Below are 57,671 nucleotides of genomic sequence, written 5' to 3' on the forward strand. Positions count from 1 at the left end.
CAAATAGTTCAATGCTCTAAATAGTTCGCGTTGTCGCTAGGCGGCAATTGAAAGTATCTCGGGGAGCATACACAAGTATGTGACCCGAATACTTGAAAGAAGCCAACACCGCGACAGCGCGAAATATGACGAGCATTAGTGTTCACGGGCGTGGTTGATCGTATATTTTGGAATCTCGACCACTAAATCTTCATCAGTCACCAACGCCTGACAACTCAGTCGGCTCTCAGGTTCTAAGCCCCATGCTTTATCTAGCATATCGTCTTCTAACTCACTGCTTTCTTCCAATGAATCAAAACCTTCACGAACAATACAATGGCAAGTCGTACAAGCACAGGATTTCTCACAGGCATGTTCGAGTTCGATACCACTGCGTAATGCAACATTTAAAATAGACTCGCCTTCTTGTGCTTCAACAACCGCACCGTCTGGGCATAAATCACTATGAGGTAAAAAAACTATTTTAGGCATAATTATATCTCATCCACAGAATGGCCTGACAGCGCTTGGCGTATAGAGCTATCCATACGACGCGCAGCAAAATCCTGCGATTGCTTATCCAGTTGTTTAATGGCATTTTCAATTACGGCCGGGTCAGTCCCCTCGACCGCTTTAATTAACTCATTGACTGCATTATCAATTTCCGACTCTTCTGTTGGCGTCAGTAAATTGGCATCTTGCGCTAATGCACTCGTTAAACTTTCAAGCACTCTTGCCGCTTCAACTTTTTGCTCCGCTAAGCGGCGCGCATTAAGATCATCTTGCGCGTTTGACATTGAATCTTTAATCATGCTTGAAATTTCATTATCCGTTAACCCATAAGATGGCTTAACTTGAATAGAAGCTTCTACACCCGTGGATTTTTCCATCGCACTGACACTTAATAACCCATCCGCGTCAACTTGGAAAGTTACCCGAATATGTGCGCCCCCCGCAGCCATTGCCGGGATATCACGCAAGGTAAAACGCGCTAATGAACGGCAATCGGCAACCATTTCACGCTCACCTTGTACTACGTGCACGCTCATTGCCGTTTGGCCATCTTTAAATGTAGTAAATTCTTGGGCACGAGCGACTGGGATAGTGGTATTGCGCGGAATCACTTTCTCTACAAGCCCCCCCATGGTTTCTAAACCAAGGGACAGGGGAATAACATCTAGCAATAACATATCACTGTCAGGCTTATTCCCAACTAGAATATCGGCTTGGATAGCCGCGCCAATGGCCACAACCTTGTCAGGGTCGATTGAGGTCAGTGGTTCTTTTCCAAAAAAATCACCCACTTTCTGGCGAACTAATGGCACACGCGTTGAGCCCCCAACCATCACCACATTCAACACTTCTTCTGCCTCAACTCCCGCATCTTTCAATGCTCGACGGCAGGCTAACAATGTCCGTTTAACATGATTTTCAATCAATGCATTAAATTGCTCACGGTGAATTTCACCATGCCAATTAGCAACATCAATGGTCGCAGTATTTGCATCACTCAACGCAATTTTTGTTTTGGTCGCAATATTCAATAATTGACGATTTAAATGATGATCACCTTGCAGTGAAACGCCAGCTTGATTGGCAATCCACTCGGCAAGAAGTTGGTCAAAATCATCACCGCCGAGCGCTGTATCACCACCAGTCGCTAATACTTCAAACACACCACGACTTAAGCGCAAGATAGACACATCAAATGTACCACCGCCGAGGTCATAAACCGCTATTACCCCTTCTTGCCCAGAGTCTAACCCATAAGCAATCGCCGCAGCCGTCGGCTCATTGAGTAAACGTAGCACATGTAAACCAGCAAGACGTGCGGCATCTTTGGTACCTTGACGCTGTGCATCATCGAAATAGGCAGGAACGGTGATCACGACGCCATCCATTTCACCACCAAGAGTTTCTTGTGCGCGTTTAGCGAGTGTTTTTAAAATATCAGCAGAAACTTGGATTGGGTCAACTTGGCCCGCAGCAGTTTGAATAAATGGTAAACCATTTTCACTGGCACTCAATTGATAAGGTAAATCAGGATAGCGTTTTTGAATATCTGCTAATGACCGCCCCATCATACGTTTTACTGAAATAACCGTATTCACCGGGTCCTGCTCAGCTAGTTGTTTAGCTTCCCAACCAACTTGTTTGCTATTTGCTTGATAATTCACAATAGAAGGCAATAAAAAACGCCCTTGGTTGTCAGGTAATGCGGCGGCTTCACCACTTCGTACCGTTGCAATTAAAGAGTGAGTGGTTCCTAGGTCAATCCCCGCTGCTAATTTACGTTGGTGTGGAGCAGCAGTCATTCCCGGTTCACTGATTTGTAATAAAGCCATAGTCGTTTTCTCTTAAAATTCGCCTAGTAACCGTTCTTCGAGTTGCTCAGCCTGTTGCTGTAGCTTATCGAGAAAACGCAATTTACGTACGGTATCAGCGGCTTTTTCCCACTGCATGGCATCCAGTTCGGTTACCATCAACACACTTCTTGTTTGTTGCATTTGCTTGACGTTTTTCATAAACGTGCTCAGTAGTTCAAGTGCATCAGCATTATTTTCGATATTGTCTAATTCTTCACGTAATTCAAGCTGCTCCATCAAAAATGTAGTGTCATGCATGGTATGTTGTTCATTATTAATATCGAAACCATGCAATGAAAGCATATATTCCGCGCGCTTAAGCGGGTGACGAAGGGCTTGATAAGCCGCATTAATCGTTGCAGCCTTTTGAAGTGCTTGCATCTTTTCCTGTTCGGAACAAGTTGCAAAACGGTCAGGATGGTATTGACGCTGTAAATCTTGAAAGCGCTGCGTTAGCTGTTCGCTATCAATAGCGTAAACGGGAGTTAACCCGAAAAGAGTAAAATAATCCATAAGTGCTCAGTTTCTCGAACCGGTAACCAATGCCGCCAGTATTAGCAACATCGGTCGAAAATCATGCTTATATGAAGGAATTATACGTGAAAACTTTCACCGCATCCGCATTCACTGTTGACGTTAGGGTTATTAAATTTAAACCCTTCGTTTAAGCCTTCTTTTACAAAATCCAGCTCGGTACCATCAAGATAAACAATGCTTTTACCATCGACGATAACTTTAACACCTTTGTCTTCAAAAACCGTGTCTTCTTCATTGATTATATCAGCAAACTCAAGGACATAAGCCATTCCTGAACAACCAGAAGTTCTTACACCTAAACGCAAGCCTTCACCTTTCCCTCGGTTTTGTAGGAAAGATTGAATTCGCTGCGCCGCACTTTCTGTAAGAGAAATAGACATTGCAAACCTCACTTTAGAAACAAATAAGGCAGATGCTACCGATTAGTCGCATCCGCCTTCAAATTATTTTATATCCGTCATCATTGAGCTGATGAGTGTTAACTTCCCTCAGCGATATTCACCCCAAATGATTACGGATAATCTGTCAGATATAGGACGATAACTTTTGTTATTTATTAATATTGGTTGCCCTATACACTAACATTTATACCTATTTGCTTTGGCGTTTGCTTTTGTAATCAGCAATAGCAGCTTTAATGGCATCTTCAGCTAGAATTGAGCAGTGAATTTTCACTGGCGGTAATTCTAACTCTTCTGCGATTGCTGTATTTTTGATTGACTCAGCTTCATCCAAGCTTTTGCCTTTCATCCACTCTGTAACCAATGAACTTGAAGCAATAGCTGAACCGCAACCATACGTTTTAAAGCGTGCATCTTCAATAATGCCGTCATCATTTACTTTAATCTGTAATTTCATGACATCACCACATGCAGGTGCACCTACCATACCACTGCCTACGCTTGGGTCGCTGTTGTCAAACGAACCAACGTTGCGTGGATTTTCATAATGATCGATAACTTTTTCACTGTAAGCCATTTTTTATACTCCTGAAACCGTCTGATTAATGGTGAGACCATTCGATGCTGTTAAGATCTACGCCGTCTTTAAACATTTCCCATAAAGGAGACAGCTCGCGTAAGTGGCCAATTGCGCCATGAATCATTTTGATTGCATAGTCAATTTCTTCTTCTGTCGTGAAACGACCTAAAGAGAAACGGATTGAGCTGTGTGCTAGCTCATCATTCATCCCTAAAGCACGTAGTACATAAGAAGGTTCTAGGCTTGCAGATGTACATGCAGAACCTGAAGAAACAGCCAAATCTTTCAAGGACATCATCAGTGATTCACCTTCAACATAGTTGAAGCTGACGTTCAGAATGTGCGGCGCACCGTGTTCTAAATCACCGTTGAGGTAAACTTCTTCGATATCTTTAATGCCATTCCATAAACGTAAGCGTAACCCGCGTAAACGCTCGGACTCAGATGCCATCTCTTCTTTTGCAATACGATACGCTTCGCCCATACCGACAATTTGGTGAACCGCTAATGTACCAGAACGCATACCACGCTCATGACCGCCACCGTGTTGTTGTGCCTCAAGACGCACACGCGGTTTACGACGAACGTATAGTGCACCGATGCCCATTGGGCCATACAGTTTGTGAGCAGAGAATGACATTAAATCGACTTTTAATGCGTTCAAGTCGATAGGTAATTTACCTACACTTTGAGTCGCATCAACGTGGAAGATAATCCCTTTGCTACGGCATAATTCACCGATTGCTTCGATATCCTGAATAACACCAATTTCATTATTAACATGCATAATTGAAATTAAAATTGTGTCTTCACGGATAGCATCTTTGAGATCTTGCATGGCAATTAAACCGTTGCTTTGTGGTGACAAATAAGTCACTTCAAAACCTTCTCGTTCTAATTGACGGCAAGTGTCTAAAACGGCTTTGTGTTCCGTTTTACACGTAATAATGTGATTACCTTTCTTTTTATAGAAATTGGCAGCGCCTTTAATCGCTAAGTTATCAGACTCTGTTGCACCTGATGTAAAGACGATTTCACGTGGGTCAGCACCCACTAATTCAGCTATTTGGTTACGAGCAATATCAACCGCTTCCTCGGCTTGCCAGCCAAAACGGTGAGAACGGGATGCTGGATTACCGAAGTTCCCATCCATTGTTAAACATTGCATCATTTTTTCAGCAACACGTGGATCGACGGGTGTTGTTGCTGAATAGTCAAGATAAATTGGTAATTTCATTGCTCACATACTCCAAAGGTCAATATTGCTTGCCTTTAATTTTTAAAGGTACAAATAGCGGGTGCTAGCTCTTCGTCTAAAACCTCACCAAAATGTACCGACTGCAATTTTTAATATATTTTTTAAGCACGTACATTGATAATAGATTCAGGTGTTATTCCATTTGGCATGGTTTTACGCTGTTCATTATCTTGTCTATCAGCAACAACCATGACTTCTTGGTTTTTAACCAATTCGTCAAGACTAATGCTGCTAAGGAAACTTGTGATTCTATCGCTTAAGTCACGCCACAATGCGTGGGTTAAGCAGCGGTCACCATTTTGGCAACCTTCTTTATTACCTTGACAACGAGTCGCGTCAACAGATTCATCAACCGCAGCAATGACTTCAGCAACAAAAATTTGGTCTGCGTCTCTGCCAAGCAAATAACCACCACCCGGACCGCGGACGCTGGAAACTAGCTCGTTTTTGCGTAAACGAGAGAAAAGTTGCTCAAGATAAGAGAGGGAAATTCCCTGACGTTCAGAGATATCAGCTAAAGGTACTGGACCTGACTGAGAATGTAACGCGACATCTAACATCGCTGTTACCGCGTAACGCCCTTTGGAAGTGAGTCTCATAACATATTACTCCGTGGTAAATTATAGCAAGATTGTGACATTCCTGACTAATTTAGTCAACTATTTACCTGACTATTTTACTCAAGTATTATTCACCTACTTTTACCACGAGTTTAGCCTCACTTTTTCGCCCATTTTTCCATCGACGTTAGGATACCCCTTAAGATATGTAACTCTTGAGTTTCAATGTGCGCACGGGTGAACAAGCGACGTAATTTATTCATAATTAAGCCTGGATGTGCCTTACGAATAAAACCTGACTCATGTAGTACACTCTCAAGATGGACATAAAAACGCTCAACATCTTCTGATGGCGGGTATTCTACCTCATCATCCGGCGATATTATCGCATTTTTTTCATCCATAGCCAGATAAGCCATACGAATTTCATAACTCACCAACTGAACAGCCATCGCTAAATTTAATGACCCATATTCAGGATTGGTGGGAATATATAAGTGATATTGGCATTTTTGTAACTCTTCGTTAGTCAAGCCAACACGTTCACGACCAAAAACAATCGCCACTGGCGACTCTTTTGATTGGTTTACTGATTTTACACCACACTCACGAGGCTCAACCATTGGCCACGACAATGTACGAGAGCGAGCACTAGTACCAATGACTAATTTACACCCTTCTAAGGCTTCATCGAGCGTTTTGACGATCGTGGCATTACCGATAACATCACTTGCCCCTGCGGAAAGTGCGATTGAGTGTGAATCAGGCTCAACAAGAGGATTAACAAGATAAAGATTTGAAAGCCCCATGGTTTTCATTGCACGGGCAGTCGAGCCCATATTACCAGTGTGTGAGGTCTCAACAAGAACAATACGGATATTATCTAACATGGTTTATACGTTTAATGAAAAAATTATCGACACAGTTTAACACAAAATTGCTTATTGTGACGAACATCTATATAATTCGGCTCTCTTGTTTTTCGTTCTTTAACATTCCAGTGGAAAAAGCCCATGCATCCGATGCTTAACATCGCCATACGTGCCGCACGTAAGGCCGGTAATCACATAGCTAAAAACTATGAAATGCCTAGTAATATCAAAGTGACTCAAAAAGGCGCTAACGATTTTGTCACTAACGTTGATCAAGAATCTGAGCAGTTGATTATTGAAATCATCCGTAAGTCATATCCTGATCATACTATTATCACTGAAGAAAGCGGTGAGTTATTAGGTAAAGATAACGATATTCAATGGGTAATCGATCCACTGGATGGCACGACTAACTTCACAAAACGCCTTCCCCATTTTTCTGTTTCTATCGCTGTGCGCGTTAAAGGCCGTACTGAGGTTGCCGTTGTTTATGACCCAATGCGTAATGAACTGTTCAGCGCAGTTCGTGGTCAAGGCGCGCAACTTAATGGTTACCGCATTCGTATCGATGAAAAACGTGGCCTTGACGGAGCTATTGTCGCAACTGGCTTCCCTTTCAAACAAAAGCAACATGCTCCTGCCTATATGAAAATTATGACGGCTATGTTTGATAAATGTGCTGATTTTCGCCGCACAGGCTCCGCAGCGTTAGATTTATGCTATGTCGCATCAGGCCGTGTTGATGCATTCTTCGAAATTGGTTTAAAACCTTGGGATTTCTTAGGTGGCAAGCTGATCATGCGTGAAGCAGGCGGTATTGTGACTGATTTTGTCGGTGGCCATAACTATTTAGCTTCAGGTAACTTGGTTGCTGGTAGCCCACGAGTGGTTAAAGATATATTATCCGTTATGAAAGACGAATTATCAGAAGCCCTTAAACGCTAATTACCCCCCGTTTGAAAAAAGCCCACAACAAGTTACAGTTCAAGCTGTCTTAAGTGGGCATTTTTTTGCATGTAATTTAACGAATGTGACTTAAAATAAAATAACCCCTTTAATTAACTCACAATTATTAATAACATCTTTCTCATAGCGCTCACCAATGGTATTAAAATCAAATTGATGAGTTAACATCATCTCACTTGTTAGCTTACCTTCCGACATCAACTTCGCTACTTTATTGAAATCTTCAAGCGTTGCATTACGGCTTCCCATCATTGTGGTTTCTTTCTTATGAAAATCGGGATCTGAAAAAGATAAATTGCCTTTAAACAAGCCAACAAATACCACTATCCCACCGTGGCGAATTAAATTAACGGCGCTATTCATCGCATGCGGGTTCCCCGTCGCATCAATGACTTTTTCCGCTAACTGCCCTTGGAAATTTTCTTCAATGACAGATAAATACATTTCATCCGCTGGGTCACAGGTTGTGACTCCCAGCACCTTTTCTACGTGCTGGCGCCTTGCTGCACTGGTATCTGCAACTAACACGTTAGCACCATCTGCTTTAGCAATAGCAGCAACACCTAAACCAATTGGCCCTGCGCCCACGACCAAAACCGTATCTTGAGATTTCACTTGCGCACGCCTTACCGCGTGAGCACTAATAGAAAATGGCTCAATTAACGCCCCATCAATATCACTAACAGTACCGGCGATTGCCAATACATTATTCTCTGGGACATTTAAATACTCACAAAACCCCCCATCTTCATGTACACCTATAACTGAGATTTTTTCGCAGCAATTCGTTTTACCACTTTTACAAGCTCCACATTCGTAGCAAGCAACATAAGGCATTACCGCAACACGTTGCCCTACTTTCCACTGAGTTACATCAGAAGCGACTTCACAAATGGTCCCCGAAATCTCATGCCCTAATACGCGAGGATATTGGAAAAAAGGTTGATTTCCTCCCCATGCATGAATATCTGTGCCACAAATTCCAATAGCATGGATTTTAATTTTTACCTGACCGGCTTTGACCACTGGCTCTTCAACTTGCTGATAGACTAGCTTTTTAGGTTCCTGACAAATCAATTGCTTCATATCATCCTCCATCAATTTATCTGTCTTTTTTAATTTAAAAAACATAATCTAGATATTAAACAAGCAGGTTTTGTGATTAAATGTTTTAAAATCGGTTTTAAATCGGTTTTTTAAGAATAAAAATCAATTAGAGGGACCTCAAAATGGTGAGAAGTAAAAATTTGCGCTACGCTTCTATTAATGAATTTTTAGATGCTATTCATAAAAATTTGTTAACTTCGCCTTTTCCTTCTCAATCTTCCTTAGCGGAAATGTTTAATATCAGTCGTACAACTGTCAGGCACACGATTGAATATTTACTAGAGAAAAAAATTGTTGAAAAACAAGGTAATGAATATCACGTTATTCGATACCCAAACAAAACTGATTTCTTCCCAGTTGAATCAAGCCTGCCAGATCAGCAAATTGTGTTATTCGAAAAAGCGTTTTACCAAATGATTAAACGCAAAGAACTGATGCCTGGGGATACTTTTACAGAGTTACAACTCGCCAAGAAAAGCCATGTTAACTCCAGTGTGGTTAGGGAATTTTTGGTTGAATTTTCTCGATATGGGTTAATTAAAAATACCCATAGAGGCAACTGGCACATGATGAAATTTTCTCGCGAATATGCAGAGAAACTCTTTGAATTTAGGGAGTTGCTTGAAACAAATGCACTTACGCATTTTTTAAATTTACCCGCGGATGACCACCGTTGGATTTTAGCCAAAGAATTATTACTTAAACATAGGGCATTGCGCGAAACAGTCACGATTAATTATCGTGATTTTTCCCAGTTAGACTATGAATTACATAGCCTTATTTTATCGGGAGCCAACAATCCCTTTTTTAACCAATCACTTGAAATTATTACTGTTATATTCCACTTCCAATACCAGTGGGATGAGTCAGACTTAAAAGAAAGAAACGTCCTTGCTATCGAAGAACACATGACTATTTTAAGTGCTTTAATTAGCCGTAATGATATTGTCGCGATGAATGAACTTCGTCACCATTTAGATACTGCTAAACGGACTATGATCAATTCGATACAACAGACATATGAATAACCCTATTCAATCCAAGCGCTTGATTAAAAACTAATTGAGCGCCCTATGACTTACTATTATTATTCCCTCCTCCACGTTTAACCTGAATTTTTCACTAAAAAAACAATAGAATCATAAAAAACCAATCATCCTCACTTACCCAAAAAATAATATACTTCTTAATTATCATATAATTATATAAAAAATAATAATAATCACTATTTTAACAAAGATAAAAACCATGTTTTTAATTGATAAAAAACACATTAAAAACACCAAAAAGCCATTGACCCCACAAAATTGATGCAATTAATAGTCCGTAAAAAAAAATACTTCTAGTCTGAACCCACACCAGATGAATAATACACATAATAACTCGAGGAATAGTCATGGATAATTACCTGAATCGGCAATCAATGGCTAATAAGCAGTACCCAGAAAAAATTCTTCAGTTTGGGGAAGGTAACTTTTTACGGGCATTTATTGACTGGATGGTTGATCAACTGAATGAAAAAACAGACTTTAATAGCGGCATAACAATTGTCAGGCCGATTGATTCAACACACCCGTCAATCAATGAGCAAGATGGTTTATATACCGCCATCACCAGGGGAATCAACGAACAACAACAAAGTGTTTCAAATGTCAGGATCATCAATTCCGTTAATCGCGAAATTCTTATTTATTCTGAATATGATAAATTTTTAAGTTGTGCGGAAAACCCAGACTTACAGTGGGTTTTTTCCAATACGACCGAAGCGGGTATTGTTTATAAACAAGATGTTTGCTTGGACGATAGGCCTGCAAGTAGTTTTCCTGCAAAATTGACTCAATTTCTTTTCCACCGTTATCAGCATTTCAATGGTGATAAAAGCAAAGGATTGATAATCATCCCTTGTGAATTAATCGATTATAATGGTGAAAAATTAAAAGAATTTATCAATAAACACGCAGAGGACTGGAATCTACCTAATGATTTCATCATGTGGCTGAATAACCACAATACCTTTTGCTCTACGTTAGTTGATAGAATAGTGACAGGTTATCCTAAAAATGAAATCGGTAAATTAGAAAAAGAGTTAGGTTATAAAGATAAGTTTTTAGTTACCGCTGAATATTTTTATCTATTTGTTATTCAAGGACCAAAAGAATTAGAGAAAAAACTGAAATTAAATGAATTGCCATTAAACATAAAGATTGTCGATGACATTAAACCTTACAAAGAGCGTAAAGTCGCTATCTTGAATGGCGCACATACCTCAATGGTACCTGTCGCTTATTTAGCAGGAATTAAAACTGTACGTGAGGCCACATCTAACCCCATTTTATTATCCTTCACTAAGGATTTAATCGGTAACGAAGTGATCCCTGTGTTATCTCAAGACCCTACGGAGTTAAATGCTTTCGCATCCGCAGTTATCGACCGTTTTAACAACCCATTTATAGAGCATGAATTACTCTCTATCGCTCTTAATTCATTAACCAAGTTTAAAACTCGGCTATTACCTCAATTAATCTCTTATTCTAACCAATACAATCAAATCCCTTATTGCATTGCATTCTCACTCGCGGCATTGATTGTTTTTTATCGCGGGCAGTTTAATCAATTATCAATCCCATTGAATGATGATGATTATTTGCTCAAACGTTTTAAAGAATGGGATAGCCTCTATGATTCGGATACAAGGCAGTTAACCCAGAATGTCTTAGCAATGTCTGATTTATGGGGCTTAAATCTCAATGAAATTCCACAATTACAGGAAGATGTTTGCCAAAAAATAAATGCTATTCTGCATAATGGCACTGAATCCACTTTACGTGAAAGATATAAAAAAACTATTTAAAACAATAAATCCCCCTACAGGAGATACTTTTATGAAACTGAGCACATTGAACGGGAAGAAAATTCTTAGCTTAACACTCAGCACTATGATTTTAATGGGCAGTATGGCTGGTTCAGCTTTTGCTGATGCTAAATATAAATTAAAAGTTGCCTACGAAAATAATCCAGGCGAACCTTTTGACTTAGCAATCCATGAATGGGCAAAAAAATTCAATGAAAAAACAAATGGTGAAGGTGAATTAATCCCTTACCCAAGTTCACAATTAGGTTCTAAGAAAGATGTCATAGAACAAATGAAATTAGGTAGCCCATTAATTACTCTCGCTGATGGCGCTTTCTTCTCTGACTATGTCCCTGACTACGGCATTATGTTTGGTCCTTATTTAGGCCTTTCCTATCAGGATATTTTTAAATTAAATGCTTCACCTTGGTATGGCAATTTAGAACAGCAGTTGGATAAAAAAGGCCTGCATGTTGTATCTAAAGATTGGTTATATGGGTCACGTCATATTCTCGCGAATAAAATGATAAAAACGCCGGATGACTTAAAAGGTTTAAAAATCCGTGTACCAAATAATAAGATCCAAATTAAAGGCTTAGAAGCGATGGGAGCAACTCCAACACCATTACCTTTAGCTGAAGTTTATACCGCACTTAACCTTAAAATTATTGACGGTGCAGAAAACCCAATTCCTGTTTTATATGGCCAAAAACACCATGAAGCAGCGAAATTTCTTATCCTAACGGGCCATGTAGAAAACGTCACTAACTTAGTCATGGGAAGCAAAACCTACAGTAAATTACCTGAAAATATTCAACAAGCTTTGGTTGAATCAGGAAATGAAGCAGGCCAATATTTAACTGAATTAGTTCTAAAAGAAGAAAAAGAAATTATTGAAAAAATGAAGAATGAAGGGGTTACCGTCGTTGAAGTTGACCGTGAGCTTTTCAAAGAAAAATCTAAGCCATTCTATAATGAATTCCCAGAGTGGTCTGCAAATTTATACCAGCAAACACAAGATATTATTAATAATTAACCATCATGATTGGCGGTATATTCCGCCAGTCTTTTCACAATAATAAGGTTAGCTATTATTCTTGCAAGGATCTTCTATGTTTAAATTTCTGGGGAAATTAAGTGATATTGTATCATCACTCGCCGTCGCAGCGATTGTGATGATCACTATTCTTGCTGTGTTCATGCGTTGGCTTCTTAATGACCCTTTAATGTGGAGTGAAGAAGTTTTAATTATTTGCTACATCTGGCTTGTCATGATCGGTGCCGCTTCGGCCGCAGGTAAAAGAATGCATGTCAGTATTGATGCCATCACCTCTTTATTTCCTGAAAAAATACAGTTAGTTATCGCAGTATTCACTCATATTATGGCTATCATTGCTTTATCAATTTTCGGTTACCTTGGATACGAACTGTCTATTATTGCAGAAGATAAGATAACCCCAATTATTGGTGTTTCTTATTATTACATCGACCTCTCTGTTCCTATTGGTGCATCCATCATGGTGTTATTTTCAATTCAACATTTGTTGGAAGATATGAGCAAATTAATTAAAGGGGATAAACCATGTCAGTAGTTATCGCCTGTATTGTATTAATTTTCTGTTTTTTAATTAACGTCCCTATATTCTTAAGTGTATTAATCGCTTTACTCACTTATTTCTTTTCTGTTGGTGATATTTCTCCATTAATCGCCGTACAGAGAATTATTGGTGCAGGGGAAAACGTAACCTTACTAGCTATTCCTTTTTTTATTTTATTAGGAAATTTATTAAATTACACTGGAATAACCAGTCGAATGCTAAAATTCACTGGCACTTTATCCGGCCACTACCCTGGAGGTCTTGCTCAATCAAACGTATTGTTAAGCACCATGATGGGTGGGCTATCAGCATCTAACCTTGCAGACTGTGCAATGCTGTCTAAAATGCTAGTGCCTGAAATGACGAAATTAGGCTATGGAAGGAGTTTTTCTGCTGCTGTGACAGCAGCTGGTTCACTCATAACCCCAATTATTCCCCCTGGGATAGCCCTTATTATTTATGGGTTTGTTGCTGACGTTTCCATTGGCAAAATGTTTATGGCTGCAATTATTCCTGGCCTTATGTGCTGCCTTGCCTTAATGGTTACTATTTATTTGATTGCCAAGAGACGTGGCTATAAACCAGCAAGAGAAAAAGGACCGACTTGGTCAGAGGTATACCAAACCGGTAAAGGCGCAATGTCAGCTTTCTTGTTGGTTCTTGTGATCATTGGTGGAATTAGGTTTGGTATTTTTACCCCAACAGAAGCTGGTGCAATTGCTGTACTTTATGTCATCGTTATTGGTACCTTCTTTTATCGCGAAATGAAGTTAAAAGATATCGCCGCTTCGTTTCTCGAAACAGCTCGTTCAACCGCGAGTATTATGCTAATCATCATGACATGTTCCGCATTAGCATGGGTATTGACGAATGAGCAAGTGGCACAAGATGTCGCGCGAATGATGACCAATTTTTCTGACAATCCTTATGTATTTTTAATGATAGTCAATGCGGTTCTGTTAATTCTAGGCATGTTCATTGAAGGTAATGCCGCGATTATTGTGCTCGTTCCTCTATTAATGCCAACGGTCAAATTACTCGGTATCGACCCAATCCACTTTGGTATTGTGATGATATTGAATTTGGCTATTGGTTGTTTAACGCCACCAATGGGAACAGTGATGTTTGTCGCGACGTCTATCACAGGTGTGCGTATTGCTGACTTTATTCGTGAAGTATTACCGTTATTCTTCGCATTAATTGTTGTTTTATTACTAGTGACATTTATGCCTGTATTTACAACATTCTTACCAAGCTTATAAAAATAATACTAACTTTAGATGGCAAGTAGCTCAGAAAGCTACTTGCCCATTTTAATTAAGTGTTTTTATTTAAATTAATATAAATGAAATGCAGCAAGAATACGCATATTCACTTCACTACTTGACAACAGACTCCCTCGTAACTATTCACCATTACGGCTGAGCAACAATTTTGGGTCGAATAAATATGGCAGGAATAGCAAGAAGAGCCATTAAATAGAAAACCACACCATGATGGGCTGGAACGCGCTCATAAATATAACCAACAATAATTGTAAGCACAGCTAACCCACCACCGGTGGCTAGGGCAGAATACACCCCTTGTAACGGAATGATTTCATTTTCTTTACGCGCACTAATAAAACGCATCGCGGCTAAATGGCAAACCGTAAAGGTACCACTGTGCAGTATTTGTATAATGATTAATACTGGTAAACTGGTAAATGCCCCCATTAAGCCCCAGCGAATCACCCCACAAAATGCAGATAAGAGTAATAGATTACGAGCACTCCAACGCCTAAATAAACGGTGGCTCAACATAAAAACTATCACTTCTGCGACAACACCCAGTGACCACAAATTACCTATTACTAAATCTGAATAGCCCGCTTCTTTCCAAAATAGGGACGCAAACCCATAATAAGCTGCATGTGCACCTTGCAGCAGCGTTACGCAAACTAAAAACTTCACGATGTTCTTATCTGCAATTAATTGCTTAAAGGAAAGCTTATCATCGCCCTCTACTTTGGCAGCTCCAGTCGGCATGATAGCGGGTTTTAACATTGACCCTAGCAATAATGCTAAGCAACTTATAATCAAAGCAACCATAATGGACTGATGACCCCAGACTCCCGCCAAATAGCCCATTAAAGATGAGCCGATAATAAATGCGATAGAGCCCCAAACACGGATTTTGCCATAATCGAATGAAAATTGTTTTTGCCAAGTGCCAGCCAACGAATCCCCTAATGGAACCATTGGTGCAAAAAACAAGTTAAACCCTATCATCACAAATAATAACCATGCCCAATGGGAACCAAAAGCAAAACCAACAGAGAAAATTAATGAGAGACCTGCTAGCAGTCGTAGTGCCATGATGAGTTTTGAGGGCTCTTTAACGGAAGGAGTAATAAACATTGCACCTAGGAAACGAGCTGTTAGCCCGACACCGAGTAAAACCCCTATCATTTCTGCATCAATACCCTCGCCCTGTAGCCACACAGACCAAAATGGTAAAAAAATACTATACGCAAAAAAATAGGTAAAATAGTCAATAGCTAACCAACGTGTTGATGGAATGACCATCACCCCTCCCTTTTTTCAATGCAAAAAACCCGCTCATACAAACATGTAGAAGCGGGTTTAGGTAATTAAATATTGTTTATATTATGCGTAAACTGGGTATTTTTTGCAGATTGTTAATACTTTTTGTTTCACGCTTTCAATGGTCGCTTCGTCATTGAGGTTGTCTAGAATATCACACATCCAGCCAGCTAGCTCACCTGCTTCCGCTTCTTTAAAACCACGACGTGTAATTGCTGGAGAACCAATACGTACACCAGACGTTACGAATGGGCTTTTCGGGTCGTTTGGTACGCTGTTTTTGTTAACAGTGATATTAGCGCGGCCAAGAGCTGCATCAGCATCTTTACCAGTAATACCTTTATCAACTAAATCAACTAAGAATAAGTGGTTTTCAGTTCCACCAGACACAACTTTATAGCCACGTTTTTGGAAAATGTCGACCATGGCTTTCGCATTTTTCGCCACTTGCTGCTGGTAAACTTTGAACTCTGGCTCCATAGCTTCTTTCAACGCAACCGCTTTACCTGCAATCACATGCATTAAAGGGCCACCTTGAGAACCTGGGAATACCGCAGAGTTGATTTTTTTGTACATCTCTTCGTCGCCACCTTTAGCAAGGATCAAACCACCGCGAGGGCCTGCTAAAGTTTTATGGGTCGTTGTTGTGACAACATGAGCGTGAGGAACTGGGTTTGGATAAACACCAGCTGCAATAAGACCTGCAACGTGAGCCATATCAACAAACAGATAAGCACCAATGCTATCTGCAATTTCACGCATTTTAGCCCAATCAACCACACCTGAATATGCAGAGAAACCGCCGATAATCATTTTAGGTTGATGTTTTACTGCTTGTGCTTTGATATCGTCGTAGTCAATTTTACCGCTCTCATCAATACCATAAGGAACGATATTATATAACTTACCCGAGAAATTAACTGGCGAACCATGCGTCAAATGCCCACCGTGTGCAAGGTTCATACCTAACACTGTATCGCCCGGTTGTAATAAAGCCATGTAAACAGCAGCGTTTGCTTGTGAACCAGAATGCGGCTGTACGTTTGCGTAATCAGCACCAAATAATTCTTTTGCACGGTCAATCGCTAATTGCTCAACGACGTCAACGTACTCACAACCGCCGTAATAGCGTTTACCTGGGTAGCCTTCTGCATATTTATTGGTTAGCTGAGAACCTTGAGCCTGCATGACTCGTGGACTGGTATAGTTTTCAGAAGCAATTAATTCAATGTGTTCTTCTTGACGTTGTACTTCTTGCTCCATTGCTTCCCATAGTTTTGGATCATAGTCTGCAATATTCATTTCACGCTTTAACATTCGCTTCTCCTGCCTCAGCAATTCAATAGGTTGAAAATCGATTCATCGCAATAACACACAGTGTAAACTCTTTTTCTCTGTTGAGATAGCCCTAAAGAAAAAATATACGCAAACGATTGCATTAATTTTTTTCACTTCATTTGCTTCTTAAGGCTTCACTATAAAATAGCCCAAATTTTATTTTTTGACGCAGAGATCGCTGAATTTGCAAGCCCCTTCTCATTATGTGTTTATTTCAGTCATATTTTCCACGTTTGAGTATTTACTTGTTACCTTAAATATTATAAGTTGTATTTAAAATACATGTTTATAAATAAACTTTGTGTCTCTCAAATAAAAGTACGTTTATTACGGTGAAATAACGCTATCTAAATGAAAATATGCAATATATTTTCAAGTAGCTGAAAAATACATCATCGCGATGAACACTAAGGGAACATGAAAATAATTCAGGAGCACCTGTATGTTAGATAGCCAAACCATTGCCATTGTTAAATCAACTATCCCTGCCATTGCTGAGACAGGCCCCAAACTTACCGCCCATTTTTATGACAGAATGTTTAAACAACATCCTGAACTAAAAGATATTTTCAATATGACTCACCAAATGAATGGTGACCAACGCGAAGCCCTATTCAATGCTATTTGCGCTTATGCCGTCCATATTGAAACACCTGAAGCACTGGTTTCTGCCGTGGAAAAAATCGCACAAAAACACGTGAGTTTAAATATCAAACCGGAGCACTACCCAATTGTTGGGGAAAACTTACTGGCAGCTATCGATGAATTACTTAACCCAGGTCAAGAAGTGCTTGATGCATGGGGAAGAGCTTATGGTGTATTAGCGGATATTTTCATTGGTCGTGAAGCCGCAATTTACCAAGAAAACTCAGATAAAACGGGGGGATGGGAAGGCCTACGGGAATTTAAACTAAAACAAAAACAGCCACAAAGTGATGTCATCACCAGTTTTGAATTTGTCCCTGTCGATGGAAAACCCGTCGCAAATTACCGCGCAGGGCAATATATTACAATCTATGTAAATAGTGATGATTTTGAAAACCAAGAAATTCGCCAATATTCATTAACTACTGCACCTAATGGTCATAGCTATCGTATCGCCGTAAAACGCGAAGACCAAGGCGCTGTTTCTAATTTCTTACACCAGCAATTAAATGAAGGTGATAGCGTATTATTGGCCCCTCCTTGTGGTGATTTCTTTATCGATGTTGATAACCAAACCCCTGTCACGTTGATTTCTGCGGGTGTAGGCTTAACCCCGATGTTGAGTATGCTTAACCACCTCACAGAACAAGGGCACGATGCACAAGTCAATTGGTTACATGCGGCTGAAAATGGGGCTGTTCATGCTTTTAGCCATGAAATACAACAACTGATGGCAAAACAAAAAGCGGGGCAATCTGCCATTTGGTTTAATCAACCTCGTACAACTGATCGGGCTGGCTTTGATTATCAATTCCAAGGTTTAATGGACTTAGAGCAAGTTCGTGAATGGATTGAGCAACCAAACATGCAGTTTTACTTCTGCGGCCCAGTCGGTTTTATGCAACATGTTGGTAAACAGTTAGTTTCAATGGGGGTTGATGCCAATGCTATTCACTATGAATGTTTTGGCCCACATAAGGTTCTGCCACTCAACTAATTGATAAAAAAATGCTCTTCTCGTGAGAAGAGCATTTCTTGAGATGCATTAACGCATTAAAATTGCTTTAATCACGTTTTAAAGCTCAAGCGGCTTAGTTTTCTCGCAATTTAGCGGTAACGGGTTCATCTAACAAATACACTGTTTTAATCCCATTCCTGTGTATTTTCCGTTACCGCTTTTTCCTTCTATGTTTAAATCGCTTCTTCGTCCTGTTCACCCGTACGGATGCGGATCACCCGGGCAACGTCATAAACAAAGATTTTACCATCACCAATTTTACCGGTTTGCGCGGTTTGCATAATGGTTTCGACACAGTTTTCGACTATATCGTCCGGAACTACAATTTCAATTTTTACTTTAGGGAGGAAATCGACCATATATTCTGCACCGCGATACAGCTCGGTATGCCCTTTTTGGCGACCAAAGCCTTTCACTTCAGTAACAGTCATCCCAGTTATTCCTACTTCAGCCAGAGCTTCACGAACATCATCAAGTTTAAATGGCTTTATAATTGCATCAATTTTTTTCATAAATAGTCCCTGTTATGACCAGTTTTTACGGCCAAAACCTGAGGTGATCGGATAACGGCGATCTTTCCCAAAATTACGCATGGTAATACGCGGCCCAATAGGAGCTTGACGGCGTTTATATTCGTTAATATCAACAAGGCGTACAACTTTACGCACCATCTCTTTATCAAAACCTAACTTAATTAAATCATTAACGGAGAGATCTTTTTCGACATAACCTTCAAGTATCGCATCCAAAACGTCATAAGGCGGTAGGCTGTCTTGGTCTAACTGGCCTGGAGCAAGTTCCGCAGAAGGAGGCCTATCAATGACACGTTGAGGGATAGCTGGCGATATTGTATTACGATATTTAGCTAACTCAAAGACGAGGGTTTTAGGCACATCTTTTAATACATCAAATCCCCCAGCCATATCGCCATATAATGTTGAATAGCCCACGGCCGATTCACTTTTGTTACTTGTGGTCAACACTAAACGACGGCGTTTATTAGACATTGCCATTAGAATAACAGCTCGGCAACGTGCTTGTAGGTTTTCTTCTGTTGTATCAGCTGCTGTACCTTCAAACATAGGTGCTAATTGTGCCATGAATGCATCAAACATTGGCTCAATAGAAACAATATCAAATTCAACTCCGAGCAGCTCAGCTTGTTCTTTGGCATCATGGATGCTCATTTCAGAAGTATAGCGGAAAGGCATCATCACTGCCTGTACATGCTCTTTACCTATTGCATCTACGGCAATAGCAACAGTCAGCCCTGAGTCTATCCCCCCAGACAACCCTAAAATAGCACCGTTGAAGCCATTTTTAGTGATGTAATCACGTGTTGCCAATACCAACGCTTGGTAAACTTGAGCCACTGAGTTCGTTTCTTCTTGAGCCCCACCATCAGTCACCAATACCAAATCTTCAAAATGGACTGTCGCTACTTGTTCTTCAAACTCAGCCAACTGGTATACTTGTTTACCTTTATTCGCCAATACCTTAGAACCGCCATCGAATACTAGTTCATCTTGACCACCGACTTGATTGAGATAGACGATAGGCATATTAGTACGTTGGCAATGATCGACCAGCAAGTCACTACGAATATGTTCTTTGTGAATATCATAAGGTGAAGCATTTATCGTGAGTAATAACTCAGCACCGGCGCCTTTAACGGCATCCACTGGCTCGTCATACCAAATATCTTCACAAATCAATAACCCAATGCGATAACCTTTAAATTCTACTACGCAGGTTTTTTCATCAGCCGTGAAATAACGAGGCTCATCAAATACACCATAATTTGGCAGTTCTTGTTTAAAATAACGTGCGTGTAATTTGCCTTGGTAAAAAAATGATAACGCATTATAGATTTCATCGTTTTCATACCATGGGTGACCGACGATAATTGCTGTAGCAGAACTGGCTTTTTGTAGGCGTTCAAGTTGTACGAGGCAACGGTCTTCAAAATCACCACGGAAAATCAAATCCTCCGGAGGATACCCAGTCAGTGATAACTCTGAAAACATAACGATATCAGTGTGACCTGCTTGTTCTTTTACAACTTGCAGCATGCGTTCACAATTGCCTTCAATATCACCGACTAGCCAGTTAAGTTGTGCTAGCGAAATGTTAAGCTTACGGCTCATAAGGTGTTTTTTCTCCCGAAGCATGAATATGGATTGCTCTATTGCACATAATTTGTTCGATAAAATTCATGCGGTCAATAATTTTCATTTATTCTTTAAAATCATTGGCTTCTAAATCATGACGACCAAGTAATTTATAAAATTCTGTACGATTTCTCCCTGCCATTCTAGCAGCTTGAGTCACATTCCCCTTCGTCATTTGTAATAACTTACGCAAGTAATTTAGTTCAAACTGATTACGCGCTTCAACAAAAGTCGGGAGGGCCGTATTTTCCCCTTGCAGAGCCTGACTGACAAGCGCTTCACTAATAACAGGAGACGTGGTGAGTGCAACACATTGTTCAATGACGTTGACTAGCTGACGCACATTTCCTGGCCAACTCGCGGTAATAAGGCATTTCATCGCATCACTGGAAAAACTGCGTACAAACGGTTTATGGCGAGATGCTGACTCACGTAATAAATGATTAGCTAATAATGGGATATCTTCAGAGCGTTCATTCAATGCAGGAATACGTAGATTAACTACATTCAAGCGGTAATAAAGGTCTTCTCTAAACTCATTTTTTTCCATCGCTTTCGGTAAGTCACGATGAGTGGCAGATAAAATTCGTACATCAATATCTAAATCACGGTTACTTCCTAAGGGGCGTACTTTGCGCTCTTGCAACACTCGCAATAATTTGACTTGCAATGGCATTGGCATATCACCAATTTCATCCAAAAATAAGGTCCCACCACTAGCAGCGAAAAATAACCCCTCACGATTACTCACCGCGCCTGTAAATGCACCTTTAGCATGGCCAAAAAGTTCAGACTCTAATAATTGCTCAGGTAATGCGCCACAGTTAATCGCAATAAATGGCTTACGAGCACGAGGGCTTGCTTTATGGATTGCTTGAGCCAATACTTCTTTACCTGTACCACTTTGCCCATTAATTAATACGCTTACATCTGACTGAGCAACCATATGGGCTTGCTCTAGTAAACGGATCATTAAAGGGCTGCGAGTCACAATACCAGAGCTCCATTCCTCATCACTTATTGGGGTTGATGAAAGCGCAAGAGCTTCGTCGATGGCTTTATATAGTGCATCTTTATCAACGGGTTTAGTTAAGAAACTAAATACCCCTCGTTGTGTAGCCGCAACAGCATCAGGAATAGAGCCGTGTGCCGTTAATATAATAACGGGCATATTCGGATGGGCTTTTTGAATTTCATCAAATAACGCCATGCCATCCATTTCATCCATTCGTAAATCGCTGATCACTAAATCTAATTTTTCTTTTTGTAATATTTTTAGTGCTTCAGGCCCGCTTTCTGCCGTAATGACTTTAAAACCTTCACTACTTAAACGCATTCCGAGTAGTTTAAGTAGACTTGGGTCGTCATCCACTAACAGTAAATTTGCCGATTTACGGTTTGTCATTAGGTTCATTCTCCGATGAAGGCTGTTCTACAGATGAGCCCGATGTGTTACTTGGCTGCTGGCTCTCTGAAGATGTAGGTTTTTCCCCTTCTACTGCATTCTCGACTTCTTTTTCTGTTTCATTAGTACTTTTTTTGCGTGAAGAAAGTTGGCGTTCAATATCCGTTAAGTTTTCTAATTTTCGCGCAGTCGTGTTCAATTCAAAAGCCAGCTTGGCATTGTCTTCCTTTAGGCGGTCGAGTTTACTGTCCATTTCTTGCTGCAAACGCTTATAACGCGAACCTGCATCAGAAAGATTAATAATTTGCACTTGTTGTTCACGCCATAGCTGCAATAAGGGGCGTACCCCTGTTGGAAAACTCAAACTATAGGTATTAATGCTATCAAGCATTTTTCGCCTTTCAGCAATGCTGGGGTCTGCTGAATTTAATAAGATATTTTGTTGAAATGCCGTCGACCAATCCGTCACCGTTATTTGATTAGCATCAGTTCGAGCCTGAGTCATATCAACCCTATCAGCACAATCCATCATACGTAACCAAAACAAGGCGTTTTCACGAGCTGCTAGCTGGTCATTATCCCAAATAGTTTCACAAGATGCATAGCGATAGTCAGTCACTTTAACTTCAGGTACAACAACTTGTGACAGTGTTTCAAGGGGGGATTGCCCATCTTTCGTAACACAACCTGTTAAAAAAAGGCCAAATAAAACCACCCCAATATGTGTAGTTGTACGTCTCATCACGTAACTAACCACCTGCTTTTGTTTATTAAACGCGACTTTATTACAAAGTACGGTTAAAAGTTCTGTAGACCGATTTACCATTATTCATTCTCTGCTGTTAGAGGCAGTTCAATTCTAAAACAAACATCTGCTGATTTATGAGGCGCCAAGGAGAGCTCTCCCCCCATTTGTTTGATGCAATCCTGTGCAATACTTAGCCCTAATCCACTTCCTTTAACAGCACCTTTTCTTTGTAATGAACCTTGATAAAAAGGCTCAAATATCATGCTTTTTTCAGAATCTGGGATTGGAGTACCTGTATTAGCAACTTCAATCAGAAGTTTATTGTCTATCCTACGACTAGAAACCCAAATATTACCTGATTCGCTACCATAGTGCACCGCATTGGAGTAGATATTATCGATTACACGCCCAAGAAGTGTCGGTTCTGCTAAGCAACTTTCAACTTTTAGACGCACGTCCGTTTTAATATTTTTCGCTCTCGCCGGTAAATTATGTGCATTTACAATATCGTCAATCAGCTTTTGCAAATCGACTAATTGTGCTTCAGGTGGGTTATCTACCAATTTGCGATTATAATCAAGAAGTTGTTCAATAAGTTGCTGAAGGTGCTTACTGCTATGATCTAAGATTTCGACAACTTCCCTTTGGGAGACCGTTAATGGCCCAGCAACCTCATCCGCAAGAAGCTCTGTTCCCTCACGCATACTGGCTAAAGGCGTTTTTAATTCATGTGAAATATGACGCAAAAATTCATGGCGTTGAGATTCAAGCCATGCCAAACGTTCGCTCAACCAGATGATCCGCTGAGCAATAGTACGCAGCTCTCGAGGGCCTTTAAAGCGTTCTATATTGCTCGCCAAGGTTCGACCAGTACCGAGGCGGTTAATCATTCGCTCAATAACCTTCACCGGACCAATAATCATCCTTGTGAATAAAGTGACCAGTAATGCGCTCAATAAAAAGAGGATTAAACTTTGCCAACCAAATAATTGCCCTTTATTGGCAATTGCTTTTTGTAATTGCTCTCCACGACTAAAAATCACATTTCTTGTTTCTTGAATTAAAAGTGCATTTTCAGCGGAAAATTGTTCCAATGCTTGAACAACTTTCTGGGTTGGTTCGTTATTTTCACAAGTAACTGCTTTAAGTTGCCCTAATATTTTAGACAGGTTAGAGGTATCTGAGTCTTTCGGTAAAATCGTCTTTTGGCGCTCAAGCATCTGTTCATAGTCAACAAATTGCTTTTGATACTGTGTCTGTAGTGTCGCATCTTGTAAAACACAATATTGCCGATAACTACGCTCCATTTCCAAGGCGAGACTACTCATGACCTCACTGCGCCTTGCGTCAAGCAATGTGGTCTTATTGATATCGGCTGCTTGATTACTCAGTTGCTCTAAGCTTTGGTAAGCCTGATAAGCTAACACTAAGAGTGGTAATAATACCAACCAGAATGCCATAACAACCAATTGGCGCAAGGAGCGCGGGAAAAAACGCCATTTACTCAATGCATTCATCTCATACTCATTAAACGTTTTTTAATGGTAACAGAACTCTTTGTAGGACGGGTAGTTGAATCACAATTCTGTATACCGCAATGTTGAAATCAGACTAAGTGTATAATGTGATAGCAATCAACATGCCAACCTCTCTAAATAAAGGTCGGGGCTTTTTAGCCACGCATATCTATTGATAAATAAATAGCAAAAGCGCATTTCAACAACCAATCACTTAAGATGATCTTTGGGGAAACTACACTGAGATAGCAACGCAGCGGTTCGAAAGAATGGGGGAGATAAACAGGAAGGCGGGATAGAGTATTGGACTCTACCCCGCCAGCGATGGGTTACTTCTTTTATATGACTATGTCTTTACAATAAAGATAATCATATAGGTGGTGCCTCACTCAACGTGTCGCCCTGTGTTTGATAAGGCCCGAAGGCGAGTATCTGTGCTGTTGGACGGTAGGCACCTTACTTTGGCGTCATTCTTGCTTTATGTGGTATGTACCCAACTAATTATGGACCTACATAATAAATTGAATGAGCAACTGAGTATTATTATGCACAAGCCATGCCAACTTTTCAAGAAAACACTCATCACTTTGAATAATAACAAAAAATATATTCAACCATTCTTTTACGGGATTTAAGTACACAAAAATAGTGTTCTCCATTCATCGTATTGTCGCTAATTTAAGACACTCTAGCATCAAAAATAAAATAACCTTAAATATCAAAAAGATAAATGTCTCCATTTGGCGACAGTGACAATACTGGTTTGTCGTTTATTTTATACACCCCGTATTAAAGGGGGAAAAACCTAGTTAACCCTATTGATATTTCAGTTAAGTTACATTAAATATATTTATATTTTATGTGTGAAATAAAATATTAACGCTAATTTGACAATCCATAACAAAGCAGACAATCAAAAAAATAATTACTTATAATACATTAAGATAAGAAATTATAGCATTTTCTTTTTATATGGTTTGCTTTTTCCGCAAAGCAATATAATACTTAAAAAGAACAAATCAATTGACCTTTTTTTAAACAATAATAGGATGTCAAATGAAAGACTCTTCAACGGTAACTAACAAACCAGATGACCTCAGTGCTGGCGTATACGTTTTACAGCAAACAATTGGTTTCATGTTTCAAGCTGCATTACGTGCAGCTGCAAAACTTAATTTAGCTGAACACTTAGAGAGTGGCCCCAAAACGTCAGAGCAGCTAGCACAAGAACTCGGTTGCAGAGAAAGAACAATTCGCCAAATACTGCGCCTGCTTGCCAGCCACCGGATTTTTACCTCTCTAGGTGACTCGCGTTTTGCCTTAAACCCTGAAGCCGAATTTCTAAAGGCTGATCATCCATTTTCATTACGCCAAGCGATACTCATGGTAACAGACCAAACATTTTGGATGCCGTCTTATCAATTAAGTGATATCGCATTAAAAAAACCGGTATTTGAAGATTTATTTGGCGGTAGTTTCTTTGAATATTGGGAGAAAAATGCCAACTTACCCGACAACTTCCATAATGGTATGTCATCATTTTCAGCGATAGAAAATAACTCTGTAGTTAGGCATTATGATTTCAATGAAAATATTGTTGTAGCTGATATTGCGGGTGGCTTTGGTGGTTTACTTCTCGAAGTACTGAAAAACAACCCAACAGTTCAAGGTATTCTATTTGATAGGGAACATGTTTTAGAAAATAATATCTTACACTTATTAGAAGATGACTCTCGTTGGGAAACTTGCCCCGGTTCTTTCTTTGAAAAATGCCCAGAAGCCGACATATTTTTACTTAAGTATATCAGCCATGACTGGCCAGATGACAAAGTTGTTGAGATCCTAAAAACTATCCGCCGTGCTATGAAGCAATCATCTAAATTACTCTTGATCGATTGTGTTATTGGTGATGATGACAAACCCTATTTTGGCAAAGAATTGGATTTACTCTGTATCAACCTTTCCGCGGATGGCGGCGGGCATACAAAAGCAGAGTTTGAAGCGCTATTTGCCAAGTCTGGGTTAAAACTTAATCGGATCATCGACACGGATACCCACGTTTATATCATTGAAGTAGTGCCTGTTTAATCATCTAAAATAAGGGGTAACTCTTCAGGTAATAAAACATTACGCCTTAGTTTTATTACCTTATACGATTAAATCATTGCCTATTGTGGGCTCGCCTTCCCTCCTCCTTTTATACTCTGCTTTTCTGATGAATATCAGAATTCTAAATGATGTTTATAGATTATCCTTTCCCATCTTGATATAAGACTGAGTAACACACTACACATTAAAATAATAAAGCCAAATGATAAAAATCGCCTTAATTGATGACCATATTGTTGTACGGTCTGGGTTCGCTCAATTGCTTACCTTAGAAAGTGATATTTCAGTGGTTGGGCAATATGCAAATGCCCAAGAAGCTTGGCCAAACCTAATTAACCTTGATATAGATGTGGCCATTATGGACATTTCTATGCCTGATGAAAACGGCTTGCAATTACTCACGCGTCTACGCCAGAAAAAGCCCGACTTCCGTACAATTATTTTAAGTATTTATGACACGCCGGCTTTTGTTCAAAGTGCGTTAGATGCGGGGGCTAGCGCTTATTTAACGAAACGCTGCGGACCAGAAGAATTAGTCCAAGCTGTTCGTTCTGTCCATCAGGGAGGTTGCTACCTATGTTCAGATGCCATGAGAGCTTTACGCCATTCACCGCAGCAACAAAAAGGAATTCAAGAGCTTACCCCTCGTGAACGCGAAGTATTTGATTTATTAGTATCAGGGTTAAGCGTTAAGGTCATAGCTGAACAACTCGAATTGAGCCATAAAACTGTTCATGTGCACCGTGCTAATGTACTCGGTAAATTACAGTGTGAAAATACCATCGATCTGGTTCATTATGCATTAGAACACAACCTGATTTCTCGATAATTTATGATGAATAAAAGCCTGCGATTAACACTGCAATCCACCTTTCTACTTTTTACCTATTCATTATTGTGGGTTGGGTTGTGGATCATCGGTTTTTATTTGAGCCAAAATAGTTTTCAAGCAACATTATTTCTTCCTCAAGGGTTAAGACTCGCTTTAATGATCATCCTTTGGCGACGCTATTGGCCAACACTGCTACTCAGTGAAGGAATACTCAATCTTTGGCTATCAGAAGAACAATTACTGTTTCAACCTATTTTATTACTCTCTCCATTGCTCAGCCTTGGAGTCGCTTTTATTATTCAAGATATCTGGTGGCGATACACTTTATATTGGCAACGTTTATTACTGTTGCTCGCCGGTGTGGCTGCAAATAGCATTCTGCATGCGTTATTATTTGGTTGGTTATCCCCCTATTCCGTTAGCCAGTTATTTTTAACGACATTTACTGGCGGAATTTTGCTATCCCCATTTGTTTACCTAATTTATGAATATCTACACGAACAGCACTACCAAATGTTACTTGACTATGGGACTCCTGATAAGCAATTACGTACTTCATTGATTGTCTGGTGCTTTTTGTTTTGTGTTGTCGGTTTAAGCGCTCAAGTCTTTTTTGCGCCTGAAATAGAGCGTTTAATTGTCCTACTGGTATTTATTCCTAATGTTTTTATGGCCTATCGCTATGGCTGGCAAGGTGGAGTACTTTCCGCTCTATTAGGGAGTTTAATTATTACTTTTGCTCGGCAATTCCACGGTGCCTTCGCTGATTTAGAAGAGCTAGAGATGTTCTTAAGTACCCAAGCCCTTATTGGTATTGGATTAGGGATTGCCATTAGCCGTCAAAAACAACTTGCTAGCAATTTACAACGTTACCGCCAACGTTTAGAACAAGAGCTAAAAGCTCGTCGTGATTTAATGCGCCAATTAGTCCATACCGAAGAAGATATTAAAAAAGCGATTGCCCGTGAGTTACACGATGAAATCGGCCAAAATATTACCGCCATCCAAATTCAATCAATGTTAGTCAAAAAAACTGCCGCTGATCCACTTGGCCAGCAAGCAGCGAGCCAAATTAATGAACTCGCGCAGCAAATTCACCAGTCTACACGGCAATTGTTGCGCCAGTTACGCCCGCCCGTGCTAGAAGAAATGTCCTTGGAAAAAGCGCTTAAACACTTAATTGCTGAGTTTTCCTTCCCTGAAAGGAATATTCAATGCCATTTTCATTACGGTTTACAAGAAACACCAATAAACGAAACGGTTTTATTTACACTATATCGGCTAGTCCAAGAGTTACTTAACAATATCAGTAAGCATGCAAAAGCCACTCAAATCCATATATCACTTGAACAAGTAAATGACCAGATCCAGCTTATCGTTGATGATAATGGCGTTGGTATTCCTTTTAGTAAACGAACCAGCGGCTTTGGTTTACGTGGTATTGAAGAACGAGTCAGAGCCTTAGGCGGTGATTGGACGTTAACTACCCAAAATGGAACGAAAATAAGTGTTAACTTGCCCACATTTTGAGATAAAACATCGCAAAACTAGGAATTATTCCTACCCCTCTAATACCTTCTCTCATCCTTTTTGTTAAAAACTTGATTACATTTGCCAAACAAGAGAAACAACACCATGACAGGTAATGACACGTTGAGTCTGGATAACACTTATCGTTTTTGGCGTCGCCGCTTAATGCTATCAATGATTATTGGTTATGCCACGTTTTACCTTACACGAAAAAGCTTTAATTTCGTGATGCCAGTTATGCAAAGTGAATTGTTTCTCGATAAAAGCGATATCGGCTGGATAGCCACTGCGTTTTACCTTACCTACGGTATTTCAAAGTTTTTATCGGGTATTTTTCACGATATTACAGGATATCGCTGGTTTATGGGGGCAGGCCTAGTGATGACTGGGTTGCTAAATATCGTATTCGCCTATTGCTTATCGTTCCCTGCTTTATTAGTGGTGTGGACATTAAATGGTTTTTTCCAAGGTTGGGGATGGCCTCCTTGCGCACGTATCTTAACCCATTGGTATTCACGCAATGAACGTGGCTTTTGGTGGGGGTTATGGAATATCTCGATAAACCTTGGTGGAATGCTGCTGCCTTTATTGACAGCGCTATTAGCCACCCAATATAGCTGGCAGATGGCTTTAATTGTTCCTGGGGTAATTGGCGTGGTTGTTGGTTTATGGCTATGTAGTCAGTTACGAGGAACACCACAAGAAGAGCATCTTCCTAGCGTGGGCCAATGGCGAAAAGATGTGCTGGAATTACGCCAAGAGCGTTTGTCTCCGCCAATGCCAATGCTCTTGATTTTAAAAGAGAGCATCGTTTTTAACCGCATGATTTGGTTATTAGGTTTCTCTTATATCTTAGTTTATTTGATCCGTATGGCAATAAATGATTGGGGAAACCTATGGTTAACGGAAACACACGGTACCAACTTACTGAGTGCTAACGCAACATTATCGTTATTTGAATTAGGTGGCTTATTAGGGGCACTTTGTTCTGGCTGGGGTTCAGATCTTTTGTTTCGCGGCCAACGCGCACCTATGATTTTACTGTTTTCATTGGGCCTGTGTGTTTCAGTTAGCGCCTTATGGTTAACGCCAATTCATCATTATGCATTATTGGCTGTATGTTTTTTTGCTATCGGCTTTTTTGTTTTTGGACCACAAATGTTAATCGGTCTAGCTGCAACAGAATATTGTCATAAAAAAGCAGCTGGAGCGGTAACAGGCTATCTTGGCTTGTACGCCTATTTAGGTGCCGCAATTGCTGGATGGCCACTCTCTCAGGTCATTGCACGTTATGGTTGGTCAGGGATGTTTACCTTGCTCGCCAGTGCAGCGGCTCTGATGGGGCTACTGCTAATGCCTCTTTTGATTGCCAATGTCAGCAAACGGGAGCACTTAGCAGGCACTGTTTCACCCTCTGATAATAAAACCTGAAAAAAGGACTGACAATGAAACTGAAAACTCTCTCTACGCTTATCGCTGCGGGTTTGTCACTTGCAGCAATCACTACCACTGCAAATGCCGCAGGCCGTCTGGTGGTTTACTGTAGCGCAACTAATGCCATGTGCGAAACAGAAACCCAAGCTTTCGCGAAAAAATACGATGTCAAAACCACATTTGTTCGTAACGGTTCTGGCAGTACTTTAGCTAAAATTGAAGCAGAAAAACGCAATCCACAAGCTGATGTATGGTATGGCGGTACATTAGACCCTCATTCACAGGCGGGGGAAATGGATTTACTCGAACCCTATAAATCGCCAAAATTATCTGAAATCATGCCTCAGTTCCAAGACCCTGCGAAACGTAAAGGGAACTATTCTTCCGCGGTTTACATTGGTATTTTAGGCTTTGGCGTAAATAAAGACCGCTTAAAAGAAAAAGGTTTACCTATCCCAACTTGCTGGAAAGACCTGACTAAACCTGAATATAAAGGCGAAATTCAAATTGCTGACCCACAAAGCTCAGGGACAGCTTATACCGCACTGGCCACTTTTGACCAGCTATGGGGAAATGAACAAGCTTTTGATTATCTGAAAAAACTGAATGCGAATATTTCACAATACACCAAGTCAGGGATTGCACCGGCACGTAATGCGGCTCGAGGTGAGTCTGCTATTGGTATCGGGTTCTTACATGATTATTCATTAGAAGTCGAAAATGGCGCACCATTAGAGCTTATTGCACCTTGTGAAGGTACAGGCTATGAAATTGGCGGTATCAGTATCCTTAAAAATGCGCGCAATATGGATAACGCCAAACTATTCGTTGATTTTGTCCTCTCTAAAGAAGCGCAAGAACTTAGTTGGAAAGAAGGTAAATCTTACCAGATTTTAACCAATACCACTGCGGAGTCTTCCCCAGTTTCATTAAAACTCAATGACTTAAACCTAATTAACTATGATATGGATAAATACGGGGATGCAGATGTCCGTAAAAATCTGATCAATAAATGGGTTACTGAAGTAAAAATGAGCAAATAACAATTTGGTGCGGCGTTAATACGCCGCATTGAGCACTTACTTAACTAAAATAAAAATTAATTTAATTAAGCTCAAAATAGTTTGTGTCATGGCTAAACACCCTGCTTACACAAAATATAATGAGCTTAGGGGGATCTATGTCTCAAACCCTAACACTGACACCGCCTAAAAAGCGAGATAGCACCTTTTTCTGGTTGTTATTAGCTTGGATTGGTTTTGCTTTGCTACCTTCTTGGAGCCTTGATTATGGCTTACTTGATTCTACGCAAGATGAAATCCTTGCCGCGTATGGTTGGAGCAGCTTAAACATTAGTTGGCTTTGGTATTTATTGCCTTCTATTTTATTTATTCGCCCGTTAACACCTGCGGATCGCTATCATAAAACTCGCCATTATTTGGATATTGGCATTGCAGTAGCAACGGTTGCTGTAGTCATTTTGACCTCTTATCTTGAAGGAAAAGGCTTAGGCTACTCTTCGATAGTGTTATTTATCGCCCTTGGCATGGTGATGACTCTCGCACTAACACGCCTTGAATGGCTTGGTGGCGACCAGTTTGTTATTGGTTCACTCATCACTGTTGTCACCCTGATTGCGCTGTTTATTGTTTTTCCGAGCGTGGCTATTTTTATTCCCATGTTCACCGATGGTAATGGCGATTTTGCTCCCTTTGCGTTTGTAGCGATTTTGACACAATCACATATTGTTCAAGTCATTATTAACTCAATCTTTTTATCATTGGCGGTTGGTGCTGGCTGTACCTTCTTTGGTTTAATTTTAGCTATTTACACCACTCGTATTGCGAAACGCTCCGCAATTATTGGCCGTATTTTCTCAATATTACCCATCGTAACTCCGCCATTCGTTGTCGGTTTGGGTGTTACGTTGATGATGGGGCGTTCTGGGTATATCACCGAATTTCTCGCGGCCTATATGGGGTTAGAAAATACCAACTGGTTATACGGTTTTACTGGTATTTGGCTAGCTCAAGTCCTCGCCTTTACCCCTATGTCATTTATGATTTTGGATGGGGCAATTAAAACTATTCATCCATCATTAGAAGAAGCTTCGTATACCTTACGAGCTAACCGCTACCAAACCTTTTTTAATGTGTTTATGCCATTACTGAAACCTGCACTGGCTAACGCATTCTTAATTGTCATCGTTCAGTCATTAGCCGATTTTAGTAACCCATTAGTGTTAGGCGGTAACTTCGATGTTCTAGCAACACAAATTTATTTTTATATCACAGGTTCTCAGCTCGATTATCAAGCAGCAAGTACCTTGGGTGCATCACTATTAGTTTTCTCACTATTAGTGTTCTGCGTTCAATATATGTGGATAGGTAAGCGTTCCTATGTCACTGTTTCGGGCAAATCGTATCGCGGTGATGTACAACCATTACCTGTGTCATTAATTGCTACTGTAACTACCTTCTTAGCTATTTGGGTTGCCTTTAACGTATTGTTATACGGTAGTATTTTCTATGGTAGCTTCACGGTAAACTGGGGCGTTGATTACACATTAACCTTCGATAACTTTATTAAGTTATTCGGTCAAGGTATGAGTGACGGCGCATGGCCATCCTTATTAGATACCCTTCTGTACGCGGGTATTGCTGCACCAATCACCGCCATACTCGGCTTGTTAATTGCTTATATCGTCGTTCGCCAAGATTTTCGTGGTAAAAAAACCATCGAATTTACCACCATGCTGTGCTTTGCCGTACCGGGAACAGTGGCTGGTGTGTCATACATTTTAGCCTTTAATGACTCGCCATTTTACTTAACTGGTACCGCAGCTATCGTCATTATATCGATGACCATGCGTAATGTTCCGGTCGGTATCCGTGCCGGTATTGCGGGCTTAGGACAAATTGATAAATCGTTAGATGAAGCCTCACTCAGCTTACGGGCAGGCTCCATGCGCACCATTTTCTTTATTCTGTTGCCATTACTGCGCCCTGCGATTTTATCGGCTTTGATTTATAGCTTCGTGCGAGCGATCACGACAGTAAGTGCCATTGTATTCTTGGTAACCCCCGATACTCGCGTAGCAACTGCCTACATTCTTAATCGTGTTGAGGATGGTGAATACGGCGTGGCAATTGCTTATGGTTCAATACTGATTGTCGTCATGTTGGCCATTATTTTCTTATTTGACTATTTAATTGGCGAAGCCCGTGTTTCACGTTCCAAAGCCAAAAATGCACAGTAATCATGGAGTAACTGACATGACACAACATAATTTTGTTGAATTAAAAAATGTGACTAAACGCTTTGGTACCAATACGGTCATCGACGATTTAAGTCTTTCTATTCCACAAGGTAGTATGGTGACCTTATTAGGTCCCTCTGGCTGTGGTAAAACCACGGTATTACGTTTAGTCGCAGGGTTAGAAAAACCCACAGAAGGACGGATGTTTATAGATGGTGAGGATGTTACCGATCGTTCAATCCAACAACGTGATATTTGTATGGTTTTCCAATCATATGCCCTATTCCCTCATATGTCGTTAGGGGACAACGTCGGTTATGGTTTGAAAATGTTAGGCTTACCTAAAGCTGAAATCAGAAAACGTGTTGACGAAGCACTAGAATTGGTTGATTTAGCTGGCTTTGCTGACCGTTTTGTTGACCAAATTTCTGGTGGCCAGCAACAGCGTGTTGCTTTAGCTCGTGCCTTGATCCTCAAACCTAAAGTGTTGTTATTTGATGAGCCATTAAGTAACTTAGATGCCAATTTACGCCGTAGCATGCGTGAAAAAATCCGTGAATTACAGCAACAGTTTAACATCACCTCGTTATACGTGACCCATGACCAAAGTGAAGCCTTCGCCGTTTCCGATATGGTTTTGGTGATGAACAAAGGGAAAATCATGCAATTAGGTTCTCCACAAGAACTGTACCGTCAGCCTGCCTCAAGGTTTATGGCCAGCTTTATGGGAGATGCGAATATTTTCCCTGCCACACTGACTCATGATTCAGTAAATATTTTTAATTATCACTTACCTCGCCCAGCACAACTAGCAACGGATAATACGGAAATCACTGTCGGTGTACGCCCTGAAGCTATCACGCTCAGCTTACAAGGTGACGATAGCCAACGCTGTACTGTCACTCATGTGGCTTATATGGGGCCTCAATATGAGGTCACTGTTGATTGGCATGGTCAATCCATGTTGTTGCAAATTAATGCCACACAATTGCAGCCAACAGTAGGGGAAAACCTTTATTTACAGATCCACCCCTATGGCATGTTTATTCTTGAGTAATGTTACACTCTTTAAATAATGCTTAATGTGGTTAGGCAACAGGTAAGTGAAATACCAGAGTAAAGTACAAGGAAGTAACCACGTTAAGAAGCATTAAAGACTAGCTTAGCTAACAACAGAATAACTTGGCATTTGTGAATAACTCGTCGCCCCTCCGCCCTTTAGGGTGGAGGAGTACGCAGCACCGATAGGAAGTTTAATCACTAAAAGCATGTAAGCCGTTATTTGAATATCAAACTTTATTTTTTTCTAAAAAAATAATTAACATACTTAAAAGAATAAATAACATACCGATTATCATTGAAATTGTCATAGACTCATCTAAAAGATAAGATGAGATCATGACACTAATGATTGGTGAAATAAGAATTGAGTATGATGACAGTTTAACACCGCCGTGCCCTATCATGTAATACCAAAGAATATAAACAATCACCCCATTAGCCAGCCCCATATAGATAATTGGAATATATACAGTCCAAAGAAATTCAGGATGTATATTACTCAATATGTTTACATCAACATCTAAAAATGGCATTAACAATACAAGAAAAATCAATGAGACTATATTTTGGTAAAATACTTTTGAAGTTAGGTTTATTTTTAAGACGATTTTTTCAGATAAAATGGTTCCTATCGCCCACATGAGTGCACTTAATAGAATTATCGCTTCGCCAATACTTATGCCAGATGGCGCTATAAATATAAAAATGCCACTAATACATAATAAAGACACAATTATTGAACGAAATTCAATGTGTTTATTCATTATGCTCAGCAAGAGTGTTGCCATTACTGGCATCGTATAAACAAGTACAGACGCCTTTACCGCTTCAGTATACTTTAACGCCAAACTATTTAATATAGGAACCAAAAAAACATTCAAAAAACCAAGTGGGATACTTTTTAAAAAGTATTGAATATTAAACCGATATCGACCAATAATGAAAAATACAAAACACAAAAAAACAACTGAAATAACTAATGAATAGATTCTAAAACCCCAAACACCTACTTGGTCAATTGCCAGTTTTGATATAGGAAATGCACTCCCCCATATTAATGACATTAAAGTAGCACAAAGAAGCACTTTAATTTTTTTCATTATACCTCACAACTAATGCCATTCTTTTGCTTATTTTATTAGATGTTACTGTAGAAACAAAATGTGGGATTTTTCTTTTTTTTGTGTCAAAAATTAAAATGTTTAGATATGATGGGATAAATGTTTCTAAAATTTCTTTTTTTTCGTTATCTAATATCATCGTTAACCCTCCATAGTTCGCTTCCCATTCCTTTGTTAAGTTAATCACGATGCCTATACCATCATCGGAGTCACAATGTGTAGTTAAAAAATCATTTTTATCAAACTTGCTTAAATATATGTTTGATATCATGTTTACTTTCTTTCCAGTTATACTCCATAAAAAATCTTTAAATTTAACATCATCAACAACCGCAATTAAATCAACTAAAATTATTTTAATTTCATCAAAGCATATTCTTCTAAATGAAAATGAAAACTCGCCATTATCTCTATCCTCAAATGCTATTGTTTTTTCATAATTGATACTCTCTATATCAGTGTCAGAAAGATAAAAATCGCTTACCCCTCGCCTATTTTTTATAATAAAACTCCATTTATCCTCTTCAATATTATTAATTAAATTTAAATTAACTTCAAATTCAGGAAAAAAATCTTTTATTGAAAAACTAGTATACCCATTACTTAAAAATTCTTTGTTATGCTTACTTATCCCCATTAAACAGATTCTCCTCTGAAAAACTCAAGTCCCTAAGTGAGATTGTAACTTTCCTTCCTTCCAATGAGATAGCATCATATTTAGTAATAACTTTAATTACTTGGTCAATCACTAACCCTGACATTACAGCTAGTGATGGTGAGCTTTGCCAAGCATTAACAGTTCTCACCCCATTTAAAAACTGTTGCTTCATTCTTGCTTCTTGAAACTCTTTCACTGTCGGGTCATCACTATAGAATGTTTTTTTAATTTGATGTTTAACATCAAAGTATGTTTTCCCTATTTGATTATTTAAATAAATAGGTCCTATGGATATTTCATGTGGGTCCCCACCAAGTTCAATGATAGGTATCGATTTATCAATAGCAACTTTGTGTATTACCTCCTCTAGCGTATTTTTTTTGTAGTAGCCTAAACTTGCCCATGCAAGTAAAATCATATCAACATTATTAAGTAAATCATTAATTCTATTTTCATTTGGCGTTAAAAATTCAAAAAACTTTTCTATTTTAGTGTGTTTATTATGCTTATATATTCCATTTTCAGCTGAGTCAACTTTTCTTTTTCCGATATCCTCCTCTGTATATAAGACTTGTCTATTTAGGTTTGATAATTCGACAATATCACCATCAACAATCCTTAACGTTCCAACCCCCATTAATGCAAGTTGTAATGAGCACCATGTTCCCCATCCACCCATTCCCAGCACTAAAACTCTGCTTTTTTTCAAACGTTCCTGATATCTTATCGATGATAAATTATCATTATCGACTAAAGAAAATTGTAATAATTGACGATCGTACAATTCAATCTCTCTAGAAGAAAGTAATTCGGATGAAATAATATTATCTTCAACTAAACCACATGATATCATTTTTTGAATAAAATCTATGACTTCATATTCTTCAACATTTAAGTTTCTATTTAACAGTTCCTTTATTATTCTAGGTAATGTATGTTCTCCATCTAATTTAGACAATACGACTTTTACCCATTCAGGGGGGGACTTAATTATTTTAGCCTTACTAGGGATCTCACCAATACAAATATTTCCATTATCAGATTCAATAACATGATGAGAACGCTTTATCATTGGTTTTGTTATTCCGTTATACATATTCACACCTCCATTAAAATGCCGCCGTGGACGGCATTTTTTCAATCTTTACGACTCTAATATAACTTCTTCATCTTCATTATACATCGCAATTTCTTCGCTAATTGAAGATATACGCTCAGTTAAATCATGTAATATTATTTCATTTTCCATATTTTCACCTAGAATAAATGTAATTTTAATTAAATATTATCCACATTGATAACATTAAGATTAAAAATGATTAAATTAAGACAGTCAATATCAATAGAGAAACAAAAAAACTAACCATATAACAATAAAAAATACTGATAATTCATATTATTTAAATATATGCATGCTATTTTAAACCTCATAAAAAAACCAGCGCTTAAGTCTCCTTAAACGCTGGTTTTTAATAGCAGGATTAATTATAAGAATGCTTTATATGGCAGTTCAGGTTCATTTTTAAAAATATCATTAAAGCCACGGAAATGCTGATAATGTATGCGGTCTTTATCTGTTGGGTAAGTATACTTACCACCTACCTGCCAGAAAAACGGCGCAAATTTGTATTGTAAACGCTCTTTTTTCATATTCCATAAAACTTCTATTTCACGTGGGTCATTTTGGAAGTTGGCCCAAATATCATGGTGGAATGGAATAACTCGCTCGCAATCAAGTGACTCCGCAGCACGCAAAATATCAGATGAAGTCATTTTGTCCGTGACTCCACGGGGGTTCTCTCCAAAAGAAAGCAATGCCACGTCAATATTATAACGGTTACCATGTGCTGCGTAATAATTTGAATAGTGAGAATCACCTGAGTGATAAATAGAACCACCTGTTGTTTCAATTAAATAATTCACCGCACGGTAATCCATACCATCTAGGATTTCTTTATCATAAGAAGACACGCCTTGCGGTAGCGTAACCAGTGCTGTACGGTCGAAAGAATCGAGTACACGAATTTTCATGTCTCCGACTTCAATCACATCCCCCACCTTTGCCACAACACAACGCTCTGTAGGAACGCCCCATTTGGTCCATAAATCAACACAAGCTTGCGGGCCAATAAATTTAACGTGTTCACCGCAATTTTGTAATACTGCGGCTGCGACATTGACATCAATATGGTCGGCATGGTCATGGGAGGCTAATACCGCATCAATTTGTTTAATTGCAAATGGGTCGAGAGGAAAAATAGAGGTTCTTAGGTTAGGCTGTAATGCTTCTACCCCTCCCATGCGCATCATTTGGTGTTGCTTATTCATCAACGGATTTTTCTGCGTTTTTTTACCTGTCCCACACCAAAAATCGATAGAAATATTGGTATTACCTGCACTTTTCAGCCAAATTCCTGTACAGCCTAACCACCACATTGAGAATGTGTTTGGCTCAACAGCCGTTTTTTCAATTTCTTCATTCAACCAAGTTCCCCACTCAGGAAACGTACTTAAAATCCAAGATTCACGTGTGATTTCATTTACTTTACTCATAGTATTAATACCTTTTTCCAGAATTTTGAATGTAGGGAGCTTGGCGCCTTAATAGAGCATTAAGGCACTTAGCAAGATAGGATTAAATTCAATAAACCAAATATATGAAGGAATTAGACCAGTATGACCCGTGTTCCCTGTGCTTCAATGGCTTTAATAACTTCAGGGTTAGCGTTTTTTCCAGTAATTAAAACATCAATTTTATTTGCTGGGCAAAAGAGCATTCCTGTTCGATGCCCCACCTTAGAACTGTCAACCACCACCACGAGCTTATCGATTTGGTCAAGCATCTGTTGTTCAGCCACCGCCGTTAACATATCCGCTTTATACAAGCCGGCCTCTGTTAAGCCTTTGCCCGATGTAAACATCCAGTTACCTGCATAACCCATTAAGCTGTTCAGAGCTGGGTTTAAAAAAATATTTTGTGCCTTGTTGTACTGGCCACCAATTAAAATAACATCGTCGTGGTCTTGGTCTATTAAATAGCTTGCTAGCGGAAAATAATTGGTCACTATCTGTACGTTTTTCCCGCACAATTGCTGCCCAAGAAGGAACGCTGTTGAACCGCAGTTAATTACCGCGCTCTCACCGGGTAAACAGATTTCTGCCGCCTTAACCGCTATTTGTGATTTTTCCTCGTAGTGGTCAGTACTGTTAATATTTAACGGTGTCCACTTACGCTTTTTATTTTCAATTCTTTCTGCACCATTACGGACTTTTCGTAACTTACCTTGCTCATCTAACTTAGAAATATCGCGACGAGCCGTTGCAGGAGACACATTAAAGTGATCGGTAATATGAGAAACGTTGATCACCCTATTTGTTTCTAATAAAGACAATATTTCATTGTGTCTTTGCACTTCATTCATAACTATCGTCCTATTAATAAGTAATCACCCTATGATTAAGTTTGATTACTTGTGATTGGTTTTGATTCTATTTATCTCGCTATTAGTTGTCAACCTTTGTCGCAACAAAAAACAAATATTTACTATGAATAAAAAAAACAATATTGATTTTATTGGTATTTTTAAATTTTACGTGATCAAGTCGCCATTTATTTATTTTTTTGCTGGTAAAAAAACAGACAAATGCAAACAATCATAAAAGATCAGACGGTGATTACATATGATTACTTTTGGTTTTTTAACGACATTTTATAGGTTTAAAATGATTATATCGCAAGAACACCAGATACGATCAATATGATTAATCTCTACCCCATATAAATTACAAAAACAATTTGATTAGAGGTAAAAATATGGATTTTTTATACGACGCTTTCTATATTTTTTACAGCCAGGTAATGACAAAAGCGCCTCTATTATTAGGCTTAGTCACTTTTATTGGTTACTGGCTTTTGAAGCGTGACGGTACCACAATTCTTAAAGGAACAATCAAAACCATTGTCGGCTTTATGTTAGTCAGTGTTGGTGCCAGTACTCTGGTCTCCAGCTTCAAACCCGTGATTGAAAAAATGTCTGAATATCATGGCCTCACCGGTTCAGTCATTGACCCTTATACCTCCATGATGGCCACTATGGAAACCATGGGGGATGACTATTCATGGGTGGGTTATACGGTATTGTTAGCACTTGCACTTAACATCCTACTGGTACTCTTTCGCCGTATTACCGGTATCCGCACCATCATGCTGACGGGACATATCATGTTCCAGCAAGCAGGATTGATTGCTGTTTTCTATTTTGTACTTGGCGCAAGTATGTGGGAAACCATTATCTACTCTGCGGTTTTAATGGCGTTATATTGGGGGATTTCCTCCAATATTATGTTTAAACCTACGCAGGAAGTCACTGGTGGGGCTGGTTTCTCAATTGGCCACCAGCAACAATTTGCCTCATGGATAGCCACTAAAGTCGCACCAAAATTAGGAGATAAAAAAGACAGCGTAGATAATTTAAACTTACCAAAATGGTTACACATCTTCCACGATAGTATTTCTGCAACAGCGATTGTGATGACCTTGTTCTTTGGGGTTATCCTGATTTCCTTCGGCATTCCAAACCTACAATCAATGGCAGGCACAACACACTGGACCATCTATATTATTGAGACTGGGCTAAAATTTGCGGTAGCCATTCAAATTATTGTAACCGGCGTGCGTATGTTTGTGGCTGAATTATCGGAAGCTTTTAAAGGTATTTCAGAACGAGTGATCCCAAATGCAGTGCTCGCGATTGACTGTGCGGCTATCTACGCCTTTTCACCAAATGCAATGGTATTTGGCTTTATGTGGGGGGCAATTGGCCAATTTGTTGCCGTACTCGGTATGCTGGCATTTAGCTCCCCTATTATGATTATCCCAGGCTTTATCCCGATGTTTTTCTCAAACGCCACTATCGGTATTTTCGCTAACCACTTTGGGGGCTGGAAAGCCGTGATGAAAGTATGTTTTGTCATGGGAGTCATAGAAATATTAGGCTCGGCATGGGCGATTGATTTGATTAACCGCCAAGGCACTGATTTCAGCGGCTGGATGGGTATGGCCGACTGGGCATTAGCCTTCCCTGTTATTATGCAAGGGTTATCATTTTCAAAAATGTTTTTCTTTGTTGTCGTGGCGTTAGCCGTTGTCTATATGTACTTTGCGGCTAAAAAACTACGCGCAGAGGAAGATGCACAAGCCGCTTTAGGGCCTATTACTGAGCTAGAAGAAACTGAAGAACCACCCGAAGCTACATTTGAAAACCCCAGTGTTAAACCCGTTAGGATTTTAGCCGTTTGCGGTAATGGACAAGGTTCATCAATGATGATGAAAATGAAAATTGGTCAATACCTTGAGAAAAAAGGCATTCCCCATGTAATGGACTCCTGCGCAGTATCTGACTATAAGTCAAAATTAACGGCAACAGATATTATCGTTTCTTCAAAACACCTAAGTGCTGAGATGGACCCAGGTGAAGGCAAGTTTGTTTTAGGCGTACAAAATATGCTCAATCCACATTCGTTTGGTGATGAACTGCTCAGTATTATTCATACTAATTTTCTAGCAAATAAATAGCATCACTGAGGAATTATGACCTTAAATGTTCATTTAATATTAAAAGGAAGACAATGATGGGGTTTAAACAGTCATTAATTGATAATAATTCAATCCAGCTACAAGCATCCGCAACCAACTGGCGTGATGCCATTAAAATCGGTACGGATATGCTGGTCGCTTCTGGCGCAATCAAACCCGCCTACCATGATGCGATTATCAGTAGCGTCGAAAAACTCGGTCCTTACATTTGTATCGCGCCCAATCTCGCACTTCCCCATGCTAGGCCTGAAGATGGTGTGATCCGCACGGCTTTTGCCCTTGTCACATTAGAAAGCCCCATTATTTTTGATGGGGAAGAGGAACCCGTCGATGTGCTGATCACTCTTGCTGGCAGTTCATCAGATGAACACATGGAAGGCTTAATGGAAGTCACTCGCGTTCTTGATGATGAAGACAGTGAAACAGGCGTTGACCTCAATAAATTGCGCCGCTGTCGAACGATTGATGATGTTTATCAGGTTATTGATCAAGCATTATGCTAATTTAATGATAACAAAAGAAAATCACTAATTAGCTATAGAGGTAATCCACTATGTATAAAGTATTAGCACTTGATTTGGATGGCACCGTACTCACTCAGGATCACACAATTCACCCTGAAGTCAGACAAGCCATTCAGGCAGCAACAAAGCAATGTCACGTTATGATTGTAACGGGACGCCATCATACCGCTGCTCGCCCTTATTATGATGAGCTAGGGCTAACCACGCCTATTATTTGTTGCAATGGTACTTATATCTATGATTACCAAAACGAAAAAGTTATCACGCACAATGCACTCACCAAACAAAATGCACTCACTTTTATCGAACTCGCGCAACAAGACAAGCTGAAAATGGTGATGTATATCACTGATGCCATGGTGTATTCAAAAGTCGATCCTATCGATTACATGAATGCAATGGAGCAATGGGCTAACGACCCAACAATGGCCCATCCACCCAAAATTTATCGTATTGATTCATTTGAAGAACAAGTCCAGCACGCTGACTATATTTGGAAGTTTGTTGTCGAAGGTGAACCCGCTACATTACAACGTTTCTTGAATTCCCCTTGGATAAAACAAACTTTTAATGCAGAAAAGTCATGGTCAAACCGTTTCGATTTCGCCGCTAAAGGCAATAATAAAGGAATACGTTTAGCTGAACACCTTAACTCTCTGGGGTATCAACCAAACCAAGTTATCGCTGTCGGCGATAATCACAACGATATCTCCATGATTGAGCTAGCGGGCTTAGGAGTTGCAATGAAGAATGCCGATGATACCGTGAAATCCCACGCAGATGTCGTTTGTGCTACAGATAACAATGGTGATGGCCTTGCGCGTTTGATACGTGAAAATATTCTAGGACAATCACAATGACCAAACCTTTGATCCAAATTGCATTAGACCAAACTGACTTACAATCCGCTTTAAACGTCGCTGAAAATGTGCACTCCTTTGTCGATATTATTGAAGTAGGAACAATTTTAGCCTTTGCGGAAGGAATGAATACCGTTGCCACGTTACGCAAACAATACCCAAACCATATTATTGTTTGTGATATGAAAACTACCGATGGCGGTGCCATTCTTTCCCGTATGGCCTTTGAGGCTGGTGCAGATTGGATCACCGTTTCCGCGGCTGCTCATATCGCCACTATCGCCGCCTGTAAAAAAGTCGCCGATGAATTTAACCGGGAAATCCAAATCGAAATCTATGGTAATTGGACATTTGAAGATGCTAAAAACTGGGTTGAACTTGGTATCTCACAAGCCATATACCACCGGTCTCGTGATGCTGAACTCGCTGGTATTGGTTGGACTAACGAAGATATTGAAAAAATGCGTCAGCTTTCTGACCTTGGGCTAGAACTGTCTATCACTGGCGGTATCGTTCCTGAGGATATCCACTTATTCAATGGCATCAAAGCGAAAGCGTTTATCGCTGGGAGAGCCTTAGTTGGTGAAACAGGGAAGCAGACCGCAGAAGCATTGCGTGAACAAATCAATCGCTTTTGGAAATAGTGTTTTCGCCCCCACTCGCTAAAAAAACAGGCCAGAAGAAAAATCAACTGGCCTGATAAACAACCTTAATTAACTATTAACCTAATTGTTTACGTGCATTACGGAAAATTCGCATCCATGGGCTATCTTCTCCCCAGTTTTCAGGGTGCCATGAGTTACTCACCGTACGGAAAACACGCTCTGGGTGAGGCATCATAATAGTGGCTCGCCCATCTTTTGTGGTAACCGAAGTGATCCCATTAACTGACCCATTCGGGTTAGCTGGATACTGCTCAGTCACTTGACCATAATTATTCACAAAACGCATGGCTACTAGCCCATTGTCTTCTAACTGCTGTAAATGTGCCGCACCACGAGCCTCTACCTGCCCCTCGCCATGAGAAACCGCTATCGCCATGCGAGAGCCAGCCATATTTTGCAGCAATAATGACGGGCTATTCGCAATTTCAACTAAACTAAAGCGGGCTTCAAAACGTTCTGAACGGTTACGAACAAAACGTGGCCAGTACTCTGCTCCTGGGATCAGCTCATGTAAGTTTGACATCATTTGGCAACCATTACAGACCCCTAAGGATAAGGTATCAGGACGATTAAAGAATGCCGCAAACTCATCACGAACTTTATTATTGAACAAAATTGATTTTGCCCAACCCTCCCCCGCCCCTAATACATCACCATAAGAGAAGCCGCCACAAGCTACCAGTGTTTGGAATTGACTCAGGGATAAATTCCCCGCTAACAAGTCACTCATATGAACATCAACCGCATCAAAACCTGCACGGTCAAAAGCGGCTGCCATTTCAACATGAGAGTTAACACCTTGTTCGCGCAATACCGCCACTTTTGGACGTACACCTGATAAAATATATGGCGCGGCGACGTCATCTTCAATATCAAAAGTCAGATGAGCATGTAAACCAGGGTCTTGGTCATCTTGTTTCATCGCGTGCTCTTCATCAGCACACACTTCGTTATCACGCAGACGTTGCATTTGCCATGTTGTTTCAGCCCACCATTGGCGCAGTTGGCTACGAGAGCCATGATAAACCACCGTATCGCGACTATTAATTATCACCGCATCATCTTGCGTCGCCGTCCCCAAATAATGAACACAAGAGGCCAAGCCAGCCTGAGCAAAGCATTCTTCTACATAAGATTTATCCGCGCCATTAATTTGGATCACAGCTCCAAGTTCTTCATTGAATAACGCGGCAAGAGTGTCTTCATCGAATGAGCTAATATCAACATTGATCCCACAGTGCCCTGCAAAAGCCATTTCCGCTAATGTGACAAACAAACCGCCATCTGAACGGTCGTGATAAGCGAGTAATTTTTGCTCTGATAATAATTTCTGCACAGTATTAAAGAAGCCGAGCAGCAACTCAGGGCTGCGTACATCAGGGGCTTTGTTGCCTAATTGGCGATAAACCTGTGCGAGTGCAGAACCACCTAATGCATTGTGGCCTTGACCAAGGTCAATCAATAATAATGCGTTATCTGTCGATGTTTTTAATTCAGGAGTCACTGTTAAACGCACATCTTCTACACGTCCAAATGCAGTGATCACCAATGAGAGTGGTGACGTCATTTCACGTTCCTCACCCTCATGCTGCCAACGTGTTTTCATTGACATTGAGTCTTTACCAACAGGGATGGTTAACCCTAATGCAGGGCAAAGCTCTTCACCGACGGCTTTAACCGCTTCATATAACCCAGCATCTTCCCCTGGATGCCCTGCTGCCGCCATCCAGTTTGCTGACAATTTGACGCGTTTTAAATCTTGAACGTAAGAACAGGCGATATTTGTTAACGCTTCACCGACAGCCATACGTGCAGAGGCCGCGAAATCTAATAGTGCTACCGGCGTTCTTTCGCCGATAGACATCGACTCACCATAGTAGCTATCTAAGCTTGCTGTTGTTACTGCGCAATCTGCAACAGGGATCTGCCATGGCCCGACCATTTGGTCGCGAGCGACCATCCCGGTAACGGTACGGTCACCAATCGTAATTAAGAACGTTTTCTCAGCCACCGCAGGTAAATGAAGTACACGTTTAACCGCTTCATTTAGGTTAATCGTTGTTCTATCTAATGCATCGGCTTCTGCTTTCAGGGTTTTCACATCCCTAAGCATTTTCGGCGTTTTACCCAGCAGCACATCCAACGGCATATCAATAGGTTGATTATTAAAATGCTGGTCATTTAGCGTTAAATGGCGTTCTTCTGTTGCTTCACCAATCACTGCAAATGGCGCACGCTCACGCTCACAAATTGCCGTAAATACAGGAAGCTGTTCTGGTGAAACCGCCATAACATAGCGTTCTTGTGACTCATTACACCACACTTCTAATGGGCTCATTCCCGGCTCATCATTGAGGATTTTACGCAGTTCAAAGCGACCTCCACGGCCCCCATCACTGACTAGCTCAGGCATAGCATTTGACAGACCACCAGCGCCCACATCATGAATAAATAAGATTGGGTTATCATCACCAAGCTGCCAACACCTATCGATAACCTCTTGGCAGCGACGCTCCATCTCTGCATTATCACGTTGCACGGAGGCAAAATCTAAATCAGCATCGGATTGACCTGACGCCATAGATGATGCAGCACCTCCCCCTAAACCAATATTCATGGAAGGGCCGCCAAGTACTACTAATTTAGCACCTACGGTGATCTCACCTTTTTGAACATGGTCCGCTCGGATATTACCAATACCGCCCGCTAGCATAATTGGTTTGTGGTAGCCTCGTAATTCTTCACCATTATGGCTGTTAACTTTTTCTTCATAGGTACGGAAGTAACCCAATAACGCAGGACGGCCAAACTCATTATTAAATGCCGCCCCCCCAAGAGGCCCTTCCATCATAATGTCCAGCGCAGTAACAATCCGCTCAGGTTTACCGAAATCCTCTTCCCATGGCTGTTCAAAGCCCGGAATTCGTAAGTTAGAAACAGAAAAACCAACTAAGCCTGCTTTTGGTTTTGCACCACGACCTGTGGCCCCTTCATCACGAATTTCACCACCAGACCCTGTTGCAGCACCAGGCCACGGAGAGATTGCCGTTGGGTGGTTGTGTGTCTCTACTTTCATTAAAATATGTGCATCTTCTTGATGATAACGATAAGTGCGCCCTTCTGGATCAGGGAAGAAGCGGCCAACTGATGAGCCTTCCATTACCGCAGCATTATCTTTATATGCAGATAAAACGTGATCAGGTGTTTTCTCAAAGGTATTTTTAATCATTTTAAACAGCGATTTCGGCTGTTCTTCACCGTCAATAACCCAATCTGCGTTAAAAATTTTATGGCGGCAGTGTTCTGAGTTTGCTTGTGCAAACATATATAATTCAACGTCTGTTGGGTTACGCTTCAAGCCTGTAAAAGCATTTAGCAGATAATCTATTTCATCATCAGCCAATGCTAACCCCATTTCTTTATTTGCTGTTTCTAATGCAAGGCGTCCACCAGCAATAATATCAACCACTTTCATGGGAGCTGGTTGTTGCTGCGCAAACAACGCACTGGCTTGTTCAAAAGAAGAAAAAATAGTTTCCATCATGCGGTCATGCAAAATAGTGATTACATCATGCCATTGTTCTTGGGTTAAGTTGTCCCCTTGAACATAGTAAGCAATTCCGCGTTCAATACGTTTCACTTGAGTAAGACCGCAGTTATGCGCGATATCCGTTGCTTTAGAAGACCATGGAGAAATCGTCCCCGGACGTGGGGTCACTAGAATCAGCTTACCGAATGGGTCATGCTCCGCCAGAGAAGGACCATACTTTAACAAACTGCTCAGTTTGCCTTGCTCACTTTCACTTAACGGCGCTGACAGCTCAGCAAAGTGCATATATTCAGCATAAATATCCGTAACAGGGAGCTGTTTTTCTGCGAACAGCGCCAAAAGGCGGGTAATACGAAATGCTGATAGAGCAGGTGAACCACGCAAAATTTCCATAGTCTTAATTTCTCTCTTTTAAACGCCAGCCCTGAACATGAAAGCAGGGAAACCGAAGGACATTATAGAGCAATGTTCATCAATACGAAACCGTTTGCGTGATTAAAAATGAAGCGGTTAGTTAAATATTATTATGTGCTAAATACGATAATATAGGTTGCACCGATCTTGATTGTTGAGCAAAATAGCCAACCACTGGAATTATAACCATTACTTAGCCATACTCTTTTTAGGTATACCAGCACCAGTTAATGCACGAGAAACTATTATTTGAATAACTTAAAAGTTAACTATCTAATCATCCTAGTTATCACGCTACTGGCTACAATGGTCATTGGTTTTAACGTCCGTTGGCCAAATACACAAGATTCACAAATTAATAGAATTATATCTCAAGGTGAATTACGTATTAGTGCTGTTAGCTCACCACTTATCTATATAGATGAGCAAAAACAGTTGCGCGGATTTGACTATGAACTCGCCCAAGGGTTTGCCTCATATCTTGGTGTTAAACTAAAAATCACCATTCGCCCAAATTTTGAGCAGATTTTTGATGATCTTGAAAATGGGGATGCAGATATCGCTGTCGCTGGGCTACTTTATAATAAAGAAAGGTTAGCAAAAACTAAAACTGGGCCAAGTTACCTTAATGTCACCCAGCAACTCGTATATAGAAAGGGAACCACGAGGCCAAAATCTTTCAATGATATTGATGGCAAACTACTGGTCACCTCTGGTACCGCCCATGCTAGCACGCTAAAGGAGCTTGCTAAGGAATACCCAAATCTAAAATGGGAAGAAACATCTCAATATACTACAAATCAAATACTTGAGATGCTAGCTGATGGTGAAATCGATTATACACTAGAAGATTCTATCGCCATCGCTTTACAGCAGCGCATCCATCCTCAAATTGCTGTCGCTTTTGACCTATTAGATGACCATGCTGTTACCTGGTATATGCGACGTAGTCAAGAAAATAGCTTAGATGCCGCATTACTGGACTTTTTCAATCTCAGCAATGAAAGTGAATTATTAGCACGGTTAAATGAAAAGTATTTTAGCCACGTAGAGTCATTCGATTACTTTGATACCATGGCATTTATTAAAGCTATCGATAATAAACTACCTGACTACCAACCTTTATTTGAAAAATATGCCCAAGAGATAGATTGGAAACTACTCGCAGCAATTGCATGGCAAGAATCTCACTGGGACCCCCTTGCAACTTCTCCTACCGGGGTTCGTGGCTTAATGATGTTAACAAAACCAACGGCAGCAACGATGGGAATTGCCGATAGGTTAGACGCAGAAGAAAGTATTAAAGGCGGTGCTGCTTATATTGCTTATATAATGGACCGGTTACCCGAAACCATCGCAGAAGATGACCGAATTTGGTTCGCTCTTTCAGCTTATAATATGGGATATGGCCATATGCAGGATGTGCGTAAACTAACGGAAATGCTAGGTGGGGACCCAAATCGGTGGTTTGATGTTAAAGCACGGTTACCATTACTGACCCAAAAGAAATATTATTCACAGCTAACCTATGGCTATGCTCGTGGACATGAGGCTTATCGCTATGTTGAAAATATTCGTCGATATCATCAAAGCCTAGTCGGTTATTTGCAAAGCCGAGAAAGAAAACAACATACGCTTGATATTGCTCAAAAGTCATTAACTTACTTGATTTCGCCTGATAACTTAAAAACTACAGGGGCTAACCCAACTGAAAATCAGTCACCTATTACAGAAAAAGTTAGCATTAAAAACCTGGGGGCGATGAGCTCCTCTAACCAAACACCTAAAATCCATAACATGGAAAAGCTATCCTTAGGCCATTATTTGATTTCGCCTTATTCATTACAAGATGAAACAGAGACTGATAACCCAGTGCCAGTTCCACCACTTAAATCCCCAGATAACCCGCTTTAAACCTACGAATTAATAGCAAATCGGATAGTGAAATAACACCGTTAACTCTGTTGACGCTTTTGTGCTTTTTTCTGCTCTCTGCGCATTTTAAAAAAAGTACTAAGCATTGAAGAACACTTTTCGGCTAAGACTCCGCCAGTCACATCCACATAATGATTTAACCCAGCTTGCCCCATAATATTAATATATGAACCACAAGCCCCTGTTTTAAAATCTTTAGCGCCATACACGACACGACCAATTCGGCTGTGAATTATCGCCCCTGCACACATGATGCAAGGCTCTAATGTGACATATAATGTGGTATCTAATAAACGGTAATTGCTCAGAGCTTGCCCTGCTTGTTGCAAAGCAATAATTTCAGCATGAGCTGTCGGGTTGTGGTCAATAATGGAACGATTCCAGCCTGAAGCAATTAGTTGATTATCTTTAACAAGTAACGCCCCCACCGGGATTTCGCCTATCTCTTGCGCTTTCAACGCTAGCTCTAGGGCTTGTTGCATCCAAAACTCATCAATTTCTATTTGCGTCACTCTTACCTCTGTTCAATACATTTTATGTATTGATTATCCCGAAATGTTAGAGTGACTGCAATTTGAAATAGTCGACACCCGTATCATCTTCAGCTAATTGCTAAAAATAGCTAATTTTGCGGCAAACCCCATGAAGAACGCCCCAACCGTACAGTTTCCTAACTTCGCCAGCACTTGTTTTTCACGTAAAAAACGCGCAATTAAGTAACCACTAAAAATCAGTAAACTCAGATATAAAAAACTAACAGCTTCCAAAATGGTGGCTAATACCAAGTAAGGTACCCATGCATGAGAATAATTAAAATCTATAAACTGAATAAAAAATGAAATATAAAATAAAATGGCCTTAGGGTTAGTTAAACTGAGTACTAAAGCCCGAGTGAAATATTTCTCAGCTTTAATTTCTATCGTACTTTGTTCAGAAGACATTGATTTCTTTTGTAAAAAATTGGCATACAAAATTTTGCAGCCTAAATACAATAAATAAGCAGCCCCTAAGTAACGAACAATGGTGAATAGAGTCGGTGATGCTTTAATCAGTGATGCGACACCAATAAAAGAAAGGAAAATCAGGATTGCATCCCCAGTAAATACCCCTATTGCAGCGCGGTACCCTGCTCGAGTACCATGTGATGTACTTGTTTTTAATACATAAAGCGAGTTTGGCCCCGGTACAATGATAATTAATATTAACCCTGCCAAATACGTCCAAAAATTCAATACACCTAGGTTTTCAAACATAGCCATACCCTAATAATTTTTTATTATTACTACCATAACTTTTGTTATCTGAAAATATTTATTCAAGTGAATGTTATCGGTAAATATTAATCACTTAATTTTCTTTTACATTCAAGGTTAATAATTCAACTCAATTTTTATCAGCAATTTAATCGGCGATATATCAATAACTACTTCATGCATAACAAGTTATTTAGGGGAGGTCGTTCCTCATAATTAATAACTTTAGCCACTTCGTCAGATAAAGGAGCATAGATTATGAGTAAGCAGTCCCTCAAATTTGAGTGAAATACCTGACAGCAGGTAAGGGCTAAATTACTTGTACATTGCTTCATTTATAGTACCGGACACATTGTCCAGATCAATACAATTGAATGTTAGTGTTCTATCCTCCATCAACACCCTAATAGAATATAACTTCTCCATTGAAGCCCCTATTTTCTGTGGATACACAGCATAAGGTATTAATTGTTCTTTTTGCCACTCTTTGCAAGATTTAAAATCACCTAGCCCTTTAACTTTTATGAGTTGCTTATAAGGGCTTACTACTTCTGGCTTTTTATTGTTATCTAACATCGCCTGTAGTTCATCCAAGCTGTAGGTAGTCGCCATTACAGACGATTGAAAACATATGAACAACACAACTGCTAGTATCCTTTTCATCTCACACCATCCCATTAATTAATTTCAGTGATGTTAGCGTAGAGGAAATGCAAATTGAAGCAAACCTGCCGAGTTTCGCTAGACACACTTAAACTAACTACCTTTACATAACTTGTAACCCATTTAACCTTCATTTGATAGCATCCCGTTTTATACATCACAATGGAGTGTTTTTTATGCGCAAATATATTGCACCTTTAGCTGTAATTTCAGTCACACTATCTACGTTCGCTATGGCCAATTCCATACAAACTTCATCTGAATCGGTAGAAGTCAAAGAGGGTGTTATCAATGCTCCTGAAATCACTATCAAATTAAACGGGAAGCAATCTAGCAATGAACCACAGGAAAAAATTATTGTAGAAGCTGATTCTATCGAAATTGTCGATGGAGAACTTCGAGCTAAAGGCGCTAAGTTATATGAGCAGGATAAGAAAATAGAATCGAATAAATAATTTATTGCTCAAGCTAGCTAGATCATCTATGGCTTGGGCAACAAAAACCTGCCAAAGCAGGTTCACTTTATCTTTTAGTCTTGCCAACATTATTCTGATTAGTTTTGTTTTTTCTCACACAATTGACAGAGACTCGCCTAACTTACTACCTTTTAAATTCATCTGTTTCAGAAGCTCCGCATATATAGTAACCTTACCTGCTTTACTGAAATCAATGCATAGATAGTGTGATTCTTCGTATTTAGATCGACGTAGCTTGTTAAGATGATTTAAAATGATTTTAGCGGCAGTAATACAAACCTCATGTGTGTACTTGTATAAGTGGGCTTGCATGGCTACTAGCGCAGTAAAGCACCTAAATATTCATCAACTGATGGTGATTTTAAGTTTTGTATTGCTTTATCCGACATTACTGACATTGAAATGTCCCTATATAACAAAGCACTCTACTTTAAGTGCACTCACTAGGTATTTTCTAAGCTATAAAAAGGGATGCGTTGAGTTTTGTGTTACGAATTTAGATTTTTCAATATGAAATATACTGTATAAAATCACAAATACCAGACGAAAGTAACGAATAAGTGCAAGGTATAAGTTGCTAATTATTAACTTATTTAAGTGTAAATTATTGATATGTCATTATTAATTACTAAAAAATGTATCAACTGCGATATGTGTGAGCCAGAATGCCCAAATGATGCAATTTTTATGGGCGATGAAATTTATGAAATTGACTCCAGCCTGTGTACTGAATGCGTAGGCCATTATGACAAACCTACGTGTCAATCTGTCTGCCCGATAACAAACACAATCATCACCGACCCTCAACATATTGAAACTGAAGAACAGTTATGGGACAAATTTGTTGCAATTCACCACGCTGATAAAATTTAACCCCAATTAACCTCCCCTCGCTATTGAGCTTTAATGCTTAGAAAGCTGCCAGTAGATTTTCTGGCAGCTAGGCATAGCATTATTTAACGATTACTTTCAATAATGACTGTAGCAGCGGCATAGTGGCGTTCGTCTGTAATCGAAACATGGAAATGTGTTGCTTTTAAGCTACCTGCAAGTTCCAGCGCAGCGCCATTTAAGTTAAGTAATGGCTTACCCAATTTATCATTTGTCACTTCGAATTGGGTAAATGCTAAACCATTGCGTATTCCTGTGCCTAATGCTTTTGCAGCAGCCTCTTTGACTGCAAAACGTTTTGCCAAAAAACGCGCTGGCTTTGATTGTTTTTGGTATTGAACGAACTCGCTTTCTGTCAGTATCCTGTTCGCTAGGCTGTCACCTGTGCGTTCAATTGCAGACTCAATGCGTGCTATTTCAACAATATCTGTACCTAACCCTACAATCGCCATTATTTACGCGCTTCTAATAATATTTTTTTCATATCAGCAACGGCTTGTGCTAACCCGCTAAATAAAGCACGACCAATGATTGCATGACCAATATTTAGCTCATAAATTTCCGGTAATTGGGCAATACGCTGAACATTATGGTAAGTCAACCCGTGACCTGCATTCACTTTAATACCTTTACCTGCGGCATATACCACACCATCACGAATACGACGAAATTCTAACTCTTGCTCTTGTTCTGTTTTCGCATCTGCATAAGCCCCAGTATGGATCTCAATAAATGGTGCCCCACACTCTTGTGCCGCATCGATTTGCTCGTGATCTGCATCAATAAATAATGAAACTAAAATACCCGCTTCAGAAAGGCGCTTAACGGCATCAGCTATTTTTTGTTTTTGACCTGCGACATCCAAGCCACCTTCAGTGGTGACTTCTTCACGTTTTTCAGGGACTAAGCAACAAAATGCAGGTTTAATACGGCAGGCTATCTCAACCATTTCATCCGTTACTGCCATTTCAAGATTCATTCGAGTTTGAATGGTTTCATTTAAAAGGGCGACATCTCTATCGGTAATATGGCGACGATCTTCACGTAAATGCACCGTGATGCCATCAGCCCCTGCTTGCTCAGCGACAAAAGCAGCTTGTACAGGGTCGGGATATTGAGTGCCTCTTGCATTCCTAACAGTTGCAATGTGGTCAATATTTACACCTAACAAAAGCTCAGCCATTTTTTTCTCCCAATAAATAAACGATAACAAACAACTCTCCCTTCTATCCTACTGTAATTTGCCGTCTTGAGGGAATAAATCTCTCATCATTCGAGGTGAATTCCAGCTTAATTGCCCTATTTCAATGGTTACACTTTTATTTTGCGAAGCGCTTCGTAGAATTTTATTGAAATGATAAATTCACGTTGTTCAAAGCGAAGACTTTCAGTAAAAATAATAAAAAAGGGGCGAATAACCATAATCAATATATTTAATATATGGGGTCATTCAATCATTAAAATAACAATATATTTAATTGGGCTTATTCTGCACTTTAGGCGAGTAGGTAAATTGGCGAAATAGCTCGCGGCTTTTTAAGGGCTTTCCACCTAAGTAGGGTTTAAGGGCAATGCGAGTGAAGCGTTTGGCTGCTTTCAATGTATCAGCATCTGGGAATTCTCTACTAGCCAGTGCTTTAAGTTGCTTACCTGTGAAACTGAGCTGGTCAATAATTAAACTACCAATAAAACCTTTTTCTTCACGGTAACGGTAAGTCATAGTATCGGAAACTGGCTCTCCACTGCCTGCACAGTGTAGAAAATCCACCCCATAACCAAGGTAGGAAAGCAGTGCCAATTCAAATTGGCGTAAAGCAAATTCTGGGGTCTGTTCACTTGCTGCGAGTATTTGCAAACAGGAAAGGTAATCAAAAAATAAGGCTGAATAAGGTGTGCCAAATTCTAATACTCGAGCGGTTAATTCATTAAGGTATAAACCGCTATATAAAACCGTCCCCGTTAAAGGTAAAGCCAAGGAAACAGGGTCAGCATTAATGAGTGTTTTGATTTCACCTTTGCCTCCCCAACGGATCAGCAAAGGTGTGAAAGGCTGTAAACAGCCTCTTAATGGTGAGCGGTTACGGCGAGCACCTTTCGCAAGCAAGCGAATTTTCCCTTCACCTTCAGTGAAAAAATCAAGTAATAAGCTTGTCTCACTGTAAGGCCTTGAATGGAGTACAAACGCACGTTGCCAACCACTCATTCTGCCACCAATTATTTGAGGTCGTCGACATAACCAAGGCTGCGCAATGCTCTTTCGTCATCAGCCCAACCAGATTTAACTTTAACCCAAAGCTCAAGGTGTACTTTATTATCAAACATTCTTTCCATATCAATACGTGCTTCAGTACCAATGGTTTTCAGTTTGCTACCTTTGTTACCAATCACCATTTTCTTCTGGCCTTCTCGCTCAACCAGAATCAACCCATTGATATGATATATACCCGAATCCGTCACTTTAAATTGTTCAATTTCTACAGTCACTGAGTATGGCAATTCATCCCCAAGAAAACGCATTAGCTTTTCACGGATGATTTCCGATGCCATAAAACGCTGGGAACGGTCGGTGATATAGTCCTCAGGGAAATGGTGAGTCGCTTCAGGTATATGTTGCTTCACAATCTTAGCAATTGTATCTACACCCGTGCCTTTCTCCGCACTGATAGGAACAACATCCAAAAAGTTCATTTTCTGGCTAATCATACCGATATGCGGCAACAATATCGTTTTATCGACCACATTATCAATTTTATTGATCGCTAAAATAACAGGGCAACGTAAGCTAGATAGCTTAGTCAATACCATTTCATCATCAGGCGTCCAATTAGTGCCTTCAACCACAAAAATAACTAATTCCACGTCACCAATTGAGCTCGATGCGGCTCGATTCATTAAACGGTTAATAGCTCGTTTTTCTTCAATATGTAACCCTGGAGTATCTACATAAATAATTTGGTAATTATCTTCTGTATGGATCCCCATAATACGATGGCGAGTCGTCTGAGGCTTTCTCGATGTAATCGAAACTTTTTGCCCCAGTAATTGATTTAATAATGTTGATTTACCAACATTTGGCCGCCCAACTATAGCCACAAAGCCACAGTGGGATTGTAATTCACTCATTCAAGCTCCAAAATTTTCAATGCTTGCTCTGCGGCGGCTTGCTCTGCTTTACGGCGACTTGACCCAACCCCATTAATAGGCTGTTCAATACCGCTGACTTGACAGTGGATCGTAAATTCTTGATCGTGAGCTTCACCTTTTACCTGAACAACTAGATAGTTAGGTAATGGTAAATGACGCCCTTGCAGATATTCTTGTAACCTTGTTTTCGGGTCTTTTTGTTTATCACCCGGACTGATTTCATCCAGTCTACTTTGATACCAATCTAAAATAATTCTTTCGATCGTTTGAATATCACTATCTAAAAAAATACCACCGATCAGTGCTTCAACAGTATCAGCAAGGATAGATTCGCGACGAAACCCACCGCTTTTTAATTCCCCCGGCCCTAAACGCAAGCATTCACCGAGTTCAAATTCACGGGCAATTTCCGCTAATGTATTTCCACGCACAAGTGTTGCTCGCATTCGGCTCATATCACCTTCATCCACTTTAGGGAAACGATGATATAAGTCATTTGCAATAACAAAACTTAATATTGAGTCCCCTAGAAATTCTAGGCGCTCATTGTGTTTGCTGCTTGCGCTTCTATGTGTTAAGGCTTGGATTAATAACTCATTTTGATTGAATTGATAACCAAGCTTACGCTGTAATCTTTCTAGTAAAGAGGGGTTCATGTGCGCCCAACCATTTTTATTTGATAAAAAAGCACACGCAACAGACCTGTAAAATAAGCCATTTTACAAAACTGTTGCGTTTGCACTGACTCCCGAGTCAACCCACATTTTATACAGCTCAGTAGAACTAATTATAAAATACCATTAGTTACCATGCATTATAAAGGAGGGTTAATAATTGGAGAGCCAATAATATTAATTAAACTATATTGTACACTGGGTAAAATAATAATGCTTCGGATTATGCGGATTTTCAAATGAAAACCCGCACAACCACCGTTTGGCAGATCCAATTAATAAGATTATAGTGGACCAATTCGGCTAAAGCGAATACCTGTAGGCCATTCGTTTTCTTGTTTATCCAAACTTAACCAAATAAACACAGCTCGACCAACTAGGTTTTCTTCAGGAACAAAGCCCCACATACGGCTATCTGAACTGTTGTCCCTATTGTCACCCATCATAAAATAATGCTTTTCAGGCACAATCCATTCATTCTTTGGCATACCCGGTTGCAAATACCTTGCTTCAGTAATA

The 57,671-nt window shown here is 39.9% G+C and carries 53 protein-coding genes and 1 pseudogene (1 of these 54 running past the window's edge); 21 read left to right on the forward strand and 33 right to left on the reverse strand.

The window, feature by feature from the left end; all coding sequences use genetic code 11:
- Window positions 1-135: 135 nt before the first annotated feature.
- The 8 genes from fdx to trmJ form a co-directional block, all read right to left on the reverse strand.
- Window positions 136-471, reverse strand: a complete 336-nt coding sequence (fdx, locus tag ACHB7C_RS11180; RefSeq protein WP_042844637.1) for an ISC system 2Fe-2S type ferredoxin — start codon at window positions 469-471, stop codon at window positions 136-138.
- A gap of 2 nt (window positions 472-473) precedes the next feature.
- The gene (hscA, locus tag ACHB7C_RS11185; RefSeq protein ID WP_042844638.1) at window positions 474-2,324 is read right to left on the reverse strand and encodes a Fe-S protein assembly chaperone HscA; all 1,851 of its coding nucleotides are present in this window, start codon (window positions 2,322-2,324) and stop codon (window positions 474-476) included.
- Between the two features lie 12 nt (window positions 2,325-2,336).
- The gene (hscB, locus tag ACHB7C_RS11190) at window positions 2,337-2,858 is read right to left on the reverse strand and encodes a co-chaperone HscB (protein ID WP_048607847.1); all 522 of its coding nucleotides are present in this window, start codon (window positions 2,856-2,858) and stop codon (window positions 2,337-2,339) included.
- Between the two features lie 80 nt (window positions 2,859-2,938).
- Complete coding sequence (gene iscA, locus ACHB7C_RS11195) at window positions 2,939-3,262, reverse strand: iron-sulfur cluster assembly protein IscA (RefSeq protein WP_004264913.1); 324 nt, start codon at window positions 3,260-3,262, stop codon at window positions 2,939-2,941.
- Between the two features lie 211 nt (window positions 3,263-3,473).
- The gene (gene iscU / locus ACHB7C_RS11200) at window positions 3,474-3,860 is read right to left on the reverse strand and encodes a Fe-S cluster assembly scaffold IscU (protein ID WP_004264914.1); all 387 of its coding nucleotides are present in this window, start codon (window positions 3,858-3,860) and stop codon (window positions 3,474-3,476) included.
- A 25-nt stretch (window positions 3,861-3,885) separates the two neighbouring features.
- The gene (locus ACHB7C_RS11205; RefSeq protein WP_042844645.1) at window positions 3,886-5,100 is read right to left on the reverse strand and encodes an IscS subfamily cysteine desulfurase; all 1,215 of its coding nucleotides are present in this window, start codon (window positions 5,098-5,100) and stop codon (window positions 3,886-3,888) included.
- Between the two features lie 122 nt (window positions 5,101-5,222).
- Complete coding sequence (iscR, locus tag ACHB7C_RS11210) at window positions 5,223-5,720, reverse strand: Fe-S cluster assembly transcriptional regulator IscR (protein ID WP_004264917.1); 498 nt, start codon at window positions 5,718-5,720, stop codon at window positions 5,223-5,225.
- A 119-nt stretch (window positions 5,721-5,839) separates the two neighbouring features.
- Window positions 5,840-6,571: a tRNA (cytosine(32)/uridine(32)-2'-O)-methyltransferase TrmJ gene (gene trmJ, locus ACHB7C_RS11215; RefSeq protein WP_166685326.1), complete on the reverse strand. Its 732-nt coding sequence runs from the start codon at window positions 6,569-6,571 to the stop codon at window positions 5,840-5,842.
- A gap of 123 nt (window positions 6,572-6,694) precedes the next feature.
- Here trmJ and suhB point away from each other — a divergent pair, with 123 nt between their 5' ends.
- Complete coding sequence (suhB, locus tag ACHB7C_RS11220; protein ID WP_042844648.1) at window positions 6,695-7,498, forward strand: inositol-1-monophosphatase; 804 nt, start codon at window positions 6,695-6,697, stop codon at window positions 7,496-7,498.
- A 90-nt stretch (window positions 7,499-7,588) separates the two neighbouring features.
- Here the strand turns inward: suhB and ACHB7C_RS11225 are convergent, their stop codons facing one another.
- Window positions 7,589-8,605: a zinc-binding alcohol dehydrogenase family protein gene (locus ACHB7C_RS11225; RefSeq protein ID WP_395347336.1), complete on the reverse strand. Its 1,017-nt coding sequence runs from the start codon at window positions 8,603-8,605 to the stop codon at window positions 7,589-7,591.
- A gap of 143 nt (window positions 8,606-8,748) precedes the next feature.
- On the opposite strand from ACHB7C_RS11225, the gene ACHB7C_RS11230 reads away from it, so the two are divergent.
- The 5 genes from ACHB7C_RS11230 (at window position 8,749) to ACHB7C_RS11250 (ending at window position 14,337) form a co-directional block, all read left to right on the forward strand.
- Window positions 8,749-9,654 carry a GntR family transcriptional regulator gene (locus tag ACHB7C_RS11230; RefSeq protein WP_042844651.1) on the forward strand — a complete coding sequence of 302 codons (906 nt, stop codon included), beginning with the start codon at window positions 8,749-8,751 and terminating at the stop codon, window positions 9,652-9,654.
- Window positions 9,655-10,022: 368 nt separating this feature from the next.
- Complete coding sequence (locus ACHB7C_RS11235; RefSeq protein ID WP_048607853.1) at window positions 10,023-11,477, forward strand: tagaturonate reductase; 1,455 nt, start codon at window positions 10,023-10,025, stop codon at window positions 11,475-11,477.
- Between the two features lie 31 nt (window positions 11,478-11,508).
- Window positions 11,509-12,513 carry a C4-dicarboxylate TRAP transporter substrate-binding protein gene (locus ACHB7C_RS11240; protein WP_071548209.1) on the forward strand — a complete coding sequence of 335 codons (1,005 nt, stop codon included), beginning with the start codon at window positions 11,509-11,511 and terminating at the stop codon, window positions 12,511-12,513.
- A gap of 76 nt (window positions 12,514-12,589) precedes the next feature.
- Window positions 12,590-13,069, forward strand: coding sequence for a TRAP transporter small permease (locus ACHB7C_RS11245; RefSeq protein WP_048607855.1), 480 nt, complete (start codon window positions 12,590-12,592; stop codon window positions 13,067-13,069).
- Window positions 13,060-14,337: a TRAP transporter large permease gene (locus tag ACHB7C_RS11250; RefSeq protein WP_042844653.1), complete on the forward strand. Its 1,278-nt coding sequence runs from the start codon at window positions 13,060-13,062 to the stop codon at window positions 14,335-14,337. The genes ACHB7C_RS11245 and ACHB7C_RS11250 overlap by 10 nt, the downstream gene beginning before the upstream one ends.
- Window positions 14,338-14,490: 153 nt before the next feature.
- Here the strand turns inward: ACHB7C_RS11250 and ACHB7C_RS11255 are convergent, their stop codons facing one another.
- Window positions 14,491-15,642 (reverse strand): 3-phenylpropionate MFS transporter, encoded by a 1,152-nt coding sequence (locus ACHB7C_RS11255; protein WP_042844654.1) that lies wholly within the window; start codon window positions 15,640-15,642, stop codon window positions 14,491-14,493.
- Window positions 15,643-15,723: 81 nt separating this feature from the next.
- Complete coding sequence (gene glyA / locus ACHB7C_RS11260) at window positions 15,724-16,977, reverse strand: serine hydroxymethyltransferase (RefSeq protein WP_210815227.1); 1,254 nt, start codon at window positions 16,975-16,977, stop codon at window positions 15,724-15,726.
- 463 nt (window positions 16,978-17,440) lie between these two features.
- Here glyA and hmpA point away from each other — a divergent pair, with 463 nt between their 5' ends.
- The gene (gene hmpA, locus ACHB7C_RS11265; protein ID WP_042844659.1) at window positions 17,441-18,640 is read left to right on the forward strand and encodes an NO-inducible flavohemoprotein; all 1,200 of its coding nucleotides are present in this window, start codon (window positions 17,441-17,443) and stop codon (window positions 18,638-18,640) included.
- 194 nt (window positions 18,641-18,834) lie between these two features.
- Here hmpA and glnB read toward each other — a convergent pair whose 3' ends face one another.
- From glnB to ACHB7C_RS11290, 5 genes are all read right to left on the reverse strand, one after another.
- Window positions 18,835-19,173, reverse strand: coding sequence for a nitrogen regulatory protein P-II (glnB, locus tag ACHB7C_RS11270; RefSeq protein ID WP_004912721.1), 339 nt, complete (start codon window positions 19,171-19,173; stop codon window positions 18,835-18,837).
- Between the two features lie 12 nt (window positions 19,174-19,185).
- Window positions 19,186-20,808, reverse strand: a complete 1,623-nt coding sequence (locus tag ACHB7C_RS11275) for an NAD+ synthase (RefSeq protein WP_210855374.1) — start codon at window positions 20,806-20,808, stop codon at window positions 19,186-19,188.
- Between the two features lie 88 nt (window positions 20,809-20,896).
- Window positions 20,897-22,237 (reverse strand): two-component system response regulator GlrR, encoded by a 1,341-nt coding sequence (gene glrR / locus ACHB7C_RS11280; RefSeq protein WP_042844663.1) that lies wholly within the window; start codon window positions 22,235-22,237, stop codon window positions 20,897-20,899.
- Complete coding sequence (qseG, locus tag ACHB7C_RS11285) at window positions 22,224-22,979, reverse strand: two-component system QseEF-associated lipoprotein QseG (RefSeq protein WP_071548855.1); 756 nt, start codon at window positions 22,977-22,979, stop codon at window positions 22,224-22,226. Before qseG ends, glrR begins: the two co-directional genes overlap by 14 nt.
- Window positions 22,980-23,062: 83 nt before the next feature.
- Complete coding sequence (locus tag ACHB7C_RS11290; protein ID WP_395347342.1) at window positions 23,063-24,502, reverse strand: sensor histidine kinase; 1,440 nt, start codon at window positions 24,500-24,502, stop codon at window positions 23,063-23,065.
- Window positions 24,503-25,558: 1,056 nt separating this feature from the next.
- Between ACHB7C_RS11290 and ACHB7C_RS11295 the strand changes: the two genes are divergently transcribed.
- The 7 genes from ACHB7C_RS11295 to fbpC all read left to right on the forward strand — a co-directional run bounded on the left by ACHB7C_RS11295 (window position 25,559) and on the right by fbpC (window position 34,723).
- Window positions 25,559-26,590, forward strand: coding sequence for a methyltransferase (locus ACHB7C_RS11295; RefSeq protein ID WP_166685322.1), 1,032 nt, complete (start codon window positions 25,559-25,561; stop codon window positions 26,588-26,590).
- A gap of 223 nt (window positions 26,591-26,813) precedes the next feature.
- Window positions 26,814-27,440 (forward strand): response regulator transcription factor, encoded by a 627-nt coding sequence (locus ACHB7C_RS11300; RefSeq protein WP_042844669.1) that lies wholly within the window; start codon window positions 26,814-26,816, stop codon window positions 27,438-27,440.
- Between the two features lie 6 nt (window positions 27,441-27,446).
- Complete coding sequence (locus ACHB7C_RS11305) at window positions 27,447-28,973, forward strand: MASE1 domain-containing protein (RefSeq protein ID WP_042845368.1); 1,527 nt, start codon at window positions 27,447-27,449, stop codon at window positions 28,971-28,973.
- 105 nt (window positions 28,974-29,078) lie between these two features.
- On the forward strand, window positions 29,079-30,404 hold the full coding sequence (gene uhpC, locus ACHB7C_RS11310) for an MFS transporter family glucose-6-phosphate receptor UhpC (RefSeq protein WP_042844672.1): 1,326 nt from the start codon (window positions 29,079-29,081) through the stop codon (window positions 30,402-30,404).
- A 14-nt stretch (window positions 30,405-30,418) separates the two neighbouring features.
- Window positions 30,419-31,450, forward strand: coding sequence for an ABC transporter substrate-binding protein (locus ACHB7C_RS11315; protein WP_042844675.1), 1,032 nt, complete (start codon window positions 30,419-30,421; stop codon window positions 31,448-31,450).
- A gap of 137 nt (window positions 31,451-31,587) precedes the next feature.
- Window positions 31,588-33,666, forward strand: coding sequence for an iron ABC transporter permease (locus ACHB7C_RS11320; RefSeq protein ID WP_042844677.1), 2,079 nt, complete (start codon window positions 31,588-31,590; stop codon window positions 33,664-33,666).
- Between the two features lie 16 nt (window positions 33,667-33,682).
- Complete coding sequence (gene fbpC, locus ACHB7C_RS11325) at window positions 33,683-34,723, forward strand: ferric ABC transporter ATP-binding protein (RefSeq protein WP_042844680.1); 1,041 nt, start codon at window positions 33,683-33,685, stop codon at window positions 34,721-34,723.
- Window positions 34,724-34,955: 232 nt separating this feature from the next.
- On the opposite strand, the gene ACHB7C_RS11330 is transcribed toward fbpC, so the two are convergent.
- The 6 genes from ACHB7C_RS11330 to ulaR all read right to left on the reverse strand — a co-directional run bounded on the left by ACHB7C_RS11330 (window position 34,956) and on the right by ulaR (window position 39,929).
- Window positions 34,956-35,828: a DMT family transporter gene (locus ACHB7C_RS11330; protein WP_131680551.1), complete on the reverse strand. Its 873-nt coding sequence runs from the start codon at window positions 35,826-35,828 to the stop codon at window positions 34,956-34,958.
- Window positions 35,815-36,486, reverse strand: a complete 672-nt coding sequence (locus tag ACHB7C_RS11335) for a 2OG-Fe(II) oxygenase family protein (RefSeq protein ID WP_166686819.1) — start codon at window positions 36,484-36,486, stop codon at window positions 35,815-35,817. The genes ACHB7C_RS11330 and ACHB7C_RS11335 overlap by 14 nt, the downstream gene beginning before the upstream one ends.
- Window positions 36,473-37,603 (reverse strand): HesA/MoeB/ThiF family protein, encoded by a 1,131-nt coding sequence (locus ACHB7C_RS11340; RefSeq protein WP_395347346.1) that lies wholly within the window; start codon window positions 37,601-37,603, stop codon window positions 36,473-36,475. The genes ACHB7C_RS11335 and ACHB7C_RS11340 overlap by 14 nt, the downstream gene beginning before the upstream one ends.
- A gap of 48 nt (window positions 37,604-37,651) precedes the next feature.
- Complete coding sequence (locus ACHB7C_RS11345; protein ID WP_071548218.1) at window positions 37,652-37,756, reverse strand: pantocin A family RiPP; 105 nt, start codon at window positions 37,754-37,756, stop codon at window positions 37,652-37,654.
- Window positions 37,757-37,992: 236 nt separating this feature from the next.
- A complete protein-coding gene (ulaG, locus tag ACHB7C_RS11350) occupies window positions 37,993-39,060 on the reverse strand; it encodes an L-ascorbate 6-phosphate lactonase (RefSeq protein ID WP_071548219.1) in 1,068 nt (355 codons plus the stop codon).
- Between the two features lie 113 nt (window positions 39,061-39,173).
- Complete coding sequence (gene ulaR, locus ACHB7C_RS11355; RefSeq protein ID WP_042844690.1) at window positions 39,174-39,929, reverse strand: HTH-type transcriptional regulator UlaR; 756 nt, start codon at window positions 39,927-39,929, stop codon at window positions 39,174-39,176.
- 392 nt (window positions 39,930-40,321) lie between these two features.
- Here ulaR and ACHB7C_RS11360 point away from each other — a divergent pair, with 392 nt between their 5' ends.
- Genes ACHB7C_RS11360 through ACHB7C_RS11375 form a run of 4 tightly spaced genes read left to right on the forward strand, consistent with a single transcriptional unit; the run spans window position 40,322 to window position 44,131 of the window.
- On the forward strand, window positions 40,322-42,082 hold the full coding sequence (locus ACHB7C_RS11360; protein ID WP_042844692.1) for a PTS ascorbate-specific subunit IIBC: 1,761 nt from the start codon (window positions 40,322-40,324) through the stop codon (window positions 42,080-42,082).
- 56 nt (window positions 42,083-42,138) lie between these two features.
- Window positions 42,139-42,606, forward strand: coding sequence for a PTS sugar transporter subunit IIA (locus ACHB7C_RS11365; protein ID WP_042844695.1), 468 nt, complete (start codon window positions 42,139-42,141; stop codon window positions 42,604-42,606).
- Between the two features lie 50 nt (window positions 42,607-42,656).
- Entirely contained in the window at window positions 42,657-43,487 is an 831-nt protein-coding gene (locus ACHB7C_RS11370) for a Cof-type HAD-IIB family hydrolase (RefSeq protein ID WP_048607865.1), read from the forward strand.
- Complete coding sequence (locus tag ACHB7C_RS11375) at window positions 43,484-44,131, forward strand: 3-keto-L-gulonate-6-phosphate decarboxylase UlaD (RefSeq protein ID WP_210855634.1); 648 nt, start codon at window positions 43,484-43,486, stop codon at window positions 44,129-44,131. Before ACHB7C_RS11370 ends, ACHB7C_RS11375 begins: the two co-directional genes overlap by 4 nt.
- 76 nt (window positions 44,132-44,207) lie before the next feature.
- On the opposite strand, the gene purL is transcribed toward ACHB7C_RS11375, so the two are convergent.
- Window positions 44,208-48,095, reverse strand: a complete 3,888-nt coding sequence (gene purL / locus ACHB7C_RS11380) for a phosphoribosylformylglycinamidine synthase (RefSeq protein WP_048607870.1) — start codon at window positions 48,093-48,095, stop codon at window positions 44,208-44,210.
- 270 nt (window positions 48,096-48,365) lie between these two features.
- On the opposite strand from purL, the gene mltF reads away from it, so the two are divergent.
- A complete protein-coding gene (gene mltF / locus ACHB7C_RS11385) occupies window positions 48,366-50,030 on the forward strand; it encodes a membrane-bound lytic murein transglycosylase MltF (protein WP_072035165.1) in 1,665 nt (554 codons plus the stop codon).
- Window positions 50,031-50,071: 41 nt separating this feature from the next.
- On the opposite strand, the gene tadA is transcribed toward mltF, so the two are convergent.
- From tadA to ACHB7C_RS11400, 3 genes are all read right to left on the reverse strand, one after another.
- Window positions 50,072-50,563 (reverse strand): tRNA adenosine(34) deaminase TadA, encoded by a 492-nt coding sequence (gene tadA, locus ACHB7C_RS11390; protein ID WP_198860770.1) that lies wholly within the window; start codon window positions 50,561-50,563, stop codon window positions 50,072-50,074.
- 93 nt (window positions 50,564-50,656) lie between these two features.
- Window positions 50,657-51,304: a leucine efflux protein LeuE gene (gene leuE / locus ACHB7C_RS11395; RefSeq protein WP_395347351.1), complete on the reverse strand. Its 648-nt coding sequence runs from the start codon at window positions 51,302-51,304 to the stop codon at window positions 50,657-50,659.
- 315 nt (window positions 51,305-51,619) lie between these two features.
- On the reverse strand, window positions 51,620-51,967 hold the full coding sequence (locus ACHB7C_RS11400) for a hypothetical protein (RefSeq protein WP_042844706.1): 348 nt from the start codon (window positions 51,965-51,967) through the stop codon (window positions 51,620-51,622).
- 176 nt (window positions 51,968-52,143) lie between these two features.
- Between ACHB7C_RS11400 and ACHB7C_RS11405 the strand changes: the two genes are divergently transcribed.
- A complete protein-coding gene (locus tag ACHB7C_RS11405) occupies window positions 52,144-52,422 on the forward strand; it encodes a hypothetical protein (RefSeq protein ID WP_042844707.1) in 279 nt (92 codons plus the stop codon).
- A gap of 132 nt (window positions 52,423-52,554) precedes the next feature.
- Here ACHB7C_RS11405 and ACHB7C_RS11410 read toward each other — a convergent pair.
- Window positions 52,555-52,754, reverse strand: a pseudogene (locus ACHB7C_RS11410) (recombinase); the annotation flags it as partial.
- 301 nt (window positions 52,755-53,055) lie between these two features.
- Between ACHB7C_RS11410 and ACHB7C_RS11415 the strand changes: the two are divergent.
- A complete protein-coding gene (locus ACHB7C_RS11415) occupies window positions 53,056-53,316 on the forward strand; it encodes a YfhL family 4Fe-4S dicluster ferredoxin (RefSeq protein ID WP_042844708.1) in 261 nt (86 codons plus the stop codon).
- Between the two features lie 83 nt (window positions 53,317-53,399).
- Here ACHB7C_RS11415 and acpS read toward each other — a convergent pair whose 3' ends face one another.
- The 6 genes from acpS to lepB all read right to left on the reverse strand — a co-directional run.
- Window positions 53,400-53,786, reverse strand: a complete 387-nt coding sequence (gene acpS, locus ACHB7C_RS11420; RefSeq protein WP_395347354.1) for a holo-ACP synthase — start codon at window positions 53,784-53,786, stop codon at window positions 53,400-53,402.
- Window positions 53,786-54,517: a pyridoxine 5'-phosphate synthase gene (gene pdxJ / locus ACHB7C_RS11425; RefSeq protein ID WP_042844710.1), complete on the reverse strand. Its 732-nt coding sequence runs from the start codon at window positions 54,515-54,517 to the stop codon at window positions 53,786-53,788. The genes acpS and pdxJ overlap by 1 nt, the downstream gene beginning before the upstream one ends.
- A 291-nt stretch (window positions 54,518-54,808) precedes the next feature.
- Window positions 54,809-55,537: a DNA repair protein RecO gene (recO, locus tag ACHB7C_RS11430; protein ID WP_129466143.1), complete on the reverse strand. Its 729-nt coding sequence runs from the start codon at window positions 55,535-55,537 to the stop codon at window positions 54,809-54,811.
- An 11-nt stretch (window positions 55,538-55,548) separates the two neighbouring features.
- Complete coding sequence (gene era, locus ACHB7C_RS11435) at window positions 55,549-56,457, reverse strand: GTPase Era (RefSeq protein ID WP_042844713.1); 909 nt, start codon at window positions 56,455-56,457, stop codon at window positions 55,549-55,551.
- Window positions 56,454-57,134 (reverse strand): ribonuclease III, encoded by a 681-nt coding sequence (gene rnc, locus ACHB7C_RS11440; protein ID WP_042844714.1) that lies wholly within the window; start codon window positions 57,132-57,134, stop codon window positions 56,454-56,456. The genes era and rnc overlap by 4 nt, the downstream gene beginning before the upstream one ends.
- 302 nt (window positions 57,135-57,436) lie before the next feature.
- On the reverse strand, window positions 57,437-57,671 hold the final stretch of the coding sequence (gene lepB / locus ACHB7C_RS11445) for a signal peptidase I (RefSeq protein ID WP_210814093.1). 731 nt of this gene lie beyond the right edge of the window; the window shows 235 of its 966 coding nt (coding positions 732-966); the start codon falls outside the window, past its right edge — the gene reads right to left on this strand; its stop codon occupies window positions 57,437-57,439.

This window comes from Providencia sp. 2024EL-00732, from assembly GCF_044006275.1.
Lineage (GTDB): Bacteria > Pseudomonadota > Gammaproteobacteria > Enterobacterales > Enterobacteriaceae > Providencia > Providencia huashanensis.

Coding starts and splice junctions, on each gene's coding strand:
- fdx (WP_042844637.1), bottom strand. CDS start 471: ATGCCTAAAATAGTTTTTTTACCTCATAGTGATTTATGCCCAGACGGT.
- hscA (WP_042844638.1), bottom strand. CDS start 2,324: ATGGCTTTATTACAAATCAGTGAACCGGGAATGACTGCTGCTCCACAC.
- hscB (WP_048607847.1), bottom strand. CDS start 2,858: ATGGATTATTTTACTCTTTTCGGGTTAACTCCCGTTTACGCTATTGAT.
- iscA (WP_004264913.1), bottom strand. CDS start 3,262: ATGTCTATTTCTCTTACAGAAAGTGCGGCGCAGCGAATTCAATCTTTC.
- iscU (WP_004264914.1), bottom strand. CDS start 3,860: ATGGCTTACAGTGAAAAAGTTATCGATCATTATGAAAATCCACGCAAC.
- ACHB7C_RS11205 (WP_042844645.1), bottom strand. CDS start 5,100: ATGAAATTACCAATTTATCTTGACTATTCAGCAACAACACCCGTCGAT.
- iscR (WP_004264917.1), bottom strand. CDS start 5,720: ATGAGACTCACTTCCAAAGGGCGTTACGCGGTAACAGCGATGTTAGAT.
- trmJ (WP_166685326.1), bottom strand. CDS start 6,571: ATGTTAGATAATATCCGTATTGTTCTTGTTGAGACCTCACACACTGGT.
- suhB (WP_042844648.1), top strand. CDS start 6,695: ATGCATCCGATGCTTAACATCGCCATACGTGCCGCACGTAAGGCCGGT.
- ACHB7C_RS11225 (WP_395347336.1), bottom strand. CDS start 8,605: ATGAAGCAATTGATTTGTCAGGAACCTAAAAAGCTAGTCTATCAGCAA.
- ACHB7C_RS11230 (WP_042844651.1), top strand. CDS start 8,749: ATGGTGAGAAGTAAAAATTTGCGCTACGCTTCTATTAATGAATTTTTA.
- ACHB7C_RS11235 (WP_048607853.1), top strand. CDS start 10,023: ATGGATAATTACCTGAATCGGCAATCAATGGCTAATAAGCAGTACCCA.
- ACHB7C_RS11240 (WP_071548209.1), top strand. CDS start 11,509: ATGAAACTGAGCACATTGAACGGGAAGAAAATTCTTAGCTTAACACTC.
- ACHB7C_RS11245 (WP_048607855.1), top strand. CDS start 12,590: ATGTTTAAATTTCTGGGGAAATTAAGTGATATTGTATCATCACTCGCC.
- ACHB7C_RS11250 (WP_042844653.1), top strand. CDS start 13,060: ATGTCAGTAGTTATCGCCTGTATTGTATTAATTTTCTGTTTTTTAATT.
- ACHB7C_RS11255 (WP_042844654.1), bottom strand. CDS start 15,642: ATGGTCATTCCATCAACACGTTGGTTAGCTATTGACTATTTTACCTAT.
- glyA (WP_210815227.1), bottom strand. CDS start 16,977: ATGTTAAAGCGTGAAATGAATATTGCAGACTATGATCCAAAACTATGG.
- hmpA (WP_042844659.1), top strand. CDS start 17,441: ATGTTAGATAGCCAAACCATTGCCATTGTTAAATCAACTATCCCTGCC.
- glnB (WP_004912721.1), bottom strand. CDS start 19,173: ATGAAAAAAATTGATGCAATTATAAAGCCATTTAAACTTGATGATGTT.
- ACHB7C_RS11275 (WP_210855374.1), bottom strand. CDS start 20,808: ATGAGCCGTAAGCTTAACATTTCGCTAGCACAACTTAACTGGCTAGTC.
- glrR (WP_042844663.1), bottom strand. CDS start 22,237: ATGACAAACCGTAAATCGGCAAATTTACTGTTAGTGGATGACGACCCA.
- qseG (WP_071548855.1), bottom strand. CDS start 22,979: ATGAGACGTACAACTACACATATTGGGGTGGTTTTATTTGGCCTTTTT.
- ACHB7C_RS11290 (WP_395347342.1), bottom strand. CDS start 24,502: ATGAATGCATTGAGTAAATGGCGTTTTTTCCCGCGCTCCTTGCGCCAA.
- ACHB7C_RS11295 (WP_166685322.1), top strand. CDS start 25,559: ATGAAAGACTCTTCAACGGTAACTAACAAACCAGATGACCTCAGTGCT.
- ACHB7C_RS11300 (WP_042844669.1), top strand. CDS start 26,814: ATGATAAAAATCGCCTTAATTGATGACCATATTGTTGTACGGTCTGGG.
- ACHB7C_RS11305 (WP_042845368.1), top strand. CDS start 27,447: ATGAATAAAAGCCTGCGATTAACACTGCAATCCACCTTTCTACTTTTT.
- uhpC (WP_042844672.1), top strand. CDS start 29,079: ATGACAGGTAATGACACGTTGAGTCTGGATAACACTTATCGTTTTTGG.
- ACHB7C_RS11315 (WP_042844675.1), top strand. CDS start 30,419: ATGAAACTGAAAACTCTCTCTACGCTTATCGCTGCGGGTTTGTCACTT.
- ACHB7C_RS11320 (WP_042844677.1), top strand. CDS start 31,588: ATGTCTCAAACCCTAACACTGACACCGCCTAAAAAGCGAGATAGCACC.
- fbpC (WP_042844680.1), top strand. CDS start 33,683: ATGACACAACATAATTTTGTTGAATTAAAAAATGTGACTAAACGCTTT.
- ACHB7C_RS11330 (WP_131680551.1), bottom strand. CDS start 35,828: ATGAAAAAAATTAAAGTGCTTCTTTGTGCTACTTTAATGTCATTAATA.
- ACHB7C_RS11335 (WP_166686819.1), bottom strand. CDS start 36,486: ATGGGGATAAGTAAGCATAACAAAGAATTTTTAAGTAATGGGTATACT.
- ACHB7C_RS11340 (WP_395347346.1), bottom strand. CDS start 37,603: ATGTATAACGGAATAACAAAACCAATGATAAAGCGTTCTCATCATGTT.
- ACHB7C_RS11345 (WP_071548218.1), bottom strand. CDS start 37,756: ATGGAAAATGAAATAATATTACATGATTTAACTGAGCGTATATCTTCA.
- ulaG (WP_071548219.1), bottom strand. CDS start 39,060: ATGAGTAAAGTAAATGAAATCACACGTGAATCTTGGATTTTAAGTACG.
- ulaR (WP_042844690.1), bottom strand. CDS start 39,929: ATGAATGAAGTGCAAAGACACAATGAAATATTGTCTTTATTAGAAACA.
- ACHB7C_RS11360 (WP_042844692.1), top strand. CDS start 40,322: ATGGATTTTTTATACGACGCTTTCTATATTTTTTACAGCCAGGTAATG.
- ACHB7C_RS11365 (WP_042844695.1), top strand. CDS start 42,139: ATGGGGTTTAAACAGTCATTAATTGATAATAATTCAATCCAGCTACAA.
- ACHB7C_RS11370 (WP_048607865.1), top strand. CDS start 42,657: ATGTATAAAGTATTAGCACTTGATTTGGATGGCACCGTACTCACTCAG.
- ACHB7C_RS11375 (WP_210855634.1), top strand. CDS start 43,484: ATGACCAAACCTTTGATCCAAATTGCATTAGACCAAACTGACTTACAA.
- purL (WP_048607870.1), bottom strand. CDS start 48,095: ATGGAAATTTTGCGTGGTTCACCTGCTCTATCAGCATTTCGTATTACC.
- leuE (WP_395347351.1), bottom strand. CDS start 51,304: ATGTTTGAAAACCTAGGTGTATTGAATTTTTGGACGTATTTGGCAGGG.
- ACHB7C_RS11400 (WP_042844706.1), bottom strand. CDS start 51,967: ATGAAAAGGATACTAGCAGTTGTGTTGTTCATATGTTTTCAATCGTCT.
- ACHB7C_RS11405 (WP_042844707.1), top strand. CDS start 52,144: ATGCGCAAATATATTGCACCTTTAGCTGTAATTTCAGTCACACTATCT.
- ACHB7C_RS11415 (WP_042844708.1), top strand. CDS start 53,056: ATGTCATTATTAATTACTAAAAAATGTATCAACTGCGATATGTGTGAG.
- acpS (WP_395347354.1), bottom strand. CDS start 53,786: ATGGCGATTGTAGGGTTAGGTACAGATATTGTTGAAATAGCACGCATT.
- pdxJ (WP_042844710.1), bottom strand. CDS start 54,517: ATGGCTGAGCTTTTGTTAGGTGTAAATATTGACCACATTGCAACTGTT.
- recO (WP_129466143.1), bottom strand. CDS start 55,537: ATGAGTGGTTGGCAACGTGCGTTTGTACTCCATTCAAGGCCTTACAGT.
- era (WP_042844713.1), bottom strand. CDS start 56,457: ATGAGTGAATTACAATCCCACTGTGGCTTTGTGGCTATAGTTGGGCGG.
- rnc (WP_042844714.1), bottom strand. CDS start 57,134: ATGAACCCCTCTTTACTAGAAAGATTACAGCGTAAGCTTGGTTATCAA.